Origin of the sequence: Fodinibacter luteus (genome assembly GCF_039541575.1) — a bacterium.
GTDB classification, from domain to species: Bacteria; Actinomycetota; Actinomycetes; order Actinomycetales; family Dermatophilaceae; genus Fodinibacter; species Fodinibacter luteus.
In genome coordinates this window covers 1-55,455 of record NZ_BAABGM010000011.1, presented here as the reverse complement: position 1 = coordinate 55,455, position 55,455 = coordinate 1, and the positions used below count along the sequence as shown (strand labels likewise).

56 protein-coding genes and 1 pseudogene (1 of these 57 only partly in view) are annotated in these 55,455 nt (G+C 74.1%); 25 read left to right on the top strand and 32 right to left on the bottom strand.

The window, feature by feature from the left end; translation table 11 throughout:
- Positions 1–90, top strand: the final stretch of a protein-coding gene (locus ABD899_RS08400) for an MptA/MptB family glycosyltransferase (protein ID WP_345204570.1). The gene continues 1,413 nt to the left of window position 1, outside the view; the window shows 90 of its 1,503 coding nt (coding positions 1,414–1,503); its start codon lies beyond the left edge, outside the window; its stop codon occupies positions 88–90.
- Here the strand turns inward: ABD899_RS08400 and ABD899_RS08395 are convergent.
- A complete protein-coding gene (locus ABD899_RS08395; protein WP_345204567.1) occupies positions 8–2,197 on the bottom strand; it encodes a hypothetical protein in 2,190 nt (729 codons plus the stop codon). The two genes, ABD899_RS08400 and ABD899_RS08395, sit on opposite strands and share 83 nt — an antisense overlap.
- 118 nt (positions 2,198–2,315) lie before the next feature.
- On the opposite strand from ABD899_RS08395, the gene ABD899_RS08390 reads away from it, so the two are divergent.
- A complete protein-coding gene (locus tag ABD899_RS08390) occupies positions 2,316–3,581 on the top strand; it encodes a glycosyltransferase 87 family protein (RefSeq protein ID WP_345204566.1) in 1,266 nt (421 codons plus the stop codon).
- On the opposite strand, the gene ABD899_RS08385 is transcribed toward ABD899_RS08390, so the two are convergent.
- Positions 3,548–4,162 carry a TMEM165/GDT1 family protein gene (locus ABD899_RS08385; RefSeq protein WP_345204563.1) on the bottom strand — a complete coding sequence of 205 codons (615 nt, stop codon included), beginning with the start codon at positions 4,160–4,162 and terminating at the stop codon, positions 3,548–3,550. The two genes, ABD899_RS08390 and ABD899_RS08385, sit on opposite strands and share 34 nt — an antisense overlap.
- A 168-nt stretch (positions 4,163–4,330) precedes the next feature.
- Here ABD899_RS08385 and ABD899_RS08380 point away from each other — a divergent pair, with 168 nt between their 5' ends.
- On the top strand, positions 4,331–4,759 hold the full coding sequence (locus ABD899_RS08380) for a DUF4446 family protein (RefSeq protein WP_345204562.1): 429 nt from the start codon (positions 4,331–4,333) through the stop codon (positions 4,757–4,759).
- The gene (gene pheA / locus ABD899_RS08375) at positions 4,756–5,682 is read left to right on the top strand and encodes a prephenate dehydratase (protein ID WP_345204559.1); all 927 of its coding nucleotides are present in this window, start codon (positions 4,756–4,758) and stop codon (positions 5,680–5,682) included. The genes ABD899_RS08380 and pheA overlap by 4 nt, the downstream gene beginning before the upstream one ends.
- Positions 5,683–5,708: 26 nt before the next feature.
- On the opposite strand, the gene ABD899_RS08370 is transcribed toward pheA, so the two are convergent.
- Entirely contained in the window at positions 5,709–6,764 is a 1,056-nt protein-coding gene (locus ABD899_RS08370; RefSeq protein WP_345204556.1) for a 1-acyl-sn-glycerol-3-phosphate acyltransferase, read from the bottom strand.
- 92 nt (positions 6,765–6,856) lie between these two features.
- On the opposite strand from ABD899_RS08370, the gene ABD899_RS08365 reads away from it, so the two are divergent.
- Complete coding sequence (locus ABD899_RS08365) at positions 6,857–8,536, top strand: long-chain-fatty-acid--CoA ligase (RefSeq protein ID WP_345204555.1); 1,680 nt, start codon at positions 6,857–6,859, stop codon at positions 8,534–8,536.
- On the opposite strand, the gene ABD899_RS08360 is transcribed toward ABD899_RS08365, so the two are convergent.
- Genes ABD899_RS08360 through ABD899_RS08345 form a run of 4 tightly spaced genes read right to left on the bottom strand, consistent with a single transcriptional unit; the run spans position 8,514 to position 12,902 of the window.
- Positions 8,514–9,347 carry a patatin-like phospholipase family protein gene (locus ABD899_RS08360; RefSeq protein WP_345204553.1) on the bottom strand — a complete coding sequence of 278 codons (834 nt, stop codon included), beginning with the start codon at positions 9,345–9,347 and terminating at the stop codon, positions 8,514–8,516. The two genes, ABD899_RS08365 and ABD899_RS08360, sit on opposite strands and share 23 nt — an antisense overlap.
- Before the next feature lie 36 nt (positions 9,348–9,383).
- The gene (locus tag ABD899_RS08355; protein ID WP_345204551.1) at positions 9,384–12,140 is read right to left on the bottom strand and encodes a multicopper oxidase domain-containing protein; all 2,757 of its coding nucleotides are present in this window, start codon (positions 12,138–12,140) and stop codon (positions 9,384–9,386) included.
- The gene (locus tag ABD899_RS08350) at positions 12,137–12,592 is read right to left on the bottom strand and encodes a hemerythrin domain-containing protein (RefSeq protein ID WP_345204548.1); all 456 of its coding nucleotides are present in this window, start codon (positions 12,590–12,592) and stop codon (positions 12,137–12,139) included. Before ABD899_RS08350 ends, ABD899_RS08355 begins: the two co-directional genes overlap by 4 nt.
- Before the next feature lie 16 nt (positions 12,593–12,608).
- On the bottom strand, positions 12,609–12,902 hold the full coding sequence (locus tag ABD899_RS08345; protein WP_345204546.1) for a DUF2249 domain-containing protein: 294 nt from the start codon (positions 12,900–12,902) through the stop codon (positions 12,609–12,611).
- A gap of 40 nt (positions 12,903–12,942) precedes the next feature.
- Between ABD899_RS08345 and ABD899_RS08340 the strand changes: the two genes are divergently transcribed.
- A complete protein-coding gene (locus tag ABD899_RS08340) occupies positions 12,943–13,737 on the top strand; it encodes a helix-turn-helix transcriptional regulator (protein WP_345204545.1) in 795 nt (264 codons plus the stop codon).
- Between the two features lie 9 nt (positions 13,738–13,746).
- Positions 13,747–15,126, top strand: coding sequence for an HAD-IB family hydrolase (locus ABD899_RS08335; protein WP_345204543.1), 1,380 nt, complete (start codon positions 13,747–13,749; stop codon positions 15,124–15,126).
- A gap of 7 nt (positions 15,127–15,133) precedes the next feature.
- On the opposite strand, the gene ABD899_RS08330 is transcribed toward ABD899_RS08335, so the two are convergent.
- Positions 15,134–15,616: a DUF1269 domain-containing protein gene (locus ABD899_RS08330; protein ID WP_345204541.1), complete on the bottom strand. Its 483-nt coding sequence runs from the start codon at positions 15,614–15,616 to the stop codon at positions 15,134–15,136.
- Between the two features lie 97 nt (positions 15,617–15,713).
- On the opposite strand from ABD899_RS08330, the gene zwf reads away from it, so the two are divergent.
- Complete coding sequence (gene zwf / locus ABD899_RS08325; protein ID WP_345204538.1) at positions 15,714–17,144, top strand: glucose-6-phosphate dehydrogenase; 1,431 nt, start codon at positions 15,714–15,716, stop codon at positions 17,142–17,144.
- On the opposite strand, the gene ABD899_RS08320 is transcribed toward zwf, so the two are convergent.
- A complete protein-coding gene (locus ABD899_RS08320) occupies positions 17,141–18,262 on the bottom strand; it encodes a diacylglycerol/lipid kinase family protein (protein WP_345204535.1) in 1,122 nt (373 codons plus the stop codon). The two genes, zwf and ABD899_RS08320, sit on opposite strands and share 4 nt — an antisense overlap.
- 55 nt (positions 18,263–18,317) lie before the next feature.
- On the opposite strand from ABD899_RS08320, the gene ABD899_RS08315 reads away from it, so the two are divergent.
- The 6 genes from ABD899_RS08315 to ABD899_RS08290 all read left to right on the top strand — a co-directional run bounded on the left by ABD899_RS08315 (position 18,318) and on the right by ABD899_RS08290 (position 23,944).
- Positions 18,318–18,866 carry a DinB family protein gene (locus tag ABD899_RS08315; RefSeq protein ID WP_345204532.1) on the top strand — a complete coding sequence of 183 codons (549 nt, stop codon included), beginning with the start codon at positions 18,318–18,320 and terminating at the stop codon, positions 18,864–18,866.
- Positions 18,863–20,176, top strand: a complete 1,314-nt coding sequence (locus ABD899_RS08310; protein WP_345204530.1) for a cation:proton antiporter domain-containing protein — start codon at positions 18,863–18,865, stop codon at positions 20,174–20,176. Before ABD899_RS08315 ends, ABD899_RS08310 begins: the two co-directional genes overlap by 4 nt.
- Positions 20,177–20,279: 103 nt before the next feature.
- Entirely contained in the window at positions 20,280–20,918 is a 639-nt protein-coding gene (locus ABD899_RS08305) for a LysE family translocator (RefSeq protein ID WP_345204527.1), read from the top strand.
- 71 nt (positions 20,919–20,989) lie between these two features.
- Positions 20,990–22,258 (top strand): serine--tRNA ligase, encoded by a 1,269-nt coding sequence (gene serS, locus ABD899_RS08300; protein ID WP_345204524.1) that lies wholly within the window; start codon positions 20,990–20,992, stop codon positions 22,256–22,258.
- Positions 22,259–22,303: 45 nt separating this feature from the next.
- A complete protein-coding gene (locus ABD899_RS08295; protein WP_345204521.1) occupies positions 22,304–23,098 on the top strand; it encodes an HAD family hydrolase in 795 nt (264 codons plus the stop codon).
- Positions 23,099–23,152: 54 nt separating this feature from the next.
- Complete coding sequence (locus ABD899_RS08290) at positions 23,153–23,944, top strand: DUF1206 domain-containing protein (protein WP_345204519.1); 792 nt, start codon at positions 23,153–23,155, stop codon at positions 23,942–23,944.
- Here the strand turns inward: ABD899_RS08290 and ABD899_RS08285 are convergent.
- Positions 23,929–24,684, bottom strand: coding sequence for a phosphatase PAP2 family protein (locus ABD899_RS08285; RefSeq protein WP_345204516.1), 756 nt, complete (start codon positions 24,682–24,684; stop codon positions 23,929–23,931). The two genes, ABD899_RS08290 and ABD899_RS08285, sit on opposite strands and share 16 nt — an antisense overlap.
- The gene (locus ABD899_RS08280) at positions 24,684–25,505 is read right to left on the bottom strand and encodes a phosphatase PAP2 family protein (protein ID WP_345204514.1); all 822 of its coding nucleotides are present in this window, start codon (positions 25,503–25,505) and stop codon (positions 24,684–24,686) included. Before ABD899_RS08280 ends, ABD899_RS08285 begins: the two co-directional genes overlap by 1 nt.
- A gap of 78 nt (positions 25,506–25,583) precedes the next feature.
- On the opposite strand from ABD899_RS08280, the gene ABD899_RS08275 reads away from it, so the two are divergent.
- Positions 25,584–26,390, top strand: a complete 807-nt coding sequence (locus ABD899_RS08275) for a TrmH family RNA methyltransferase (RefSeq protein ID WP_345204513.1) — start codon at positions 25,584–25,586, stop codon at positions 26,388–26,390.
- Between the two features lie 61 nt (positions 26,391–26,451).
- The gene (locus ABD899_RS08270) at positions 26,452–27,087 is read left to right on the top strand and encodes a VOC family protein (protein WP_345204511.1); all 636 of its coding nucleotides are present in this window, start codon (positions 26,452–26,454) and stop codon (positions 27,085–27,087) included.
- A gap of 49 nt (positions 27,088–27,136) precedes the next feature.
- Here the strand turns inward: ABD899_RS08270 and ABD899_RS08265 are convergent, their stop codons facing one another.
- Genes ABD899_RS08265 through ABD899_RS08255 form a run of 3 tightly spaced genes read right to left on the bottom strand, consistent with a single transcriptional unit; the run spans position 27,137 to position 30,306 of the window.
- The gene (locus ABD899_RS08265; protein ID WP_345204509.1) at positions 27,137–29,470 is read right to left on the bottom strand and encodes a heavy metal translocating P-type ATPase; all 2,334 of its coding nucleotides are present in this window, start codon (positions 29,468–29,470) and stop codon (positions 27,137–27,139) included.
- Position 29,471: 1 nt separating this feature from the next.
- Entirely contained in the window at positions 29,472–29,777 is a 306-nt protein-coding gene (locus ABD899_RS08260) for a metal-sensitive transcriptional regulator (protein ID WP_345204879.1), read from the bottom strand.
- A gap of 49 nt (positions 29,778–29,826) precedes the next feature.
- The gene (locus ABD899_RS08255) at positions 29,827–30,306 is read right to left on the bottom strand and encodes a hypothetical protein (protein WP_345204506.1); all 480 of its coding nucleotides are present in this window, start codon (positions 30,304–30,306) and stop codon (positions 29,827–29,829) included.
- Positions 30,307–30,409: 103 nt separating this feature from the next.
- Here ABD899_RS08255 and ABD899_RS08250 point away from each other — a divergent pair, with 103 nt between their 5' ends.
- Entirely contained in the window at positions 30,410–30,886 is a 477-nt protein-coding gene (locus tag ABD899_RS08250; protein ID WP_345204503.1) for a CoA-binding protein, read from the top strand.
- A gap of 25 nt (positions 30,887–30,911) precedes the next feature.
- Here ABD899_RS08250 and purB read toward each other — a convergent pair whose 3' ends face one another.
- The 4 genes from purB to ABD899_RS08230 all read right to left on the bottom strand — a co-directional run bounded on the left by purB (position 30,912) and on the right by ABD899_RS08230 (position 34,865).
- Positions 30,912–32,357, bottom strand: a complete 1,446-nt coding sequence (gene purB, locus ABD899_RS08245; RefSeq protein WP_345204501.1) for an adenylosuccinate lyase — start codon at positions 32,355–32,357, stop codon at positions 30,912–30,914.
- A gap of 56 nt (positions 32,358–32,413) precedes the next feature.
- The gene (locus ABD899_RS08240; protein ID WP_345204499.1) at positions 32,414–32,947 is read right to left on the bottom strand and encodes a low molecular weight protein-tyrosine-phosphatase; all 534 of its coding nucleotides are present in this window, start codon (positions 32,945–32,947) and stop codon (positions 32,414–32,416) included.
- Between the two features lie 93 nt (positions 32,948–33,040).
- A complete protein-coding gene (gene bioD, locus ABD899_RS08235; protein ID WP_345204497.1) occupies positions 33,041–33,748 on the bottom strand; it encodes a dethiobiotin synthase in 708 nt (235 codons plus the stop codon).
- The gene (locus ABD899_RS08230; protein ID WP_345204494.1) at positions 33,741–34,865 is read right to left on the bottom strand and encodes an 8-amino-7-oxononanoate synthase; all 1,125 of its coding nucleotides are present in this window, start codon (positions 34,863–34,865) and stop codon (positions 33,741–33,743) included. The genes bioD and ABD899_RS08230 overlap by 8 nt, the downstream gene beginning before the upstream one ends.
- A 164-nt stretch (positions 34,866–35,029) precedes the next feature.
- On the opposite strand from ABD899_RS08230, the gene ABD899_RS08225 reads away from it, so the two are divergent.
- Genes ABD899_RS08225 through ABD899_RS08215 form a run of 3 tightly spaced genes read left to right on the top strand, consistent with a single transcriptional unit; the run spans position 35,030 to position 37,580 of the window.
- On the top strand, positions 35,030–35,281 hold the full coding sequence (locus ABD899_RS08225; RefSeq protein ID WP_345204491.1) for a FeoA family protein: 252 nt from the start codon (positions 35,030–35,032) through the stop codon (positions 35,279–35,281).
- Positions 35,278–37,284 (top strand): ferrous iron transport protein B, encoded by a 2,007-nt coding sequence (feoB, locus tag ABD899_RS08220; protein ID WP_345204489.1) that lies wholly within the window; start codon positions 35,278–35,280, stop codon positions 37,282–37,284. Before ABD899_RS08225 ends, feoB begins: the two co-directional genes overlap by 4 nt.
- Entirely contained in the window at positions 37,281–37,580 is a 300-nt protein-coding gene (locus ABD899_RS08215) for a FeoC-like transcriptional regulator (protein ID WP_345204487.1), read from the top strand. The genes feoB and ABD899_RS08215 overlap by 4 nt, the downstream gene beginning before the upstream one ends.
- Before the next feature lie 54 nt (positions 37,581–37,634).
- On the opposite strand, the gene ABD899_RS08210 is transcribed toward ABD899_RS08215, so the two are convergent.
- From ABD899_RS08210 to ABD899_RS08185, 6 genes are all read right to left on the bottom strand, one after another.
- Positions 37,635–39,056 (bottom strand): adenosylmethionine--8-amino-7-oxononanoate transaminase, encoded by a 1,422-nt coding sequence (locus ABD899_RS08210; protein WP_345204486.1) that lies wholly within the window; start codon positions 39,054–39,056, stop codon positions 37,635–37,637.
- Between the two features lie 164 nt (positions 39,057–39,220).
- Positions 39,221–39,778 carry an NADPH-dependent FMN reductase gene (locus ABD899_RS08205; protein ID WP_345204483.1) on the bottom strand — a complete coding sequence of 186 codons (558 nt, stop codon included), beginning with the start codon at positions 39,776–39,778 and terminating at the stop codon, positions 39,221–39,223.
- A gap of 128 nt (positions 39,779–39,906) precedes the next feature.
- A complete protein-coding gene (locus ABD899_RS08200; RefSeq protein WP_345204481.1) occupies positions 39,907–40,614 on the bottom strand; it encodes a DUF2510 domain-containing protein in 708 nt (235 codons plus the stop codon).
- A gap of 120 nt (positions 40,615–40,734) precedes the next feature.
- The gene (gene bsaP / locus ABD899_RS08195) at positions 40,735–40,977 is read right to left on the bottom strand and encodes a biotin synthase auxiliary protein BsaP (RefSeq protein ID WP_345204479.1); all 243 of its coding nucleotides are present in this window, start codon (positions 40,975–40,977) and stop codon (positions 40,735–40,737) included.
- A gap of 25 nt (positions 40,978–41,002) precedes the next feature.
- Positions 41,003–42,016 (bottom strand): biotin synthase BioB, encoded by a 1,014-nt coding sequence (bioB, locus tag ABD899_RS08190; protein WP_345204477.1) that lies wholly within the window; start codon positions 42,014–42,016, stop codon positions 41,003–41,005.
- 62 nt (positions 42,017–42,078) lie between these two features.
- A complete protein-coding gene (locus tag ABD899_RS08185) occupies positions 42,079–42,798 on the bottom strand; it encodes an AIM24 family protein (RefSeq protein ID WP_345204475.1) in 720 nt (239 codons plus the stop codon).
- Between the two features lie 129 nt (positions 42,799–42,927).
- On the opposite strand from ABD899_RS08185, the gene ABD899_RS08180 reads away from it, so the two are divergent.
- Positions 42,928–43,395, top strand: a complete 468-nt coding sequence (locus ABD899_RS08180; protein WP_345204472.1) for a hypothetical protein — start codon at positions 42,928–42,930, stop codon at positions 43,393–43,395.
- Between the two features lie 96 nt (positions 43,396–43,491).
- On the opposite strand, the gene ABD899_RS08175 is transcribed toward ABD899_RS08180, so the two are convergent.
- From ABD899_RS08175 to ABD899_RS08150, 6 genes are all read right to left on the bottom strand, one after another.
- Complete coding sequence (locus ABD899_RS08175) at positions 43,492–44,337, bottom strand: M56 family metallopeptidase (RefSeq protein WP_345204470.1); 846 nt, start codon at positions 44,335–44,337, stop codon at positions 43,492–43,494.
- 161 nt (positions 44,338–44,498) lie between these two features.
- On the bottom strand, positions 44,499–44,960 hold the full coding sequence (locus ABD899_RS08170; RefSeq protein ID WP_345204469.1) for a BlaI/MecI/CopY family transcriptional regulator: 462 nt from the start codon (positions 44,958–44,960) through the stop codon (positions 44,499–44,501).
- 2 nt (positions 44,961–44,962) lie between these two features.
- Positions 44,963–46,648: a thiol reductant ABC exporter subunit CydC gene (gene cydC, locus ABD899_RS08165; RefSeq protein WP_345204467.1), complete on the bottom strand. Its 1,686-nt coding sequence runs from the start codon at positions 46,646–46,648 to the stop codon at positions 44,963–44,965.
- Entirely contained in the window at positions 46,645–48,276 is a 1,632-nt protein-coding gene (cydD, locus tag ABD899_RS08160; RefSeq protein WP_345204465.1) for a thiol reductant ABC exporter subunit CydD, read from the bottom strand. The genes cydC and cydD overlap by 4 nt, the downstream gene beginning before the upstream one ends.
- Before the next feature lie 16 nt (positions 48,277–48,292).
- On the bottom strand, positions 48,293–49,321 hold the full coding sequence (cydB, locus tag ABD899_RS08155) for a cytochrome d ubiquinol oxidase subunit II (protein ID WP_345204463.1): 1,029 nt from the start codon (positions 49,319–49,321) through the stop codon (positions 48,293–48,295).
- A gap of 18 nt (positions 49,322–49,339) precedes the next feature.
- Positions 49,340–50,794 carry a cytochrome ubiquinol oxidase subunit I gene (locus ABD899_RS08150; protein ID WP_345204460.1) on the bottom strand — a complete coding sequence of 485 codons (1,455 nt, stop codon included), beginning with the start codon at positions 50,792–50,794 and terminating at the stop codon, positions 49,340–49,342.
- A gap of 251 nt (positions 50,795–51,045) precedes the next feature.
- Between ABD899_RS08150 and ABD899_RS08145 the strand changes: the two genes are divergently transcribed.
- Both ABD899_RS08145 and ABD899_RS08140 read left to right on the top strand, forming a co-directional pair.
- Positions 51,046–51,432: a helix-turn-helix transcriptional regulator gene (locus ABD899_RS08145; protein ID WP_425474954.1), complete on the top strand. Its 387-nt coding sequence runs from the start codon at positions 51,046–51,048 to the stop codon at positions 51,430–51,432.
- Between the two features lie 9 nt (positions 51,433–51,441).
- Positions 51,442–51,942 (top strand): VOC family protein, encoded by a 501-nt coding sequence (locus ABD899_RS08140; protein ID WP_345204455.1) that lies wholly within the window; start codon positions 51,442–51,444, stop codon positions 51,940–51,942.
- Positions 51,943–51,994: 52 nt separating this feature from the next.
- Here the strand turns inward: ABD899_RS08140 and galE are convergent, their stop codons facing one another.
- Positions 51,995–53,014 (bottom strand): UDP-glucose 4-epimerase GalE, encoded by a 1,020-nt coding sequence (gene galE / locus ABD899_RS08135; protein ID WP_345204453.1) that lies wholly within the window; start codon positions 53,012–53,014, stop codon positions 51,995–51,997.
- 52 nt (positions 53,015–53,066) lie between these two features.
- The gene (locus ABD899_RS08130) at positions 53,067–53,453 is read right to left on the bottom strand and encodes a phage holin family protein (protein WP_345204452.1); all 387 of its coding nucleotides are present in this window, start codon (positions 53,451–53,453) and stop codon (positions 53,067–53,069) included.
- Positions 53,454–53,549: 96 nt separating this feature from the next.
- On the opposite strand from ABD899_RS08130, the gene ABD899_RS08125 reads away from it, so the two are divergent.
- Complete coding sequence (locus tag ABD899_RS08125) at positions 53,550–54,692, top strand: histidinol-phosphate transaminase (RefSeq protein ID WP_345204450.1); 1,143 nt, start codon at positions 53,550–53,552, stop codon at positions 54,690–54,692.
- A 248-nt stretch (positions 54,693–54,940) separates the two neighbouring features.
- Positions 54,941–55,455 (top strand): annotated as a pseudogene (locus ABD899_RS08120) (hypothetical protein); the annotation flags it as partial.

Here is a 55,455-nt window from a genome sequence, read left to right as displayed (position 1 = left end):
GTCGTCGTCATCGCCGCCGGCGCGCGGAGCGGGTCTGGGCGGTGGCGCGCGCCTCGTCGAGCAGGTAGCTCACCGACACCGACACGATGAGCGGCACGGCGAGCGTGGCCCCGACCGCCGGGATCGCGACGCCGGAGTCGTTGACGAGGAAGCCGATGCTCAGCGTGATGAGGAGGGCGATGAGGCCCGCCCGGAGGGTGGGCGCCTGGTCGTACGAGCGCTGCATCGCCCGAGAGCCCCAGGAGGTCGGCCGGGCGAGGACGTAGATGACGAAGAGGAGTGCCGCCGGCACGAGGAGGGTCAGGGGGGCGTTGCCGAGCAGGATCTCGACGTTCTGCTGGGCCTTGCGCACGACGATGTCGAGGGCGTTGCCGTCGATGATCGCCTGGACGAACCGGCCGAGGTGGCTGCGGGAGGCCGGCTCGCGCAGCCAGTCGGCCCCGGCGATGAGGAAGAAGAGCCCGACGACCCCGGCCGCGACGAGCAGGGCCCGCTGCCACGTGAGCCGCAGGCCGAGCACCGCGAGGACGAGGTAGGCCAGGCCCGGCACGAGCGCGGGCGGCCCGCCGCCGTCGGCGCCCCAGAAGGGCATCGCGTCGACGACGACCGCGAAGCCGCCGATGACACCCACGGCGACCGCCGCGGCCCGCCGCCGGCCGGCGAGCACGAGCCACGACGACACCGCGGTGCACAGCAGGATGGTGGACGTCGCGAAGAGCGCGAAGGTGGGGTTGCCCATGCCGTAGAACCGGCCGGCGACGACCGGCTGCAGCCCCATGAGGGAGGACAGCTGCAGCCTCGACCCCGTCATGACGTCGACGGCGAGCACGAGCATCGTCGTCGCCGAGACGACCGCCATCGGCCCGAGGGCCCAGTGCCGCCACGGGCCGCGCAGCGCCACCGTCGAGATGGCCGCGACGAACAGGCCGACGGCGAGCACGACCGAGAGCATCTCGACCGGGAAGCGCCACCACGGCAGCAGGTTGGCGAGGAAGGTCGACACCGGCACCGAGGCCGCGACGACGGAGAGCACCCGCACCCGCGAGAGCACCGTGACCCGGCTGCGGTCGGTGCCGAGCCGGCCCTTCCACACGAGCAGGACGAGGAGGTAGATGACGAGCTGGCCGTAGGCGAAGACGGTGAAGAACGGCTCGACGAGCCCGTGGACGTCGTGGCTCGCCTCGTCGTAGTCGCTGAGCATGGTGAGCCGGGCCTGCGCCCGCTGCACCGAGTTGTCGGGCGCCGGGTCGCTCGTGAGCGGCGAGCCGCCCACGGCATCCGGCACGGGCAGCCCGACCGAGGCGAGCACCGTCGCGGTGACGTCGGACAGCTGGGCGAGCCCGGTCTGCTTCGTCGAGCCGGACACGAGCACGCCCGGACCGAAGTGCGGGCCACGCGCGACGACGAGGCGCAGCCGCTCGCTCACCCCGGCATCCGACATCGACGTGACGACGTAGTCGGCGCCGTTCGGTCCGGCCTCGATGACCTGCCCGATGCGCGCGTCGATCTCGGCCAGCTGCTCGGCGCGCGACGTGGTGACCGACTCCCCGTCGGCGACGTCGTCCGGGTCGCGCAGCGAGCCGACGTCGACGAGGGTGACCGGGCAGGCATTGAGGTCCTCGAGCATGCGCTCCGAGGTCCACGCGGCGTAGTGCTCGACGCGGCCGTCGGGGCGGGCGCCCCCGACCGCCGCGTAGGGGTCGACCGCCTTGACGCACAGGCCCCCGGCCGCCGCGGTGGCCCCGAGCAGGCCGAGCCGCGCGTCGAAGCGGGTCTCGGCCGCGGCCGCCTCGTACGTCGGCCACGCGGCGACGACGCCGTCGGTGACGGTCGGTGGCGGCGTGCACGGCCGGTCGACGGGGTTCGGGGCCTCGCCCGGACGCGGGCCGGCGGCGCGGCTGCCCGACGAGAGCCCGAGCCAGCCGTCGACCGGGCAGGTGTTGGAGTGCACCGAGCGCACCGACAGGGCCGCGGCGGAGCCGTCGCGCAGGAGGAGCCACAGGTTCGGGGTCGTCTGCTCGTCGACGTCGGACCAGCTGATGCCGCCGGTCCCGACGACGACGACCGCCCCCGCCGGCTCGTCCGTCGCCGTCGTCACCGCCGCCGACGCCTGGCTCGGCCAGGCCGCCGAGCCGACGACGAGACCCACGACGAGGGTCGCCAGGGCGACCGTGACGGCGAGGGCTCTGCGCAACACGGCCCCACGGTACGGGTCGGCGGCGTGCGGGCCCGAATCCCCCGGCCAAGCATCCTCTCAGGTCGCTGGGGCACCGGCCGGATGCCGGGTGGCGCGCCGGCACCACCAGAATGGGGGAGTGGGCACCCGACCGAGCGGCACCGTCCCCCGGCACCGCTGGCTCCTCGCGGCGCTCCTCGTCGCCCTCGCCGCCACGCCCGTCGTCCTGCGCTACCTCGTCTTCTGGCCGCTCGACCAGTGGCAGGTCGACGTCGAGGTCTACCGGGAGGCGGGCGTCTCCATCCTCACCGGCCGGCCGGTCTACGCCACGCTCACGGAGAGCCCGCAGCTGCTCCCGTTCACCTACCCGCCGTTCGCGGCCCTGCTCGCCATCCCGCTCGCGCTCGTGCCGTTCGGCGCCGCCGGCTGGCTGTGGACCGGCCTGCAGGTGCTCGCGACGACGGCGATCGTCTGGTACGCGGGGTACCGCCTCATCCACCGCGCCGGCCCGTGGGTGCCCCTCGCGCTCGCCCTGCTCACCGCGCCGATGCTGTGGCTGCACCCCGTGAGCGACGGCATCCGGTTCGGGCAGGTCAACGCCTTCATCGTCCTCGCGTGCCTCATGGACCTGCGCGAGCCGCGGCCCAGGGTGCTGCGCCGGGTGCCGCGGGGGGTGCTCGTCGGCCTCGCCATGGCGGTGAAGCTGACGCCGGGCGTCTTCGTCGTGCACTTCCTCGTCACCCGGCGCTGGCGCGAGGCGGCGACCGCGGTGGGCACGGCAGTGGGGGTGACGCTCGGTGCCTGGGTGCTGCTCCCGCAGGCGTCGTTCGCGTTCTGGGGCGGGGCGCTGCAGGACCCCGCCCGGCTCGGGCCGAACATGGGCACGTCGAACCAGTCCCTGCGCGGCTTCCTGCTGCGCGTCGGCCCCGACGGGATGCCGGGCACGGTCCTCTGGCTCGGGTGCGTCGCCGTCGTCGGGGTGTTCGGCTTCTGGCTGGCCCGCCGCTTCCACGAGCGCGGCGACTCGATCGGTGAGGTCGCCGCGGTGGGGCTCATGGCCTGCCTGCTGTCGCCCGTCGCGTGGATCCACCACTTCCACTGGGTCGTCGTCGTCGTCTTCGCCCTGCTCGGTGCCGACCCGCTGCGCGAGCGCCGCCGGTTGTGGGCCGGTGCCGGGGTCACGGCGTTCTTCCTGTGCCGGCTGCCGTGGTGGGGCATCTCGTGGCTCAACCAGCGCGACTGGCCCGAGCTCCCCGGGCGCGTGCTGCAGAACGCCGACGTCTTCGGGGCCCTCGCCGCGCTCGTGCTGCTGTGGTGGGTCAGCCGTGACGACCTGGATGCCGTGGCTCCGGCACCGCCGGCCGGCTCCGGTCAGACGACCCCGGCGATCTCGAGGGCGGTGTAGGCGGCGAGCAGCAGGCAGACCGTGCCGCCGATCCGCCGGATCGTCGACAGGCGCAACCAGGTGAGCAGCGTGCGGCCGAGCCCCGCGGCGAGCCCGGACACCGTCGCGAGCGCGAGGAACGCCCCGACGAACACCGACATCGGGTCGTCGTAGCGCACGACGAGCGAGGCGGTGAGGATCTGCGACAGGTCGCCCCACTCGGCGAGGAAGAGCACCGTGAAGCACAGCGTGACGACCCGCCAGCCGACGACCTGGCGGGCGGCCTTGGCCCCGAACTCCGCCTCGGTCTCGGCCTCCTGCTCGTCGGCCGACCCGGCGCCGCGCAGCAGCAGGATGCCGCCGACGAGGAACATGACGCACGCGAAGACCTCGACGGGGGTGCGCGGCAGGCGCGCGAGCAGGCCCCCGGCGGTCACGGCGATCGCGGTCTGGACGAGGAACGCGAGGCAGACGCCGACCCAGACGAGGAGCGGGCGGAAGCGGGTCGACATGACGAGCGTCGCGATGAAGGTCTTGTCCGGCAGCTCGACGAGGAAGATGGTGCCGAACACGACGGCCACGGTCGCGAGGTCCACGTCCACGGCGCCACCCTAGGGGAGCGCCCACCTCGCGAACTCAGGGGCACTTCGCCCACTCAGGAGCGCACCCGGTCCTGACCCGGCGGGCTGCTCCTGACTCCGCGAGAAGGGGGGCGGGGCGGACGTGGGACGGTCGGCGCACCTCCACGTCGAGCGCCTAGCCTGTCGCGTGTGTTCGGACTCAACCCCCTCGAAGCGGTCGTGCTCGCGATCCCCGTCGCGCTCGCGGTCGTCCTCGTCGCGGGGCTCGTCGTGCTGGTGCGGCGCTCGGCGGACGTGCAGCGTCGACTGACGGCGCTCGAGCACCACCGCCCCGCCGGGGATGCCGACCTCGCCGCACTGCGCGCCGACCTCCGGCAGGCGCTGCGGCACGTCGCGGTCGTGCGGTACGACGCCTTCGGCGACATGGGCGGCCGGCTCAGCTTCAGCGCCGCCGTCGTCGACGACCACGGCGACGGGCTCGTCGTCAGCTCGATCCACGCGCGGGGCGAGTCGCGCACGTACGCCAAGGGCGTCGTCGGCGGAGCCTCCGACGCGACGCTCACCCCCGAGGAGCAGCAGGCGCTCGCCGCTGCCCGCACCGGCAAGGAGACCCCGTGAGCCGCTACGGCTTCCTCGGACCCGAGGGCACCTTCACCTCGATGGCGCTCGACGCGTGGCAGCCCGCCGCGGCGGGGGAGCGGGTGACGTTCGGCTCGGTCGACGCCGCCCTCACGGCGCTGCGGTCCGGGGCGATCGACGGCGCGATGGTGCCGATCGAGAACTCCGTCGAGGGCGGGGTCTCCGCCACCCTCGACGCGCTCGCGAGCGGGGAGCCGCTCGTCGTCGTCGGCGAGGTGCTCGTGCCGGTGACCTTCGTCCTCGCCGCCACGTCGGGCACGACCCTGCGCGACGTCCACGCCGTCGGCACCCACTCGCACGCCTGGGCCCAGGTACGGGGCTGGATGGCGGCCCACCTGCCCGGGGCGGAGTACGTCGCGACGCTGTCGACGGCATCCGCCGCCGAGGCCCTCGAGCACGGCCGGCAGCCCTACGAGGCGGCCGTGTGCGCCCCCGCGGCCGCGCAGCGGCACGGGCTGGAGGTGCTCGCGAGCGGGATCGGCGACATGCAGGCGGCCGTGACCCGCTTCGTGCTCGTCGCCCGGCCCGGGGAGCTGCCCGCGCGCACCGGGGCCGACAAGACGACCGTCGTGCTCTTCCAGCGCGAGGACCACGCTGGGGGCCTGCTCGAGCTGCTCGAGCAGTTCGCGGCGCGCGGCATCAACATGACCCGCCTCGAGTCCCGTCCGACGAAGGACTCGATGGGGTCGTACTGCTTCTCGATCGACCTCGAGGGCCACGTCCTCGACGAGCGCCTCGGCGAGGCGCTCATGGGGCTCAAGCGGATCTGCGCCGAGGTGCGCTTCCTCGGCTCCTACCCGCGGGCCGACCGGCAGCGGGCGACGGTCGCCCCCCTGACGAGCGACGCCGACTTCTCGGCCGCACGGGCCTGGCTCGACGGCATCCGCTCCGGGGGCTCCTGACCCAGGTCCCGGATGCCGGGTGGCCGTCAGCGCACGACCCGCCCGTCCTCCCCGGGCTCGTGCCCCGGCAGGTAGGGGTGCGCGTGCTCCTCGACCCACGCGTCGACCTCGGTCCACCGGTCGTTGAGCCACTCCTCGAAGGCGCCCGGCTCGGACGGCACGGTGTCGGCGGCGTAGGTCCACGTCTTGACGAGGAACGGGCGGCCGGTGAAGGGCAGGGCCTCCCAGATCATCCGCGCGCTCGACAGCCGCGCGAGGCCGACGTGCGCGAGCACCATGACGTCGGCCTCGGGACGGGCCGAGCGGGCGGCCCAGGCCCCCCGGGCGCGCGGCGGCAGGACGTGGCGCAGCTCCTCGGCGCGGCTCGCCCGTGCGTGCTCCCCCCGCTCGCGCATCCGCCGGATCATCCCCGCCCGCCGCAGCGGCGTCCAGTTCTGGCCCTCGGGGAAGATGACGAAGACGTCGTCGGGGTGCATCGTCGCGGCCATCTCGCCCAGCCCGGCGGCGCGGTCCTCGCCGGGCCGGGCCCGACCGGGCATGAAGAAGGACTGGAGCCGGCTGAGGATCGTGTCGATGCCCGGGTCCCAGCGGAGCGCCTCGGCGAGGACGATGCGCGGCAGCCGCCCCGCGGTGCGCGACAGCAGCCACGCGATGGCGAGCGAGTCGGCGGGGCCGGCGTGGCGGGCGAGCGCGAGCAGCGGCTGGCCGTCGACGCCGAAGTGCATCCGGTCGGCGAGCACCACCTCGAGCCCGACCCACCGCCGGGCGTAGTACATGAGCGAGTCGAGCGCCTGCGTGAACAGCCTTTCGTGGTCCTCGCGCCACGTCGGCGACGCGTGGTCGGGGCTGCGCGCCCACAGCGCCCAGCAGCCGAGCAGCATCCGGATGTCGACCCACATGAGGACGACGGCCAGGCACGACGCCCGCAGCAGCCGGGCCCGGCGGTCGACGGCGACCATGAAGGCGCCGGCGACGATGACGGGCACCATGAGCCCCGTGACGACCACCCCGACGAGGGGCCACGCCACGTGGAGTACCCGCCGCACGGCGAGCGGGGGTGGGGGGATGCTGCGGGCGCCCATGGCCGCCAGCGTAGGGCGCGGCCGGAGGGGGCGCCGGGAGTAGGTTGGGCGCGTCCGCGGGTCCGTCCCCGTGGCGGTGAGGACGACGTGCCATGACCGCTCTCGAGCCCCGGTGGGCCACCGCCTACGGACCCGGGGTCCCGCTCCACCTCGACCCGCCGTCCGCCACCCTCGTCGACCGCTTCGACCGGGCCGCGTCGAGCTTCCCCGGCCGCGTCGCGCTCGACTTCCTCGGCCGGCGCACCCGCTACGACGTCGTGGCCGACCGGGTCTCCCGCGTCGCCGAGGGGCTGCGCCGGCTCGGGGTCGGTGCCGGCGACAGCGTCGCCCTCGTCATGCCGAACTGCCCGCAGAACGTCATCGCCTTCTGCGCGGTGCTCCGCCTCGGGGCGACGGTCGTCGAGCACAACCCGCTGTACACGGCCGGTGAGCTGCGGCTGCCCTTCGTCGACCACGGCGCCCGGGTGGCGATCGTGTGGGACAAGGTCGTCCCCGTCGTCGAGGAGCTGCGGGGCGAGTGCGCCCTCGAGCACGTCGTCGCCGTCGACCTCACGACCGAGCTGCCGCTGGCCAAGCGGGTCGCCCTGCGGCTCCCGCTCCGAAAGGCCCGGGAGGCGCGAGCGGCGCTGACCTCGCCCGCGCCGGGCGCCCTGCCGTGGGGCGACCTCGTCGCGGCGCCACCCCTGGCGGCCACCCACCCCCGCCCGGGGCTCGACGACGTCGCCCTGCTCCTCTACACCTCCGGCACGACGGGCACCCCGAAGGGCGTCCCGCTGCGCCACCGCAACCTCGCAGCCAACGTCGCGCAGGGCCGGGCCTGGGTGCCGGGCCTCCTCGAGGGCGAGGAGACCTTCCTCCTCGCGCTGCCGCTCTTCCACGCCTACGGCGTGACCGTCGGGATGCTGCTCGGCCTCGACCTCGCCGCGACGCTGGTCCTGCTGCCCAAGCCGGAGGTCGCGCTGCTCATGGACGCCATCGAGCGGCAGGTCCCGACGTTCGTGCCCGCGGTGCCGCCGCTCTACGAGCGGATCGTCGACGAGGCCGAGCGGCGCGGCGCGAGCATCCACGGCATCCGGTACTCCCTGTCCGGGGCGATGCCCCTTCCGGCTCCGCTCGTCGAGCGCTGGGAGGCCGCGACCGGAGGCCTGCTCGTCGAGGGCTACGGGCTGACCGAGACCTCGCCGGTCGTCGTGGGCAACCCGATGACGGCCGACCGGCGACCGGGCTCGATCGGCGTGCCCTTCCCGGACGTCCACGTGCGGATCGCCGACCCCGACGACCCCGACGACGAGGTGCCGGTCGGCGAGCGGGGCGAGCTGCTCGTGCGCGGGCCGCAGGTGTTCGACGGCTACCGGGGGATGCCGGAGGAGACGGCGGCGGCCTTCCACGACGGCTGGTTCCGCACCGGCGACGTCGTGACGATGGACGAGGGCGGGTTCATCACGATCGTCGACCGGATCAAGGAGGTCATCATCACCGGCGGCTTCAACGTCTACCCCTCCGAGGTGGAGGCCGTGCTCCGCCGGCACCCCGACGTCGTCGACGCCGCCGTCGTCGGGGTGCTGCACGACAGCGGCAGCGAGGAGGTCGTCGCGGTCGTCGTCCTCGCCGAGGGCGCGCACCCGTCGCCGGACGTGCTCCACGCGTACGCGCGCGAGTCGCTGACCGGCTACAAGGTGCCCCGCCGGTTCGTCGTCGTCGACGCGCTCCCGGTCAACGCCATGGGCAAGGTGCTGCGGCGCGAGGTGGTCAGGGCGCTTCGAGCGCGCTGAGGTAGGCCTGTGACGCCGCCCGGGCGGTCTCCATCCGCTCACGCATCCGCGAGATCCGGGCGTGACCGATCGAGATGTTCGGGCTGGCCGTGGCCCCGCTCGGCAGCACGTGCAGCTCGACGTCGTCGGGCACCGACTCCATCTCGTGGACGAAGCGGTGCCGGCGCCCGATCTCGAACGCGACCGTGGCGACCTCCCAGGGCTTCGTCGGCACGCTGAGCTCCTGCTCGACGCGGCCCACCTGGAGCACGAAGATCCGGGTCGCGCCGAGGGCGAGCGCCCGGCCGACGGGGATGGAGTGCACGAGGCCGCCGTCGAGGTAGTGGCGCTCGCCGATGCGCACCGGGGGGAACAGGCCGGGCACCGAGCACGAGGCGACGACCGGGTCGGTGATCCCGCCCTCGGAGAACCAGCGCCCGCTCGCGTCCTCGATGCACGCGGCGACGCACTGGAACGCCACCTCGAGCTGCTCGAACCGGTCGACGGGCAGGTAGCGGTCGATGACGTGGCGCAGCGGCGCGTTCGAGAGCAGGTGGGTGCGGTACCTCGCGACCCGCGCCGCCTGGCGCATCGGGTTGTCGAGGAAGACCCCCTCGCGCACGACCGCCTCCCAGACCGCGGCGAGCCGTTCCGCCCCCTCGACCCCCGGGTCGGCCGCGACGAAGGCGCCGTTGAGCGCGCCGATGCTCGTGCCGAGCACGAGGTCGGGCCGCACCCCGTGCTCCGCGAGCGCCCGCACCATCCCGACCTCGGTCGACCCGAGGACGCCCCCGCCCCCGAGGACGTAGGCGGTCAGCTCGTCGCGCGGCATGCCGCCAATCTATGGCGTCGCGTCCGGGAGGTCGGCTCAGCCGGTGACGTCGAGGATGCCGTGCGCGCCCCGTTCGGCGTCGGCCATCGCGTGCGTGACGAAGGGGTAGTGCCCGGCCTCGGGCATCGACAGCTCGACGAACCCGCCCTGGGCGGGGGCGAGGTCGAGCACCTGGCTGCCACCGGAGGCGGCCCCGGTGTCGAGCGGACCGCGCCCCTCGCGCAGGAGGTAGGTGCCCTCGCGCCACACGGTGTCGAACTGCCCGCCGACGACGTGGAAGGCGGTGCCGCGGTTCGGCCCTGCGGCGAGCACCCAGAGCCGGACCCGCTCCCCGACCCCGGCCGCCAGCGGGCGGGCGTCGTACTGGTTCGCGACGCCGTTGAAGACGACCGCGTCGGGGGTGTCGGCCGCGGCGGAGTCGGCGTCGACCTCGGCGGTGCGGCCGGTGCCGTCGCCGTCGACGTGCACCTCCGACTGGACGAGGACGTAGCTGCGGTCGGCCTCGGGCAGCCCGTCCGGCTCGATGACGACGGCGCCGTGCATCCCGGCGGCGATGTGCGCGCTCATCGGCATCGTCGAGCAGTGGTACATCCAGACACCGGCTCGCTCGGCGGTGAACCGGTAGGTCAGCGAGCCACCGGGCGCGATGGTGCGCATGACCTCGTCGGGTGCGCGCTCCCCGGCGTGGAAGTCGACCGAGTGGCCCATCGACCCGCGGTTGACGAGGGTCACGACGAAGGTGTCGCCGACCCGGCCGTGCAGGGTCGGCCCGGGCACGCCCCCGTCGAACGTCCACCGCCTCTGGCGCACCCCCGGCGACACCTCGAGCTCGACCTCCTCGACCGTGAGCGTGACCTCGCGGACCCGGCGGTCGTCGAGCGGCGGCAGCGCGGCATCCACCGCGCGGAAGGCGGCATCCGGCTCCTGCCCGAGCCGGATGCCGGCCTCCTCCGACCGCTCGGCCGCGGCGGCACCGCCGGCCCGGGCGCCGGCGGCACTGCCGGCCCCGACCACGTCGGCCGGCGCGCTCGGGCCCCCCTCGACGACGACGTCGAGCACCATCCCCATCCGGCGGTGGCCGACGATGGTGCACCACCCCTGGGCGCTCGCACCGACGACGCCGGCGTCGAGGGTCGCGGTGCGGCCCGGCATGATGCGCGGCGTGCGCAGGTCGCCGCCGAAGCTGAGGTCGTGCGGGGACCCCTCGTCGACGTTGACGAGCTCGATGACGAGCCGGTTGCCCGCCGGGACGGTGACCGACGACGGCGAGAAGGACATGTCGCGGGCTTCGACCCGCACCCGCGTCGTCTCGCCGGTCGGGACGACGGTGCCGGCCCCGGTCAGGCCGGACGCGGCCACGGAGCCCGACCGGCCGGCATCCAGACCCGCGGCGGCCGGGTCGAACGCCACCCCGAGGGTGACCGCGAGCGCGACGCTGCCGACCCCGGCCACGAGCTGCGCGGGGGACCACACAGGCGGCTCGGGCCCCACCCGCTCGGGGCGCACCGGGTGCTCGGCGACGGTGGCGACGAGGGCCCGCCGGGCGGTGACGGCCGCGCGGACGGCTCGCAGCAGCAGCGGGATGAAGGCCGCGAGCGCCACGAGCACGAGGGTCGACGCGGCGACCCGGACCGCGCTCGGGACGGGCAGCAGGCACACCGCGAGGCCGAGGTTGACGACGGTGACCCGCCACACGGCGCCGCGGTTGAGCTCGGCGGACCCGGCCCGGACGACCGACGGGCCCCCGCCGAGCACGGTCGGCACGAGGTGGCTCAGCGCGCCGGCGAGCAGCTGGGCGGCGAAGCCCGCCGCGATGACGGCGGCGACGACCCCGTAGCCGTCGGCGACCTCGGGCCACGAGCCCGCCGTGGCGACCCGCCACCCGACGAGCCCGAGGGCGACGGCGCCCCAGGCGAGGGCGGCGGTCACCGACCACGTCGCGAAGAAGCGGGGGGGTGCCTGGCGCGCCGGTGCGAGGAGCGCCCGGCCCCACCAGGCGAGGCCCGCGGCGTAGCCGGCGAGCCCGGCGAGGGTGGCGGGGCGCGACCCGAGGGCCGCGCCGGTGCCGATGACGCAGACGGCACCGACGAGCACCGGGAGCGCCTGCCGGGCCAGGCGCTCGGCCCGCTCGTCGATCCGGGTGCGCAGCATCGTCGGCCACAGCGTGACGAGCGTGCCGGTCACCGTGAGGCCGACCCAGCCGAGCACCATGACCATCGAGTGCGCGACGAGCACGCGCCCGTGGGTCGTGTCGTCGAGGCCGCGGGCGAGCCAGGCCCCGAGGGCCGCACCGACGGGCACCCAGGCCGCGGCCGCGAGGTAGTAGCGCACGGTGACCCGGAACCGACCCGGCAGGGCGTGGCGGAGCCGGCGCCACAGCGCGGTGGCGTGCCAGGCGAGCGCGGCCGACACCGCGAGCGCGCCCATGGCGGTGAGCGGCCAGAGCGAGGTCGGCACCCCGACGAGCACGGCCGCCTGGCCGGCCACGAGCAGCCCGATGCGCGCGTTCTGCCGGCTCCGCTCGTCGAGCGAGGCCGGGGTCTTGAGGAGGGCCTGGCTGAAGTGGGTGCTCCACACCATCGCCGAGTGGGTGAGCGCCCCGAGGAGCACGAGGTGGACGAGCAGCCAGCTCGCGGCCGGCACGAACGGGTGCGCGAGGGCGACGAGCACGGCGAGGCCGAGCCACACGACCCCCGGCCGGTCGCGCAGCGCCCAGCGCCCGCGGGAGGGTCCGGACGGCGCGGAGGCGCGGGCCGGGCGGGCGGCGGTGGTGGGCGGCTCCAGGGTGGTCACGCGCCACCGTTCCGGGCCGCGGCGACCGGGGTCAGGGCGGTGACCCGCTCCCACTCCGGCCCGGCGAAGGCGATGGCCGCGGCGGGGAAGAGGCCGTTCTCCTCGCGGTCGATGTGCGCGCGCAGGGCCAGGTCGAAGGCCGGGAAGGAGGCGTGGTCGCCGTCGCGGACCGCGGCGAGCGCGGCGTCGAGGGAGGTGTGCTCGGCGCAGAGGGAGCGGACGTGGTCGGTGAACTCGTCGTCCTCGGAGAGCACCGCGAAGAGCCCGGCCTCCTCGGCCCCGGTGTGCGGGTGGAGCAGCCGGCCGAGGGCATCGGCCGCCGCGACGACGGCCTCCGCATCACCGCGCTCGCAGGCCCGCCGGAGCACCCCGGACGCGTTGACGATCTCGACGTGCTCGGCCATGAAGCGGCCGATGACGTCGATGCTCTCGCACCCGCAGTAGGAGCACACGGCGGCCCGGTCCGGCTCAGGCGCGGGTCAGCCGGAGGCGCCAGGCCTCGGGACCCTCGTCGAGGTAGCGCACCGTGACGGTGCCCGACTCGCGGTCGGCGATCTGCGCGAGCAGGGGCTTCGGGTCGTGGGGGGCGACGAGGTCGAGCGACCCGCCGGACGGGATGGCCGACAGCGCGCCGAACACCGTGGCGTGGCGGATGGCGTGCGGGATGGCGCGGACGTCGAGCTCGGGCACGCCGTGGTCGCTGTCGCCGCAGCCGCACGCGTGCTGCCCGCCGCCGGCGAGGGGAAGGGTGTGGTGCTCCATGGTGGTGGTCCTCCGGTGCTGGATTATCTACAATGACATTGTGAAAAATACTCCACCCCTCGGCCCGGCTCCAACTCGGCCCCGTCCGACGGGTCGCACCGGAGGTGGGCGGGCGCCCGGCGGCCCCGTCGAGCCCGACCTCGACCCGGCCCGTCGGCGGGTGCTGCGCGCCGTCGCCGACGGTCGTGCCGGTGCGACGGTCAGCGCCCTCGCGGCCGCCCTCGGCGGCCACCCGAACACGACCCGCCACCACCTGCGCGCCCTCCTCGCGGCCGGTCTCGTCGAGGCCCGCGCCGACGGGCGGGCCGCCCGCGGCCGCCCCGCGGTGCGCTACGTCGTGACCCCACGTGGCCGGGACGCGGCCTCCGGCGCCGCCACGGTCGACCCGGCGACGGAGGAGTACCTCGCGCTCGCCACGGCCTTCGCCGACCGCCTCGCGGCCACCGGCGCCGACCCGTCCGAGGAGTCGCGGGCCGTGGGGCGGGCCTGGGGGGCCGCGCTCGCGGGGCGCGAGCTCCTCGCGGAGGACCCGCTGCCGGGCCCCGGGGCCGCGGAACCGCGCCGGCGGGTGCTGGCGCTCCTCGACCGGCTCGGGTTCTCGCCGCGGCCGGTGCCCGCGCCGGATGCCGGTCGGCTCGCCGACGCGCGGGACGTGGAGCTGCGCACGTGCCCGTTGCTCGACGCGGCCACCCGGCATCCGGAGGTCGTGTGCCAGGTGCACGTCGGGCTCGTGGGCGGTGCCGACGCCGCCTACGGCGGGACGGGGGAGGGCGTGCGCCTCGCGCCGTTCGCCCGTCCCGGGGCGTGTCTCCTCACCCTGCCGTCCGCCCGGTAGCCTCACCCCATGGGCAGCGGCGCGGCGATCTTCGACCTCGACCGCACGCTGCTCCAGGGCGGCACCGGCCCGCTGCTGTCGCGGGCGATGTACGACCTCGGCGTCGTCACCCGCAAGCTGCCCGGTGAACGGCTCCTCTACGGCATGTTCGACCTCATCGGCGAGACCCTGCCGTCGATCTTCCTCGCCCGCCAGGCCACGCTCGTCGCCAAGGGCCGCGAGATGGCGAGCTTCGACGCCGCCGCCACGGCCGCGGCCGAGGCGATCGCGGCGGTCATCCACCCGTTCGCCATGACCCTCATCGCGCAGCACCGCGCCGCCGGCCGGCCGGTCGTCCTCGCGACGACGACACCGCACCACCTCATCAAGCCGCTCGCCGACCGGCTCGGCTTCGACCACGTCATCGCGACGCGCTACGCGATCACCGAGGACGGCCGCTTCGACGGGTCGATCTCCGGCAACTTCGTGTGGTCGCGGGGCAAGCTCGCTGCCGTGCGCCAGTGGGCCGAGGCGGAGGGCATCGACCTCGCCGAGAGCTTCGCCTACTCCGACTCGATCTACGACCTCCCGCTCCTGTCCGCGGTCGGCTCGCCGGCCGCGGTCAATCCCGACCCACGGCTCACCGTCTACGCCGTGGCCCGCGGGTGGCCGATCGTGCACTTCGACGTCGCGCCGGGGGTGCTCAAGGTGCCGGTGCTCGGCGTCGAGCTGCAGCGGCTGCTCCTCCTCGCGAGCCCGCCGGCGCTCACCCCCTACGCGCGCTTCGACATCGCCGGCACCGAGCACGTCCCCCGCACCGGCCCGGCGATCCTCGTCGGCAACCACCGCTCGTACTTCGACCTCCAGACGATCATCCAGCTGCTGCGCGCCACCGGGCGCACCGCCCGAGGCCTGGGGAAGAAGGAGATCTTCGACGTCCCGGGGATCGGCGCGGTCGCGACGGCACTCGGCGGTATCCCCGTCGACCGCGACAACGGGGGCCAGGAGTCGTTCGAGTCGGCCGCGGTCGCGCTCGAGGGTGGCGAGCTCGTCTGCCTGCTGCCCCAGGGCACGATCCCACGCGGGGCGAAGTTCTACGACCCGGTGCTCAAGGGGCGCACCGGCGCCGCCCGGCTCGCGGCGATGACCGGGGCGCCCGTCATCCCCTTCGGCATCTGGGGCAGCGAGAAGGTGTGGCCGCGCTCGTCCCTCGTGCCCAACGTCCTCAACGTCACCCACCCGCCCACGGTGCGGGTGCGCGTCGGTGAGCCGGCCGACCTCAAGCTGCGCTCCGCGGCCGCCGACACGAAGCGGATCATGGCCGCGATCGCCGACTGCCTGCCCCCGGAGGCTCGCGAGCACCGCGAGCCGACCGAGGAGGAGATCCGCCTCGCCACCCCGGGCGGCTGACCCGGGCTCAGCTGCCGAAGGTCTCCATGAGCACCCGGCGCTCGGCGTCGGTGAGGTTGCTCGCGATGAGGGTGCTGTGCATGTGCAGCCGGTCTCCGACCCGGTCGAGGTCACCGTCCTCGGTGACGACGAACAGCGCCGAGGTGCCCGGGGTGACCTGGGTGCGGATCGTCTCGAGCTGCTCCCTGGAGATGCCGGCACTGGCCGTGAGCTTGCTCAGCGCACCGATGCCGGCTCCGACGACGCCGCCGATGACGGGCACGAAGAACAGTGCCCCGATGAGCACGCCCCACAAGGCACCCCAGCCGCTCGCGTGCCAGCGTTCCTCGTGGCCCTCGTGCGTCAGGGGCTTGGGAGCGCCCTCGGGCCACGTGACGACGGCGTGGTCGATGATCTTCACCATCCCGTCGCGCTGGCACTGCTTGAGGGTCTCCGCGGCCCGTTGGGCACCGTTGGGACCGTCGAACTTCCACACCGTGAACGCGGCCATGGCGTCCTCCTTCGGGTCGCTCCCCCGACCATACTGCGCGCGCCGCACCCGGCGCAGGGGTGGCGGGGGTGCCCGTCGCCCCGTCAGGCTGGCCCCCATGACCGCGCCCACGACCGTCGTCCTGTTCGGCGCCACCGGTGACCTCGCCAAGCGCAAGCTCGTCCCGGGGCTGCTCCACCTCTTCCAGTCCGGGCTCGTCGACGACCTGCGCGTCGTCGGCACGAGCCTGGACGAGATGAACCCCGATGCCTTCCGCGACCTCGCCCTCGTCGCCATCCGTGAGCACAGCACGCGCGAGATGACGGATGCCGACTGGCACGGCTTCGCCCAGCGCCTCGACTACGTGCCCCTCTCGGCGGGGCCGCAGGCGCTCGGGGCGGCGGTCGCCCGGGCCGAGGACCTCCTGCCCGGGGACGTCAACCAGCGTCTGCACTACCTGTCGGTGCCGCCGAAGGCCGCGCTCGCGGCGGTGCGCACGATCGGTGAGGCCGGACTCGTCGCCCGCAGCCGGGTCGTCATGGAGAAGCCGTTCGGCACCGACCACGCGTCGGCGGTCGCGCTCAACGCGCAGCTGCACGAGGTGTTCGACGAGGAGCAGATCTTCCGCATCGACCACTTCCTGGGCAAGGAGGCGGCCCAGAACATCCTCGCGTTCCGCTTCGCCAACGGCCTGTTCGAGCCCATCTGGCACCGGAACAACATCTCCCACGTCGAGATCGACGTGCCCGAGACGTTGGGCCTCACCCAGCGCGCGGACTTCTACGAGGCGACCGGCGCCTACCGCGACATGGTCGTCACGCACCTGTTCCAGATCCTCGCGTTCACCGCGATGGAGCCGCCGACCTCGCTCGAGCCCGCCGCGATCAGCCGCGAGAAGAACAAGGTCTTCCGCTCGATGCAGCCGATCCAGCCGACCGAGGTCGTGCGCGGCCAGTACGCCGGCTACCACGAGGAGCCGGGCGTCGCCCCCGACTCGGAGACCGAGACCTTCGTCGCCCTCAAGGCCTACGTCGACAACTGGCGCTGGGCCGGCGTGCCGTTCTACCTGCGCACGGGCAAGCGGATGGCCGAGGGCGCCCGGATCATCTCGATCGCCTTCAAGGAGCCGCCGCAGTCGATGTTCCCGCCCGGCTCCGGGGTCGGCGACAACGGCCCGGACCACCTCACCTTCGACCTCGCCGACAAGTCGCGGATGTCGCTGTCGTTCTACGGGAAGCGGCCCGGCCCCGGCTTCCGGCTCGACAAGCTGTCGATGCAGTTCTCGATGCACGAGACCTCGTGGGCCGGCGCGGTCCTCGAGGCCTACGAGCGGCTCATCTACGACGCCGCCCGCGGCGACCGCACGCTGTTCACGTCGGCATCCGGCATCGAGCGCCTGTGGGAGATCTCCCAGCCCCTCATCGACCACCCGCCGCCCGTGCGCCCCTACGCCCAGGGCACGTGGGGACCCAACCAGATCCACCAGCTCATCGCGCCGTACACGTGGCGGCTGCCGTTCGAGCGACAGTGGCGCGAGCGCAAGTTCTAGGAGCGACCGGTCTCGGTGCGCACGATGAGGGAGCGCGGCTGCACCTCGACCTCGATGTGCCGCGCCTCGCCGATGATGTCGCCGTCGAGCTCGACCTTCTGGTCGTGGTCGACCCGCACCCCGACGGACTGGCAGCGGTAGCGGTCGAGGGTCTGGGTGGGCCGGCTGCTCTTCGTGAGCACCTTGGCGACGACCGCGAGCCAGGCCGTGATGCCCTTCGGGGCGATGACGGCGACGTCGAGGGTGCCGTCGTCGGGCCTGGCGTCGGGCATGAGGTTGATGCCTCCGGTGAGCCTGCCGCAGTTGCCGATGAGCACCGTGCGGGCCCGGTGCGTCCGCGTCGGGCCGCCGTCGAGGCTGAGGTGCGCGCGGAAGCGCTCGACGAGGATGTTCTTCAGGCCGGCCGGCACGTAGGCGGTCCAGCCGATCCGGGCCTTGAGCTTCTCGGAGGTGTCCTCCATGATCGCGGCGTCGAGCCCGAGGCCGGCCATGACGAGGAAGGCGTGGCGGCGGGTGCCGACCGAGGACCCCTCGCCGACGTGCTCCTCGAGGTGCGCCTCCCCGGGGTCGAGCGTCATCCAGCCGACGTCGATGTGCCGGTTGCGACCGCTCAGGGCGACGGTGACGGCCCGGTCGAGGTCGTCGGTGGGCAGCTCGAGGTTGCGGGCCAGCAGGTTGCCGGTGCCACCGGGCAGCAGCCCCATGGGCACGCCCGAGCCGACCATCTCCTGGGCGACGGCACGCACCGTGCCGTCGCCACCGAACGCGCAGACGACGTCGACGCCGGCCTCGAGGGCCTGCCGGGTCTGGCCGAAGCCGACATCGTGCTCCTCGGTCTCGATGAACAGCGGCTCGGCCCACCCCTGGCCGGCGCACACCGCGCGGATCCGGGCCCGGACGTCCGTCCCCCCGCCCTCGAGCTTCGTGGGGTTGACGACGACGGCGAGGCGCTTCCTCGGCGGCGGGGGGGCCTCGTCGTCACGACGGAAGGTGTCGCGCGCCGGTCGGGTCGCCGCGTCGCGGGACCCGGAGCGCGAGGACAGCAGCAGCCACACGCCCGCGACCACGAGGACCAGTGCGATGGCGGCGCCCGCCCACGTCCACCATCCGTCAGACACAGTGGGAAGGTACCTCACGCTCGGGCCGGGCCGACGACCTGCGTAGTCTTCGGCCATGACGAACCCGGCGGTCGACCCGGACATCACCCCGGACGACAAGGACTGGACCTGGACGCTGCGCGAGCGCTGTCCGGACTGCGGCTTCGTCGCCGCGAGCGTGCCGGCGCACGACGTCGCGACGCGCGTCACGGCATCCACCGACCCCTGGCCGGGGGTCCTCGCCCGTGCCGATGCGACGGCCCGCCCCCGCCCGTCGACGTGGTCCCCGCTCGAGTACGCCTGCCACGTGCGCGACGTGTGCCGCCTCTTCGAGCAGCGGCTGCGCCTCGTGCTCGCCGAGGACGAGCCGACCTTCGCGAACTGGGACCAGGACGAGACCGCCGTCGCCGCGCGCTATCGCGAGCAGGACCCGGCGGTCGTCGCGCGCGAGGTCGTCGAGGCTGCCGCCGGGCTGGCCGGGGCGTATGCCGCGGTGCCCGACGACGCCTGGGAGCGCACCGGGACCCGCTCCGACGGCTCGGTGTTCACCGTCCTCACCCTCGGGCAGTACGGCCTGCACGACCTCGTCCACCACCTCTGGGACGTCGGGGTCAGGGGCCGGTGAAGCCCGAGCTCGTCTACCTCCTGCTCGGAGGGTCGCTGCTGCTCGCCGCCGTCCTGCCGCAGATCCTCCACCGGTGGGCGCTGTCGGCCCCGATGGTGCTCGTCGCGACCGGCATGCTCGTCGGGCTCCTGCCGCCGGTGAGCGACGTCCCGCTCGACCCGGTCGCGGCGAGGTCGGTCATCGAGCACGTCACCGAGGTCACGGTGCTCGTCGCGCTCATGGGGGTGGGGCTCGCGCTCGACCGGCCGTTGCGCTGGCGCAGCCGGGAGTCGTGGCGTGCCTGGTCGCCGGCGTGGCGCCTGCTCGGCATCGCGATGCCGCTCACGATCGGCGGCGTGGCGCTCCTCGCGTGGGGGCCGCTGGGCATCGCGGCCCCGGCGGCGCTGCTCCTCGGGGCGGCCCTCGCGCCGACCGACCCGGTGCTCGCGTCCGACGTGCAGGTCGAGGGCCCGACCCTCGAGGGCGACGCCGAGGAGATCGACGAGGAGGACGAGGTGCGCTTCGCCCTGACGAGCGAGGCGGGGCTCAACGACGGGCTGGCCTTCCCGTTCGTCTACGCCGCGATCTTCCTCGCGTCCGCGGGGCCGGTGTCGCAGTGGGTCGTGCCGTGGTTCGCGTGGGAGCTCGTCGGCAAGGTCGTCGTGGGGGTGCTCGTCGGCACGGCCGTCGGGTGGGCGATGGCGAAGCTCGCCTTCCGGGCGCCGGCCCGGTCGCTGCGCCTGGCCGAGGTGGGTGAGCCGCTGCTCGCCCTCGCCGCGCTGCTCGTCGCGTACGGCGCGTCCGAGCTCGTCGGGGGCTACGGCTTCCTCGCGGTCTTCGCGTGCGCGCTCACGGTGCGCTCGGTGGAGCGGGCCCACGACTACCACCGGCACATGCACGACATCATCGACCGGCTCGAGACACTGCTCACCCTCGTCGTGCTCCTCGGGCTCGGCTTCGCGCTCACGAACGGGCTGCTCGCCCACCTCGACTGGCGTGGGGTGGCCGTCGGCCTCGCCCTCGTGCTCGTCATCCGACCCGTCGCGGGCTACGTGTCCTTCCTCGGACACCGCACCCAGGTCGGCGCGGCCGGGCTCGACCACCGCGAGCGCCTCGTCGTCGCTTTCTTCGGGGTGCGCGGCGTCGGCTCCGTCTACTACGTCGCCTACGCGGCGGGGGCGGCGAGCTTCCCGGAGGAGCGCTGGCTGTGGTCGACGATCGGGTTCACCATCGCGCTGTCGGTCGTCGTCCACGGCGTGCTCGCGACCCCGGTCATGCGTCGGCTGGACCGGGAGCACGGCCGCGAGGATGCCGGGACCGCCGTCGCGTGAGCGGTCGCGAGCGCGGAACACGGGTGCGAGCCCGGGTGCGAGCCCGGGTGCGAGCGCGGAACGCGGGTGCGGCGGCGGCGCCGGGGAGAGCACACTGGGCCGTATGCCGTCAGCGTCCACCCTCGCCGCGTTCGCGGTCGCGTCGGTCGTCATCATCGCGATCCCGGGGCCCAGCGTCCTGTTCACGATCGGGAGGGCGCTCTCGGCGGGGCGGCGCGAGGCCCTGCTCACGGTCGTCGGCAACGCGCTCGGCATCCTGACCCAGATCTGTGCGCTCGCCGTCGGCCTCGGGCCGCTCGTCGCGGCGAGCGCGACCGCCTACACGGCGCTCAAGGTCGTCGGCGCCGGCTACCTCGTGTGGCTCGGGGTGCAGGCGATCCGCAACCGGCGGGCCCTCGCCGCCGCGTTCGAGGCCGGGGTGCCGCTCACGGCACCGACCCTGCACGCCGTGCGGGCGGGGTACGTCGTCGGTGTCACGAACCCCAAGACGATCGTGTTCTTCGCGGCGCTCCTGCCGCAGTTCGTCGACCCGTCCGCGCCGGTGCTCGGGCAGCTCGTGGCCCTCGGGGCGGTCTTCGCGGTGCTGGCGCTCGTCATGGACGGCACCGTGGCGCTCGTGGCGAGCCGGGCGCGCGACTGGTTCGCGTCGTCGCCGCGGCGGATGGCCCGGGTCGGCGGTGCCGGGGGGCTCATGATGCTCGGCCTCGGGACGGGGCTGCTCGTGACCGGCCGCGCGGACTAGGACGCGGCCGCGCGGACGAGGACGCGGCCGCCGCGACCCGGCCCCGGGGACCGCGTCGATAAACTCCCCGGGTGATCGACATCAAGCTGCTCCGGGACGACCCCGACCTCGTCCGTGCCAGCCAGCGCGCCCGCGGCGAGGACGACGGCGTCGTCGACGCCATCCGGGCGGCCGACGAGCGCCGTCGCAGCTCGCTCACCGCGTTCGAGCGGCTGCGGGCCGAGCAGAAGTCGATGGGCAAGGTCGTGGCGCGCGCGCAGGGCGAGGAGAAGCAGGCGCTGCTCGTGCGCACCAAGCAGCTCGCCGCCGAGGTCAAGGGCCTCCAGGCGGCGGCCGACGAGGCCCAGGCCGAGCTCGACACCCTGCTGCGCACGGTCGGCAACGTCGTCGAGCCCGGCGTGCCGAGCGGAGGGGAGGACGACTACACCGTGCTCGAGACGGTCGGCGTCCCCCGCGACTTCGCGGCCGAGGGGTTCGAGCCGCGCGACCACCTCGCCCTCGCCGAGGGGCTCGACGCCATCGACATGGAACGGGGTGCCAAGGTCGCCGGAGCCCGCTTCTACTTCCTCAAGGGCGCCGGCGCCCGGCTCGAGATGGCGCTGCTCGGCCTCGCGATGCAGCGCGCCATCGCGGCGGGCTTCGTCCCGATGGTCACCCCCACCCTCGTCAAGACCGAGGTCATGGCGGGGGCGGGCTTCCTCGACCAGCATGCCGACGAGGTGTACCGCCTCGAGGCCGACGACCTGTACCTCACCGGAACCTCCGAGGTCGCCCTGGCCGGTTACCACGCCGACGAGGTCGTCGACCTCTCGCGCGGTCCGATCCGCTACGCCGGCCAGTCCACGTGCTACCGCCGCGAGGCCGGGTCGTACGGCAAGGACACCCGCGGCATCATCCGGGTCCACCAGTTCAACAAGATCGAGATGTTCGTCTACTGCCGCCCCGAGGACGCCACCACCGAGCACCAGCGGCTCCTCGACTTCGAGAAGGAGATGCTCGCCGCCGTCGATGTGCCCTACCGCATCATCGACACCGCCGCCGGCGACCTCGGCGGCCCCGCCGCCCGCAAGTTCGACTGCGAGGCGTGGGTCCCCACCCAGGGCCGCTACCGCGAGCTCACGTCGACGTCGAACTGCACGACGTTCCAGGCCCGCCGCCTCAACACCCGCTTCCGGGGCGAGGCCGGGAACGAGGTCGCCGCGACCCTCAACGGCACCCTCGCGACGACCCGGTGGATCGTCGCCATCCTCGAGAACCACCAGCAGGCCGACGGGTCCGTCGTCGTGCCCGAGGCGCTGCGTCCGCTCGTCGGCCTCGAGGTGCTCACGCCCGTGCGCTGAGCGGCGCCCCCGGCCGTTCACCTGCCCCCGGTAGCGTGACCGGCGATGACCACTCCACACCTCGTCGCGCTCGACATCGACGGCACGACGGTCAACCACGAGGGCGCGCTCTCCGTCCCGGTCCGCGAGGTCGTGCGGGCCGTCGCCGAGGCGGGCCACCACGTCACCATCGCCACCGGCCGCGCCATCGTGGGCACCCTCCCCGTGCTCGACCGGCTCGGCCTCACGACCGGCTTCGCCGTGTGCGCGAACGGCGCCGTCACCCTGCGCCTCGACCCGGGCCTGGCCGACGGGTACGAGGTCGTCGAGGCGGTGACCTTCGACCCGGGTCCGGCGCTGCGGGTGCTGCGCGAGCACTTCCCGTCCGCCCTCGTGGCGGTCGAGGAGCTGGGTGTCGGCTTCAAGGTCACCGCACCCTTCCCCGACGGCGAGCTCGACGGCACCCCGCGGGTCGTGCCGTTCGAGGAGCTCACGGCGACGCCCGTCACGCGCCTCACCCTGCGCGACCCGTCGAGCACGAGCGAGGAGTTCCTCGAGCGCACCGAGCGGATCGGCCTGCACGGCGTCGAGTACGCCGTCGGCTGGAGCGCGTGGCTCGACATCAACCCGGAGGGGGTGTCCAAGGGCGCGGCGCTCGAGGCGATCCGGCGCCGGCTCGGCGTCGAGCCGATGCACACCGTCGCCGTCGGTGACCAGCGCAACGACCTCGAGATGCTCCAGTGGGCGGCCCGGGGGGTCGCCATGGGCAACGCCCCGGACGAGGTCAAGGCCGCCGCCGACGAGGTGACCGGCGACGTCGACGACGACGGCCTCGTTCCGGTGCTGCAGGCCCTGCTGTAACCGGTCCGCTCCGATCCCGTCCGCGGGTCCCCGCAGGTGGCAGGGTGGCCTGCCATGAAGGACACCGACGTCACCTCGGCCGCACGCGAGGCCGGCAACAGCACCGTCGTCGAGTGGGGGGCTCGCCTCGGGTACGCCACGCTCGGCCTCATCCACCTCCTCATCGCCTGGATCGCCCTCAAGGTGGCGTGGGGGATCGGGGGCGGCTCGAAGAGCGCCGACACGTCCGGTGCCCTCGAGACGCTGTCCGGCTCGGGCACCGGCGTCCTCCTGCTGTGGGTCTGCGTCGTCGGCTTCGTCCTGCTCGCCGTCTGGCAGCTGCTCGAGGCGGCCATCGGGTTCGGGGAGGCCGCCGACCGCGCGAAGGCGGTCGCCAAGGGCGTCACCTACCTCTTCTTCGCGTGGACGACGTTCAAGGTGGCCCAGGGTGCCGGGTCCTCGGCCGAGCAGCAGACCGAGGACTTCACCGCGCAGCTCATGGGCAGCCCGGGCGGGCGGGTCCTCGTCGGCCTCGTCGGCCTCGTCGTCCTCGGGATCGCCGGGTACCACGTCTACAAGGGCTGGACGAAGAAGTTCCTCGAGGACCTGCGCGAGCACCCCGGTGACTGGGCCGTGCACGCAGGGCGGATCGGCTACATCGCCAAGGGGGTGGCCCTCGTCATCGTCGGCTTCTTCTTCCTCGTCGCCGCCTGGCAGGCCGACCCCGAGGAGGCGCAGGGGCTCGACGGCGCCCTGAAGACGGTCAAGGAGATGGCCTTCGGGCCCGTCCTGCTCACGCTCGTGGCCGTCGGCATCGCGGCGTACGGTGTCTACTCCTTCGCGCGCGCCCGCTACGCCCGGGTCTGACCCGTCGCGTCCGCCGCGTCGGCCGTGTCGGCGGAGGAGTCCGCCTGCACCTCCGCCGCCGACCGGCGACGAAGGTAGAGCCACGCCAGCACGGCGCAGACGACGCCGTTGAGGATCCCGAAGACCACGTCGGTCACGTGGTGGGCGCCGCGGTAGAGCCGGGCCCCGGTGACGAACGCCGGGGCGAGGACGCACCAGGTGATCGTGAGCCGGCGCACGAGCGGGTTGTCGATGCGGGTCGCCATGAGGGCGAAGGTTGCGTAGAGCGCGGTCGAGGCGCCCACGTGCCCGCTCGGGAAGCTCGAGGTCGGGGGTGTGGGGTCGAGCCGCTCGACGGTCGGGCGGGTCCGGCCGACGACGTGCGTGGCGGTGACGAACACGGTGGCCTGCAGCGAGATCGCGATGCCGGGGACGACGGCGTACCACCACTGCTTCGTGCGCCACCAGACGAGCCCGACGACGACGACGCAGACGCCGATGACGTACTCGGTGTTGCCGATCATCGACATGAGGTTCGTGATGGAGTTCCACAGGTCGTCGCGCGCGGCCTGCAGGTCGCGGTTGATCTCCTTCTCGTCCTCCGACAGCTCCAGGAGCGGGCCCTTGAGCACGTAGCCGAAGGCGACGATGACACCGAAGAGGGCGATCGCGGGCAGGACCGCGCGCACGGCCAGGTCGCGCAGGGCGGACCGGAACGCCGGCCGGCTCTGGTCCTCGTCCCAGCGGGTGAGGAACGCCATCAGGTCTCCTGGGGGTGGGTCGTGGAGTGTCGGTCGCCAGGGTGCTCCCGGGCGGCCGGGTGGTCGTCCCCGTCGAGGTCGGGGTCGTGCGCGTCCTCGGGGTGCGGCGGGTTCCACCCGACGTAGCCGGCGTACGACGCGAGCGCCAGGCCGACCCCGGTCGCGACGCCGACGCTGACGTCGCTCGGGTAGTGCACCCCGAGCAGCACGCGGTCGAGCGCGGTCACGACGATGACGACGACCGCGAGCCCGACGGCGACGACGCGCGCCCACAGCGGCCTGAGCAGCGGCCAGAGCAGGATGACGACGGTCGTCGCCCAGGCCGCCGTGTTGAGGGCGTGCCCGGACGGGAAGGAGTAGCCCGGGGCCTCGGACAGGGGGTCCTCGATGATCGGCCGGGCCCGCTGGAAGAGGTACTTGGCACCGAGCCCGATCATCCAGGCGAGCATCATCGTGCCGAACGCCCACCAGGCGCGGGTGCGCAGGCCCTTGGCCAGCCACACCCACAGGCACAGGAGCGTGCCGACGACGTACAGCTTGTACGGCTGGGTCAGCTCCTGCCAGAACACGAGGAAGTCCCGCAGCGCGGGGTACTCGCGGGTCAGTGCCGTCGCGCGGTCGATGAGCTCGTCGTCGACGCTCTGCAGCGGGTGCCACTGGCTGCGCACGAGGAAGCCGACCCCGAACAGGACGGTCGCGACGAGCAGGCTGTAGACCGCCGCCCGCGCGAGCCGCCGCGGACGTGAGGGGGGGTCGTGCGTGCCGACCGCGCGCGACGCCCCGGGCGCCTCGGGCCGACCGGACACGTCGTGGCTGCTCATCGGGACTTTCTACCGCACGCAGGGGCCGGCGGAGGACTTGCGTGCGGGCCGGGTCCTGCGTGGGATGCTGGGGCCGCCATGGCCGAGCTGCATGTCACCTCCGCGTCCAACCCCCGCATCAGGGCGGTCCTCGCACTGCGCCGCCGCCGGGTCCGCGAGGCCGAGGGCCGCACGATCGTCGACGGCTACGACGAGCTCGGCCTCGCCCTCGACGCGGGCGTCGTCCCCGACACGGTCCTGCACTGCCCCGAGCTCATGCTCGACCCGCAGCGCCAGGGCGCTCTCGTCGAGCAGGCCCGGGCCGTCGGCGCGACGACGGTCCGGCTGAGCCGCGCGGCGTTCGAGAAGGCCGCCTACCGCGAGGGTCCCGACGGCTTCCTCGCCGTCGTCCCCGTCGCCGGCGCGGCCCTCGACGACCTCGACCTCCCGCCGGACCCCCTCGTCCTCGTGTGCGAGGCGCTCGAGAAGCCGGGCAACCTCGGGGCCGTGCTGCGCACCGCGGATGCCGCGGGCGTGGCCGCCGTCGTCGCCGCCGACCCCCTCACCGACTGGGGCAACCCCAACGTCGTGCGGGCGAGCAAGGGCACCGTGTTCTCGGTGCCCGTCGCGGCGGCGACGACCCGCGAGGTGCTCGAGTGGCTGCGCCGCAACGGCATCCGGCTCGTCGCGACGACGCCGGACACCGAGACCGCGCACACGGCCGTCGACTACCGCGGCGCGGTCGCCATCGCGGTGGGCACCGAGAAGGAGGGGCTCACGGACGTCGCGCTGCGGGCGGCGGACGCACGGGTCCGCATCCCGATGGCCGGGCGGGTCAACTCGCTCAACGCCGCGACCGCCGCGGCCGTCGTCGTCTACGAGGCGGTCCGCCAGCGCACCGGGTGAGGTCCGGGGCTGTTCCGGGGCGGGTCAGGGGCACCCCTTCGCGTGTGCGACGATGAACGGCATGCGAGTTGACCACGTCGTCTATGCCGCCGAGCGCGACGGCCTCAAGGCCACGGCGCAGCGCCTCGCGGAGCAGATCGGCGTCACGCCGGTCGATGGGGGTGTCCACCCGCGCTTCGGGACGCGCAACATCATCATCCCGCTCGCCCACGAGCGGTACATCGAGGTCGTCGAGGTGCTCGACCACCCCGCCAGCGACAAGGCGCCGTTCGGACAGGTCGTCCGGGCCCGGTCCGAGGCCGGCGGGGGCTGGCTCGGGTGGGTCGTGCAGGTCGACGACATCTCCGAGCAGGAGACCCGGCTGGGCCGCGAGTCCGTCGTCGGCAACCGGCACCGTCCCGACGGGGTCGAGCTGCGCTGGAAGCAGCTCGGGGTCAAGGGCCTGCAGGCCGACCCGCAGCTGCCGTTCTTCATCGAGTGGGAGCCGGGCGTGCCGCACCCGTCCGAGGACGCCGACACGGAGGTGACGATCGACTCGCTGCAGATCGCGGGGGACCCCGACCGGGTGCGCGACTGGCTCGGCCTGCCCGCCGACTACACCTCGTCGGTCATCGACTTCGAGTTCGTGTCCCCGCACGGCACCCCGGGGCTCATGGCCGTCACCTTCGAGACCCCCCGGGGCGAGGTCACGATCTGACCCGTGCGTCCCGGCTCGGGGCCTGGTCGGTGCGTGCGTGCCGCCGGCCTCACCGGCCGGCCGGCGTCCACGAGCGCAGCCGGAGGCTGTTCGAGACGACGAGCACGCTCGACAGGGCCATCGCGCCGCCGGCGATCATCGGGTTGAGCAGGCCGGCCATCGCGAGGGGGATGGCGGCGACGTTGTAGCCGAAGGCCCAGCCGAGGTTCTGCTTGATGGTGCGCAGCGTCGCGCGGGACAGCAGGATCGCGTCGACGACGGCGGGCAGCTCGGCTCGCAGCAGCACGATGTCGGCGGAGTCGGCCGCGACGTCGGTGCCCGTTCCCATCGCGATGCCGAGGTCGGCCTGGGCGAGCGCGGCGGCGTCGTTGACCCCGTCGCCGACCATGGCGACGACCTTTCCCCGCGCCTGGAGGTCGGCGACCATGGCGTGCTTGTCCTCGGGGCGGACGTCGGCGAGCACCCGGCCGACGGGGATGCCGACGTCGCGCGCCACCGTGAGCGCCGCCTGGTCGTGGTCGCCGGTGAGGAGGTAGGCCGGGAGCCCGGCGTCGGCGAGGTCGCGGATCGCGCGCTGCGAGCTCCGCCGGACGGTGTCCGAGACGGTGAGCGAGGCATGGGCGCGACCGTCCCAGCCCACCCAGACGGTCGTGCCGTCGACGGTCGGCCGGGCGAGCTCGCGCGGCACGTCGTCGAAGAGGTCGGCCCGGCCGACGCTGACCTCGGTGCCCTTGATGACGGCCCGCGCGCCCGCGCCGGGCAGGGCGACGAAGTCGGTGGCGCGGGGCACGTCGATGGCCCGGTTCGCGGCGGCGTCGACGACGGCCCGGGCCACGGGGTGCTCGCTGCCCGCCTCGACGGCGGCCGCGGCCCGCAGGGCCTGGTCCTTGGGCAGGCGCCCGACGGTCGTGACGTCGACGAGCGTCATCTCGCCCGTCGTCACCGTTCCCGTCTTGTCGAGCACGACGGTGTCGATGCGCCGGGTGTCCTCGAGCACGTCCGCGCCCTTGATGAGGATGCCGAGCCGCGCCCCCCGGCCGGTTCCGACGAGCAGGGCGGTGGGGGTGGCGAGGCCCAGGGCGCACGGGCACGCGATGACGAGCACGGCGATGGCGACCTCGAGTGCCCGCGCGGGGTCGCCGGTCGCCGCCCACCAGCCCGCGAAGGTGAGCGCCGCGAGGACGAGCACGACGGGCACGAAGACCGCGGAGACCCGGTCGGCGAGGCGCTGGATCGGGGCCTTGGTCGTCTGGGCGCGCTCGACGAGGCGGGCGATGCCGGCGAGCGTCGTGTCGGCGCCGACCCGGGTCGCCTCGACGACGAGGCGCCCGGTCGTGTTGATGCTGCCGCCGGTCAGCTCGTCGCCCGGCGTCACGTCGACCGGCAGGGACTCCCCCGTCACGAGCGAGGCGTCGACGGCGCTCGTGCCCTCGACGACGCGCCCGTCCGTCGCGACCTTCTCGCCGGGGCGCACGACGAAGCGGTCGCCGACGGCGAGGTCCTCGACGGGGATGCGCACCTCCGTCGTCGCGCGGGTCGTCGGGTCGACCCGCTCGACGGCGACGTCCTTGGCGCCGAGGCTGAGCAGCCCCCGCAGCGCGTCGCGGGTGCGGTCGGTCGCCCGGGCCTCCATCCACCGCCCGATGAGCAGGAAGGTCGTGACGACCGTCGCGGTCTCGAACCAGATGTGGGCGGTGTCGCCGGCATCCGAGCCGTCCATCGCGCCCATCCCGCCGGCCCGGCCGGTGACGACGACGACGACCGACCACAGGTAGGCGGTGAGCACGCCGAGGGAGACGAGCGTGTCCATCGTCGAGGCGCCGTGACGGGCGTTGAGCGCAGCGGCCCGGTGGAACGGCCACCCGGCCCAGAGCACGACGGGGGTGGCGAGCACGAGCTGCACCCATGCGCTGGAGTCGAGGTGGATGCCGGGCACCATCGCGAGCACGACGACCGGCACGGTGAGCACCGCGGCGACGAGCGCCCGGCGCCGCAGCGCGTCCTCGGGCGCGACGCGGTGCTCGAGGTGGTCGGTCCCCTCCATCGTCGCCGAACCCCCGTCCGACGCCGGCTCCCCCGCCGTCGCCGTCGCCGTCCCCGAACCCGCCACCCGGCCACCCGCGGGGCGGCCGGTGGTGGCTGCGACGACCTCGGCGCCGTAGCCGGTGGCCCGCACCGTGCTCAGCAGGTCCTCGACGGTGACCGGCCCGGCGTACCGGACCGTCGCCTTCTCGGTCGCGAGGTTGACGACGGCGTCGACCCCCTCGAGCTTGCCGAGCTTCTTCTCGATCCGCGCCGAGCACGAGGCGCAGGTCATGCCGGTGATCGCGAGGTCGACCTCGTGGACCTCGTCGGTGCGGGTGCGGTCGGTCGTCTGGGTCATGTCAGCTCCTCACGAGCCGCGCGATGGCGGCGGTGGCCTCGGCGACCTTGGCCGATGCGGCCTCGTCGGACTCGCGGGCCGCGTCGACGACGCAGTGCTCGATGTGCTCCTCGAGCAGGCCGAGGCTGACCGCCTGCAGGGCCCGGGTCACCGCGCTCACCTGGGTGAGCACGTCGATGCAGTACGCGTCGGACTCGACCATCCGCGCGATGCCGCGCACCTGGCCCTCGATCCGCCGCAGCCGCTTGAGGTGGTCGTCCTTGGTGCCGGCGTAGCCGGGCCTGACCGTCGTCGTCCGCTCGTCCATGTCCACGGCAACAGGATACCCCTTGGGGGTATTCCTCGCACGCCGGGCCTCAGCCGAGGAACTCCCGGACGAGGGAGCGCGGCGCGCGGCTCGCCCACGCGTCGGCGACGATCTCCGCGAGCTCGGGCTCGTCGAGCATCCCGAGGTCGCGCTCGCGGACGAGGACGTAGTCGTAGCCGTCGAAGTGCGGGGTCGTGAACCAGGGCGGCCCGCTCTGGAGGAGGGCCTGCTTGTCGTCCGGCCCCGGGACGACGACGGCGATGACGTCGGGCAGCCGTTCACCGGTGGCGGGGTCGACGGCATCCTTGCGCGGGCCCCGCCACAGCAGGAACCTCCGGCCCCGCACGGCGTACGCAGGGTGCTCGGCGCCGCCCTCGCGGGTCACCTCGGGCAGGGCCATCGCGAGCCGGTCGATGTCGTCCCGCGTCAGGGGTGTCGCATCAGGGGCCATCGACCCACCGTGCCACAGGTCGGGGTGAGGGGTGTCGTTGCCGTGCGCCCACGACGACCGGATGCCGTGCTCGCTCACCCGGGACGGGCGATCCGGCCTGCCCCCGCGCGGGCGGACGATGGAGGTGCGCCCGAGCAGTGGTGCGAACGACGCCGCGCCCGGGCGCGGATCGGAGCACGGCATGACACGGATCGCCGACGCCGCAGCGGACTTCCTCGCCTGCCGCAGGATCGCGGTGACGGGGGTGTCCCGCGAGCCCAAGGAGCACGGGGGCAACATCGTCTACAAGCGGCTCAAGGAGCGGGGGTACGAGGTGTTCGCCGTCAACCCCAACGCCACCACCCTCGAGGGGGACACCGCCTACCCCGACCTCACCTCGATCCCCGGGGGCGTCGAGGCCGTCGTCATCGCGACCCGCCCCGACCGCGCCGAGGCGACGGTGCGCGAGGCGGCCGACCTCGGCCTCACCCGGGTGTGGATGCACCGCTCCTTCGGGGGCGGCAGCGTCTCCCCCGCGGCGACGGCCTGGGGCCGTGAGCACGGCATGACCGTCATCGACGGCGGCTGCCCGCTCATGTTCGGCCCGACGTCCGACGGCGGCCACAAGGTGATGTGCTCGCTGCTCAAGTTGACGGGCAAGGTGCCGCGGACGGTCTGACGACGCGTCCGGCATCCGGCGTGGGTCAGCGCAGGTGGTCGACGAGCGCGGGCGCGAGCCCGACGTAGGTGGCGGGTGTCATCGCGGCGAGGCGCTCCTCGACGTCGGTCGGCAGCCCGAGGCCCCGCACGAACTCGACGAGCTCGGGTCGGCCGATGCGCCGGCCGCGGGTCAGCTCCTTGAGCCGCTCGTAGGGCTCCTCCATGCCGGGCACACCGCGGGCACCGAGCGCCCGCATCGCCGACTGGATCGGCTCGCCGAGCACCTCCCAGTTGTCGTCGAGGTCGGCCGCCATCGCGGCCGGCACGGCGTCGAGCCCGTCGAGCCCCCGCGTCGCGTTGTCGATCGCGAGGATGCTGTGGCCGAAGGCCGAGCCGATGTTGCGCTGCATCGAGGAGTCGGTGAGGTCGCGCTGGAGCCGGCTCTGGACGAGGGTCGCGGCGAGCACGTCGAGCAGGGCGTTGCTCACCTCGAGGTTCGCCTCGGCGTTCTCGAACCGGATCGGGTTGACCTTGTGCGGCATCGTCGAGGACCCGACGGTGCCCTGGCCGCGCACCTGGGCGAAGTAGCCCATCGAGATGTAGGTCCACACGTCGGTGCACATGTTGTGCAGCACCCGGTTGAAGCGCGCGACGTCGGCGTACAGCTCGCTCTGCCAGTCGTGGCTCTCGATCTGGGTCGTCAGGGGGTTCCAGGCCAGGCCGAGGTGCTCGACGAACTCGCGGCTGATGCCCTGCCAGTCGGCCTCCGGCACGGCGGCGAGGTGCGCGCCGTACGTGCCGGTGGCGCCGTTGAGCTTGCCGAGGAACTCGGCGTCCTCGATCCGGGCGAGCTGGCGCTGCAACCGCCACGCGAGCACGGCGACCTCCTTGCCCATCGTCGTCGGCGTCGCGGGCTGGCCGTGGGTGTGGGCGAGGAGGGGCACGTCGCGCAGGTCGGAGGCCATCGTCGCGAGCCTCTCGACGAGCGCGGTCGCGCGGGGCAGCCACACCTCGTGGACCGCGCCCTTGACCATGACGGCGTACGAGAGGTTGTTGACGTCCTCGCTCGTGCACGCGAAGTGGATGAGCTCGGCGAGGCCGCGGTCCCCCGGGTCCGGGGCGATCCGGGTGAGCCGCTTCTTGAGGAAGTACTCGACGGCCTTGACGTCGTGCTGGGTGACCCGCTCGGTGGCGGCCATCTCCTCGATCTCGGCGGCACCGAAGCCACGCACGACGTCGCGCAGGGCCTCCTGCTCGGATGCCGTGAGCCGGCGCACCCCGGGCACGACCTCGCGCTCGGTGAGGTGGATGAGCCACTCGACCTCGACGTGCACGCGGGCCCGGTTGAGGGCGGGCTCGGAGAGGTGGTCGACGAGGGGGGCGACGACGCCGCGGTAGCGCCCGTCGAGCGCGCCGAGCGCGATCGGCGGCTGCGCGTCGGCGAGGGAGGTGGATGCCGCGAGGCTCGTCGCGTGGTCATGGCCGGGCATGGCCCCATCCTCCCAGAGCGGCGGTCCCGGGATGCCGGGTGCCCGCCGCCCGCGGGTCAGGGCCGGTCGCGCGCCTCGAGCTCGCGGCGCACGTGCTCGACGATGCCGGGCAGGGCGGCGGCGATCTCGGCGTAGGTCTGGTCGTAGGCGGGGTCGGTGCCGTACCAGGGGTCGTCCATCCCGAGCTCGCCGGACGCGACGGCATCCGGGTCGAAGGAGCGGAACAGGCGCACCTTGGCGCGGTCGGTGTCGTCGCGGGCGAGGCGCTCGAGGCGGTCGACGTGCACGTGGTCGACGGGGAGCACGAGGTCGGAGCGGTCGAACCAGGACCGCTCGAACCGGCGGGCGACGTGGCCGTCCCAACCGGTGTCGGCGTGCCCGTTGCGGCGCAGCACGGCGGCGGTGCGCGGGTGCATGCCGTTGCCGAGCTCGTCCGCCGAGGTGCCGGCCGAGTCGACGACGACCCGGTCGCCGAGGCCGGCCTCCTCGAATGCCTCGCGCAGGAGGAACTCACCCATCGGCGAGCGGCAGATGTTGCCCCAGCAGACGACGGTGACCCGGTACGGCCCGGCCTCGGTGCTCGTGCTCATGCCCCCATCCTCCCTCCCCGACTTCGTGCGACCTGTGCGCGGTTCTCGCACGGTCCGCGCGGGCGAACCGCACCCAACCCGCACGAAGTGCAATCAGTCGAGGGAGAACCAGGAGGGGACGGCGGCGAGGAAGTCGGCACGCGGCATCCGGCCGGCCCCGTCGGGCACCCGCCCCCACAGCGGGGCGCCGGTGACCCGCGGCAGGTCGACGAGGTTGCTCTCCTCGGCGAGCCCCGGCCGCGCGGGCCACGAGCCGACGACGACCCCGAGCAGTGGCAGCGAGCGGGCGGCGAGCGCCTCGGCCGTGAGGGCCGCCGCGTTGAGGGTGCCGAGCCCGGCGGTCGCGACGAGCACGACCCCGCAGCCGATGCCCTTGTAGCGCAGTGCGACCCCGAGGTCCGCGAGGGTCCCCCCGCGACCGTCGAGCCGCACGAGGAGACCGCCGGAGCCCTCGACGAGCACGACCTCCGACTGCGCGGCGACCTCGCCGATCCGCTTCGCGTGCGCGCCGACGGCCGGCAGGACGACCCCCTCGCGCCGGGCGGCGGCCTCGGGCGAGAGCGGGTCGCGCAGCCGCACGAGCTCGTGGGTCGTGAGGTCGTCGCCGACGAGCCGTCGCACGACGTCGACGTCGCCGGGCTCCCCGGGTGCCAGCCCCGTCTGGGCAGGCTTGACGACGGCGAGGGTGCTGCCGCGCTGCCGGACGACCGCGGCGAGGGCGGCGGTGACGACCGTCTTGCCGACCTCGGTGCCGGTGCCCGTGACGAGGACGACCGAGGTGAGCGACCGGGGGTCAGCCACGGGCGGTCAGGGCGGCGAGCACGTCGCACGCGCGGTCGAGCTCGTGCTCGCCGTGGTCGGCGTGCGCGGTGAGGCGCAGCCGAGAGGTTCCGTCGGGGGTCGAGGGCGGCCGGAAGCACCCGATCCGGATGCCGTGCGCCCGCGCCGTCTCGACGGCCTCCACCGCCTCGTGCGGCCCGCGCACCTCCACCGACATGACGGCTCCCGCGGGGGGCTCGACCCCGCAGGCGCCGGCGAGCCGGGCGGCGTTCGCGTGGACCCGGGCGGTCAGCTCCGGGTGCTCGCGCAGCACCCCGAGGGCGGCCAGGGCGGCCCCGGCCGAGGCCGGCGCGAGGCCCGTGTCGTAGATGAACGGACGTGCCGTGTTGACGAGGTGCTCGCGCACGTCGGGGGAGGCGAGCACCGCACCACCCTGGGCGGCGAGCGACTTCGACAGCGTCGCGGTGACGACGACGTGCTCGGCACCCGCCTGGCCGGCGGCCGCGACGAGGCCGCCGCCGCCGGGGCCGACGACGCCGAGGGCGTGGGCCTCGTCGACGACGAGGATCGCACCGGCCTCGGCGGTGAGCGCGATGAGGTCCTCGACGGGGGCGGCGTCGCCGAGCACCGAGTAGATCGACTCGGCGACGACGACCGCCCGCGGCGCCTCGCGGCGGCCGAGCAGCTCGGCGACGTGGTCGAGGTCGTTGTGGCGGCTCACCGACACGGCGGCGCGCGAGAGGCGGCAGCCGTCGATGAGGCTCGCGTGGGCGTGCTCGTCGCTGACGACGAGGGTGCCCGCGTCGGCGAGCGTCGTGAGGACGGCGAGGTTCGCGGCGTAGCCGGTCGACAGGACGAGCGCCGAAGGTGCGCCGGTGAGGGCGGCGAGCGCGGCCTCGAGCTCGTCGTGGACGTCGAGCGTGCCGGTCACGAGGCGCGACGCCCCGGCGCCGCCGCCGTAGGTCTCGGCCGCGGCGACCGCCCCGGCGACGACCGCCGGGTGGGTGCGCAGGCCGAGGTAGTCGTTGCCCGCGAGGTCGAGCCCGTCGCCGTGCTTCGTCGTCGCGAGGCGTCGGGTCAGGCCCGCGTCCTCCCGGGTCGCGGCGGCCTGGCGGATCCAGTCGAGGGGGCTCGTCACGGCGTCGATCCTGCCACGGCGACGCGGATCCGGCCGGTCCGGCCCCGTCCTCCCTCTGGCCCTCTGGCCCTCCGGTCCTCCGGGCCGGCACGCCGTGACCGGGGCGGTGTGAGGTGGCCTGCACTCCTGCTTAGGGCGGCCTAACCCGGTGCTAGCGTCGAGGCGTGGCGTCGTCCCTCGCGCGGGCTCCGATCGGCACCGAGCAGCGCGTCGTCGCAACCGCCGGGCCGACCGTCCTCGTCCGTCGCCTGTCCGAGCTGGGACTGCGCCCGGGCAGCCACGTCCGCTGCGTGCAGCGGACGTCCGGCGGCGGTCGCGTCGTCGACGTCGCCGGGTCCCGCATCGCGCTCGGGCGCGACGTCCTGGAGTCGGTGCAGACCACCGAGGTGCGTCCCGGGCCGCCCGCCCCGCCGTGAGCACGGTGCCCCCGCCCCCACGCCCGCGCGCCGCCACCGGGCCCTCCTGCCACGAGGACGGCTCCGCGCCCCGGGCCCCGCGCGGTGCGCCGGTCGTCGTGCTCGCCGGCGCCCCCAACGTCGGCAAGTCGACCCTCTTCAACGCTCTCACCGGGGCGCGTCGCACGGTCGGCAACTGGCCCGGCACGACCGTCGAGGTCGGACGCGGTGGGTGCGCCGTGGGCGGTCGGGTCGCTGACGTCGTCGACCTGCCGGGTGCCTACTCGCTCGACCCGCTGAGCCCCGACGAGGCCCTGACCCGCGACGTCGTGCTCGCCGAGGGCGGGGCCCGACCGGACGTCGTCGTCGTCGTCGCGAGCGCGGCCCACCTCGCGCGCAGCCTCTACCTCGTCGCCCAGGTGCGGGAGACGGCCCTGCCCGTCGTCGTCGCGCTGACGATGGGCGACGTCGCCGCCCGCCGTCGCGTCCGGGTGGATGCCGTGGCCCTGGCCGCCGCCATCGGCTGCCCCGTCGTCCCGCTCGACCCGCGCCGCCGGAACGGGGTCGACGACCTCCTGGCGGCCGTCCGAACGGCGCTGGGCGCCGGTGCCGTCCGTCCGCGACGCCGCGTCGAGCAGCCGGCCGACGACCAGCCCGCCGACGAGCAGTCGGCCGACGACCCGCTGGCCGACGAGCTGGCCCTGGCCGACGAACGGTTCGCCTGGATCGACACGGCGGTGACGGCATCCATGAGCACCCGGGCGATGACGCGCCGCACGTGGAGCGACCGCATCGACCGGCTGGCGACGGCCCCGGTCGTGGGGCCCCTGCTCTTCCTCGGCGTCATGTGGCTCGTGTTCCAGGCGACGACGACGCTCGCCGCGCCGCTCCAGGACGCTCTCGACGCCCTCGTGTCGGGGCCGGTCACGGCGGCCGGCGGCCGGCTCGTCGATGCGGTGGGGCTCGGCGGGACACCGGTGCGTGGTCTCCTGCTCGACGGCGTCATCGCCGGCGTGGGCATGCTGCTGACCTTCGTCCCGCTCATGGCACTCATGTTCCTGCTGCTCGCCCTCCTCGAGGACTCCGGGTACATGGCCCGTGCGGCGGTCGTCACCGACCGGTTGATGAGCCGGCTCGGGCTGCCCGGGCGGGCGTTCCTGCCGATCGTCGTCGGCTTCGGGTGCAACGTGCCGGCGGTCGCCGCCACGCGGATCCTGCCCGACGCGCGGCACCGGGTGCTCACGGCGCTGCTCGTGCCGTTCACGTCCTGCTCGGCGCGCCTGACCGTCTACGTGCTGCTCGCGACGACGTTCTTCCCGGACCATGCGGGGAGCGTCGTGTTCGCGATGTACGTCGTGTCGATCGTGCTCGTCGTGCTCGTCGGACTGGCGCTGCGGGCCACCCTGTGGCGCGCGCTCGGCGCGGACCCACTCGTCATCGACCTGCCGCCCTACCAGCGGCCGACGGCTCGGCTGAGCCTGTCGGTCACCTGGCTGCGGCTGCAGGGTTTCCTGCGCACGGCATCCGGCATCATCGTCGCCACCGTCGTCGTGGTGTGGCTGCTCCAGTCGATCCCGGTGGGGGCGGGGTCCTTCGGCGACGTGCCGGTGAGCGAGAGCCTGTACGCGGCGCTGTCCCGGTCGGTCGCACCGCTTCTGGCCCCGGCCGGCTTCGGGCAGTGGGAGGCCGTTTCGGCGCTGCTCGTCGGGTTCGTGGCGAAGGAGGCGGTCATCTCGTCGTGGGCGCAGACCTACGCGCTCGCGGCGCCGGCGTCGTCGCAGGACCCGGGCGCGCTCGGGGTGCAGCTGCACGAGACGTTCGCCGTCGCCAGTGGCGGCCACACCGGGGCGGCCGTCGCGGCATTCATGGTCTTCCTGCTCGCCTACACCCCGTGCGTCGCGACCCTCGCGGCGCAGCGGCGCGAGCTGGGCACCCGGTGGACCGCCTTCGGCGTCGGCCTTCAGCTCGTCGTTGCGTGGACCCTCGCCGTGCTCGTCTTCCAGGTCGGGCGGGTGGTCTCGTGAGCGCCACGGGTGGGCCCCTGACCGCGGTGCTCGCGGCGCTCGACGCCGGTGCGCACTCGCTCGGCGAGGTCGCCACCCGCTGTGACCTGCCGCTCGACACGGTGCGCGCGTCGGTAGACCACCTCGTGCGGATGGGGCGCCTCGAGGCCACGGAGCTGGCCATCGGCTGCCCCGCGAGCGGGTGCGGGTCGTGCGCGTCCGGTACCGACGACGGCGCGGCGGGGTGCGGGTCGAGCGCCCCGTCGAGCCGCCGGTCCGGGCCGGTGCTCGTCGCCCTCTCGGCGCGCCGCCGCTGACGCGCTGCGCTCCACGGCCGCCGGAGGCGCAGCATGCTGCGCGTTCAGCACCCCTCAGCCGTGCACGTCCGCCACGGCGCGCACCAGCGCCGAGGCGATCAGCCCCAGGTCCTCGTCGGACGTGACGAAGGGCGGCATCGTGTAGACGAGGTCGCGGAACGGCCGCACCCACACGCCTCGGTCGATCGCCGCAGCGGTCACCTCGGCCACCCGCACGGGCTCGCGCAGCTGCACGACGCCGACGGCCCCCAGCACCCGCACCTCACCCACCGAGCCGAGGGATGCCGCCCGCTCCAGGCCCGCGACCAGACCGCGTTCGATGCGGCCCACCTCGGCCTCGGTGTCGCGCGAGGTCAGCAGGTCGAGGTTGGCCGCCGCGATGGCGCAGGCCAGCGGGTTGGCCATGAAGGTCGGGCCGTGCATGAGGCCGCCCGCCGCGCCACCGCTCACGCCGACCGCGACCGCGCGCGTGCACAGGACCGCGGCGAGGGTGAGGTAGCCCCCCGTCAGGGCCTTGCCGACGCACAGGATGTCCGGGACGAGGCCGGCCAGGGCGCCGTCGTCGGCCCGGCCCGCACCGGCCCACAGCGGGCCGGTGCGGTGGAACCCGGTCGCGATCTCGTCGTGGATGACGAGCGCCCCGTGCTCGCGGGCCAGCTCGTGGAGCACCGCGAGCACGTGCGGCGGGTAGACGTGCATGCCGCCGGCCCCCTGCAGCACCGGCTCGACGATGACCGCCGCCACGGCATCCGCGTGCGCGGCGTAGAGCGCGCGCGTGCGCCGCTCCCACTCGACCAGCTCCGGGTCGTCGGGCTCGCGGTCGAGACCGCCGGGGGGCCTCGGGGCGAAGACGTGCTCGGGCAGCAGGCCGCGGAAGAGGGCGTGCATGCCGCCGACCGGGTCGGTCACCGACATCGGTGAGAACGTGTCGCCGTGGTACCCCCCGCGGATCGTGAAGAACCGGGTGCGACGGCGGCCCGCGGCGAGGTGCCACTGGAGCGCCATCTTCATCGCGACCTCGACCGACACCGAGCCCGAGTCGGCGAGGAAGACGTGCTCGAGCCCGTCCGGCGCGAGCTCGACGAGGCGGCGCGACAGCCCGATCGCCGGCTCGTGGGTCAGCCCGCCGAACATGACGTGCGACATCGCCCCGAGCTGGCGGTGCGCGGCGGCGTCGAGCTCGGGGACGGCGTACCCGTGGACGGCGCACCACCACGACGACATGGCGTCGACGACTTCACGAGGGCGGCCGGCCCGGTCGCGGATCCTCAGCCGGATGCCGTCCGCGGACTCGACGAGGTAGGGCTCCTGGGGCTCCACGGCCGAGGAGTACGGGTGCCACACGTGGTCCCGGTCGAACGCGAGGAGCTCGCCGACGTCCGCCCCCCCGAGTTGGGTGCCCAGGTGGCTGTCAGGGCAGCCGTCCGAGCACCCGACTCCGGCGGGGTGGGGCCAGGTGCTGGGTCCAGGGGTCATCGCCGCCCATTGTGCCGCTGCCCCTGCGCCGGCTCGCGCACGGGACGGTCAGCGCCAGATCCACTGCCGGACGGTCCACGCGCCGAAGCCGACGAGTGCGACAGCCCCCGCGACCACGAGCAGGCATCCCCCGCCGAAGACAATTCTCTCCCACGGGGTCGCCGTCAGGCGGCGGAGCGGGCGCCCTGCTCGACGGCATCCACGAGGTCGTCCACGAGCGAGCGGAGCTCGGCGTCGAGGGCTTCGTCACCGAGCCGGCCGTCGGTGAAGGCCTGGAACGACGAGCCGACGCCGACGGTGTCCTCGAGGACAGCGGCGCCCGCGACGCGCAGCACCTTGACGCCGTCCTCGCGGGCCCACGTGGCGGCGCGGGGCGAGCCTGCCGCGGCGATGACGGCGGCGGGCTTGCCGACGATCGCGGCCGCGCCACGGGGCCGCGAGACCCAGTCGACGGCGTTCTTGACGGCACTCGACAGCGAGCCGTTGTACTCGGGCGTGACGAGGAGCACGGCATCCGCGTCGGCGACGGCCTCGCGCAGGTCGCGACCGACCTCGGGCAGCGCGTCGTCGTGGTCGAGGTCCTCGGAGTAGTGCGGGAGGTCGGCGAGGCGGGCGAACACAGTGCCGTCGACGCCGGTCGGCAGGTGCGCGATGGCGGCGTCGGCGAGCTGGCGGTTGGTGGAGCCGGCGCGCAGGCTGCCGACGAGGACGAGGACGTTCACGGGGGGCTCCTGAGGAGAGGTCGGGGTCCGATGGGTGCCGATCAGGTGATTGAACCGTCAACAACCCTGTGGCATTCCCGGGAGCCGGCCTCCGGACGTGACCGGGCTGCCGGTCGTGGGCGACGGGCTCAGCCGGTGCGCGTGAGGACGGCGGGAGCCTGGAGCTGGTAGGTCACGTTGGCCATGACCCCGGAGAGCGTGTCCGGCCCCTGGAGCTGGAAGTCGGCGAACCCGGTGCTGCCGTCGTAGCCGGTGAGCTGGAACCGTGCGCCCGCGTCGCTCACCGTGCCGACGCCTGCGGCGGTGAGGCCGAGCCCCGGGGTGTACTCCTCGATGGTGGCCTGGCTGCCACCCTGGGTGATCGTGTACGTGCTGCCGCCCGCACCGAGCCACGATCCGTTCAGGTCGGGCAGGCTCGGCGGCACCGGCGCTGCACTCGCCGCAGCCTTGGACGGGGCGACGTCCTGGGTCAGGGCCTGCTGCTTCTCGTCGAGCTCCTGCTTGGGCACGCACTGCTCGCCGGCGGCAGCGAACGTGAACTCGCCCTTGGTGCTGACGCTGCAGACCTGCTGGTGGTTGACGAGCAGCGCGACACCCACGACGGCGGTGGCGAGCAGGAAGGCGGCGACGGCTCCCCACTTCACCGCCTGCCACCAGCGCGACCGTGGCGGGCGGGCGGATGCCGTGGTGGCCGCCGAGGGGGGCGAACCGCCCCCGTCCGCCGGTCGAAGGCTGGTCTGGGTCGTCCACCGCGTCCCGTCCCAGTACCGAAGGAGCGGAACGCTGGACTGGGTGTCCGGGTACCAGCCCGGCGGTGTCGCTGTGGATGGGGGCATGGCAGCCACCTCGATCACTGTGGTCCCTCCACCTCCAGTCTCGCCACCGCGCGGGTGTCCGGCAATCCGCACGACCCACCGCGTCGCGACTGATGCGTCACACCACCGGCCCGGCGTCGGTCACGACCAGGTGGGCTGCTCCACCGTCCCGTGCCGCACGCACGTCGCGGTCCAGGTGCCGGGGGTGACCTGCACCTTCATCCGGCGACGGCAGTGCACGCAGAACCGCGGGGGCTCCAGCACCGCCCGCCGGGCGCAGCGGACGTGGTCGCCCTGCGCGACGGCGTCCCCGCACTGGCCGCACCACAGCCCGGGCGAGCCGGGCCGCGCGACCGGCTCCCCGGCATCCGTCTGCTCGGTCATGAACACCACCGTCGACCGGGCGCCGTCAGAACGTCTCGTTGAGGGCCTTGATCGGCATCTCGAGCTCGTCGAGCAGGGCGAGGTCCTCGCGCGGGTCGCGCCCCAGGGTCGTGAGGTAGTTGCCGACGATGACGGCGTTGATGCCGCCGAGCAGCCCGTCGCGGGTGCCGAGGTCGCCGAGGGTGAGCTCGCGGCCACCGGCGTAGCGCAGGATCGTGCGCGGCAGGGCGAGCCGGAAGGCCGCGATGGTGCGCAGGGCGTCGCCGGTCTCCATCGGCTCGAGGTCGCCGAACGGGGTGCCGGGCCGGGGGTTGAGGAAGTTGAGCGGCACCTCGTGCGGCTCGAGCTCGCCGAGCTGGGCGGCGAGCTCGGCGCGCTGCTCGAGGGTCTCGCCCATGCCGACGAGGCCGCCGCAGCACAGCTCCATGCCCGACTCCTTGACCATGAGGCAGGTGTCCCAGCGCTCGTCGAAGGAGTGGGTCGTGACGACGTTCGGGAAGTAGGAGCGACCGGCCTCGAGGTTGTGGTTGTAGCGGTGCACGCCCATGTCGACGAGGTCGTCGACCTGCTCGCGGGTCAGCATGCCGAGCGAGGCGGCGACGTTGATGTCGACCGCCGCCCGGATGGCGGCGACGCCCTCGCGCATCTGCTCCATGAGCCTGTCGTCGGGCCCGCGCACGGCCGCGACGATGCAGAACTCGCTCGCGCCGGTGGCCGCGGTCTCCTTCGCGGCGCGCACGAGCTCGGGGATGTTGAGCCACACCGAGCGCACCGGGGAGGTGAACTGGCCGGACTGCGAGCAGAAGTGGCAGTCCTCCGGGCAGCCGCCCGTCTTGAGCGACACGATGCCCTCGACCTCGACGCTCGGCCCCTGGTACCTCATCCGCACCTCGTGGGCGAGGGCGAGCAGGTCCTGGAGGCGGTCGTCGCCGGTGCGCAGCACCTCGAGCACCTGCTCCCGGGTCAGGGGCACGCCCCGCTCGAGCACCTGCTCGCGCGCGACGTCGAGGATGTCGGTCCCGGTCACCTGTGCCGTCATGCCGACGATTGTTGCGCATGCCGCCGGGCGCCCGTGCGTGGCGCCTTCCCGTGGGCGTCCGCCTACTGGAGGAACTGCCCGAGCATCCCGCCGGGGCTCTGCGACTGCGGCGCCCCCTGGGGCACCGACTCGCTCGGCTGGACGAGGACGTAGCCCTGCCCGCCGAAGGACATCTGCAGCAGCTCACCCGTGCCGCCGCGGATCATCGAGCCCAGGCCACCGGTGTCGACGCGGATGTCCATCGAGACCCCGGCCGTCCAGAGCACGACGGCCTGGGCGTCGGCGAAGGTGGGGGCCGACGCGACGTCGAGCGCGATGGGGTCGCCCTTGGTCGTCACGGCGACGTAGCCGGTGCCGCGCAGGGCCACGTTGTACAGGCCGCCGGTCATGGTGGCGCCCCGGGCCTGGATGCGGTGGATGTCCCACTGGATCGAGTTGGAGAAGGCCAGGACGTTGGCGCCGTTGACCGAGATGGCGTCGTCCTCGAGGTACATGACCTGGATCTCGCTGGCCTCGTCGGCGACGAACAGCTCGCCGCTGCCCGAGCACTGCATCATCTTGACGCCCTCGCCGGTCGTGGCCGCCTTGAGCATCCTGCCGAGGCCACCCGAGCCCTTGTTCACGAAGCGCACGTCGCCCTGGTAGGCCACCATCGACCCGGTGCGCGCCCACACCTCCCCGTAGCGCATGTCGACCCGCAGCATCTTCTTGTTCTGCAGCGAGAAGGGGTCCTGGGTCTCCTTCTCCTTGAACTCCTGGAACAGCGACCCGTGGATCGTCATCGTGGCTGACCGCCCTCTCACTCGTGGCCCCCGGCCCTCGCCCGAGAACCTGCCCCAACGCTAGGCGGAACCCCCGACACCCGCCTAGGGTTTCCGGCAGGAGTCAGGTCACCCTCATGGAGGTCCCCGATGAGCTTCTTCGACAGGGCCAAGGCCGCCGCGAGCGACCTCGCCGCCAAGGCCGATGTCGCGATGACCCAGGCCGGCATCAACACCCCCGGCCCGGGGCCGGGTGGTGGCGACCGCGCGCTGCGCGACCTCGGCGTCCTCGCCTACCTCGAGGCCACCGGCCGGCCGGCATCCGCCGACGACCGTGCGAGGCTCCTGGCGACGCTGCGCGAGCTCGAGTCGAGCGGTCGGCTCGGCCCGCTCACCGTCGCGCCGCCGGCCTACGGCGCCCCGGGGTCCCCGCCTCCCCCTCCGGGCGCCGCTGCGGCCGCCGCGGCGCCACCACCGCCCCCGCCGCCGGCTGGGTCCGCACCGCCGCCGCCTGCTTCGGATGCCGGGGGCGCGCCCCCCGCTCCGACGGCGCCCGCCGGTCCCGAGCCGACCCCGCCCGGCTCGACGCCACCGCCCCCGCCGCCCAGCTGGGCCTAGCGCCGGCGCCCCTCCACCGCCTCCGGTGATGTCGGACGCGCGCCCCACTGCGCCCCTGACATCCCTGACATCCCTGGACCGGTGCCGGGTCGGCGCTCACGTCCACGCAGCGGCGAGCAGGACCAGGGGGAGCGTGCCGGCGAGCGCGGCATACGTGTACGCGACGGCCGGGAGCACCGGGTGCGGCGGGCCGTCGGCGAGCAGGCGCAGCCGCACCGGCGCGGTCGTCCCCACCCCGAGCGCGGCCTCCGGGGTGCGGCTCCCCGCGAGGGCGAGCAGCGCCCGGGCCGTCGCCACCTCCCCGCTCCTGCGCACCGCGGCCCGGTCCGCGAGCACCTCGACGAGGAGGCGCACCTCCGACAGCGCGGCGTCCGAGCGCAGCGGTGCGGGCACGGCCCGGTGGACGACGGCGAAGAACTCGAGGAGCAGGTCGTGGCGAGCACGCAGGTGTGCGTCCTCGTGGGCGACGACCGCCTCGAGCTGGTCGGCGGGCAGGGCGTCGAGCACACCCTGGGACAGCACGACCCGGGCCTGCCGCCCCGGGATGCAGTAGGCCGTCGGGGTCGGGTGCTGCAGGATGCGCACGCGGTCGCGCTCGTGCGTCGCGATGATGTCGACGAGCTGGCGGTGGTCGGCGCGCACCCGACGCAGCCGCACGCCGACGTCGTGCCCGGCGTACAGGACGCGGGCCAGCACGGCCGTGCTGAGCAGCACGGCCGGAGCGACGAGCTCGGTGCGCTCCAAGGCGTCCTCGCCCTCGAGGAGCAGCGGGAGGGTGGCCGGCGCCGCGGCAAGGGCCGCGAGGATGCCGCCGAGCGACACCGCCTGCCACGCGACGAGCGAGGCCCGGGGTGCCCGGCGGAAGCGTTTCTGGCGGGCCATGAGCCCGGGAGCCACCCACGCGAGGAGCACGGCGAGCCCCGCGAGGAGGAACGGGATCACACCCACCATGGTGACAGGCGCGCCGGGCTCGTCGGGGTTCACCCCCGGCCCGTCGGGGTTCACCCCGGCCCGTCGCGGCCGCCTCGCCCGGCCGCCCCGCCCGGGTGATCCCCGGGTGACTCCGCCCGGGGATCACCCGGGCGCGGAGGGACGACCCGGGCTCAGCGCCCCCGCAGCGGGCGACGCCGAGGTGCCGGCGCCGGCGCCACCTCCGCCTCCGCACGGGCCTCGATCTCGGCGAGGGCGGCCTTGAGGTCGGCGATCTCGTCCGTCGTCGCCCCGTCGAGGAAGTGCAGGAGGGCCGTGCGCCGGTCGGTGACGTCCATGTCGTCCATCGTGCGGCGCATCGTCTGCGCGGTGAGTGCCTCGCGGGTGTCGGCGGGGCGGTACCGCCAGGCGCGCCCGTCGCGCTCGCGGGTGACGAGTCCCTTCTTCGCGAGGCGGTCGAGCACCGTCATGACCGTCGTGTAGGCGATCTCCCGCTCGCCCTCGAAGCGGTCGTGCACCTCGCGGACGGTGGCGCCGCCGAACTGGGAGCCGCCCGCGGTGGCCGCCTCCCACAGGTGCTCCATGACGACCCGCTCGAGGTCGCCGAGACGGGGTGCGGAGGTCGAGTGCGGCATGGCTACTCCTTCGGGGTGCGCGCAGCCGTCGAGGCTGCGCCGAGGTCGAGCACGGAGTCGAAACGGTCGACGGCCTCGGGACGGTGGCTGACGAGGACGACGCTGCGTCCGTCGGTGGCCGTGAGCACGTCGTCGAGGACCGCCGTGGCGGTGGCGTGGTCGAGGTGGGCGGTGGGCTCGTCGAGCAGCACGAGGGGCCGGTCGGCGAGGAGGGCGCGGGCCACGCCGAGCCTGGCGCGCTCGCCGCCGGACACCCCGCGACCGCCGCTGCCGAGGCGGGTGTCGAGGCCATCCGGCAGGCCCGCGAGCCAGTCCCCCAGCCCGGCGCGACCCAGTGCGGCCGAGACGTCGGCGTCGCTCGCGTCCGGGTGGGCGAGCCGCAGGTTGGCGGCCACCGACGTCGAGAAGACGTGCGGCTCGTCGTCGACGACGGCGACGTGCCGGCGCACCTCCTCGAGCCCGAGGCCGTGGACGTCGGTGCCGTCGACCGCGTGACGTCCGCGGCTCGGGTCGAGGTGCCGGGCGAGCACGGCGAGCAGGGTGCTCTTCCCCGAGCCGTTGGGGCCGACGACGGCGACCCGCCGCCCGGGCTCGAGGGTGAGGTCGGTCGGGGCGAGCTGCTCGCCGTGACCCGTCCACGACGCGGCGACCTCCCGCAGCTCCACGTGGCGGCCGGACACCTCGTTGCGTCCGGCACCTTGGGGGTCAGGACCCCCGACCTGCCGGACGCCAGCAGGGGTGGCAGCGTCGGTCACGGCGGGCTGCTGCTCGAGCAGCGCGTCGAGCCGGGCCGCGCTGCCCTGCGCCCGCGCCAGCGAGCGCATCGTGTCGACGAGCGGGGCGAGGGCGTCGCCGAGGGCGACCGGGACGACGACGAGGAGCGCGGCGACGGGCGCCCCGGTGGCCGCGGGGTCGACGAGGGCGGCGGTGGCCACGGTCGCCACGGCGGTCGCGACGAGCAACGTCGCGGCGACGAGCGCGCGGCCGCGGCTCTGCCGGTTCACGGCGCGGCGCAGCGTCTCGTGGGCGTCGCGGAGCCAGCCGGATGCCGTGGCACCGGCCCCGACCGCCTGCAGCTCACCGGCCTGGCGCGCCACGAGGTCGCTGACCCGAAGCACCTCGGCCCGGGCCTCGAGCAGCTCGTCGCGTGAGCGCGACTCCACGAGCCACGCGAGCCAGCACGTCGCCGCGACGGCGAGGAGCAGCCCGACGAGCACGAGCCCGACCTGCGGTGCGAACCACGCGGCGAGCAGCGCCGCGACGAGCCCGGCGAGGGCGCTCGAGAGCACCGGCACGGTGACCCGGACCTGGGCCTCGACGACGTCGGTGAGGTCGTCGACGACGCCGGCGAGCACGCTCGAGCGCGACCGGCGCCCGAGCCGCGCCGGGGTGAGCGGCACGAGCGCGGCGTACACGCCGGTGCGGCGCTGCGCGAGGTCGTCGAGCGCGGCATCGTGCGACACGACCCGCTCGAGGTAGCGGAAGAAGGGCCGGGCGATGCCGAAGGCCCGGACCCCGACGATGGCCGTGAGCAGAGTGAGGATGACCGGCTGCTCGCTGGCCCGCACGATGAGCCATCCCGACGTCGCGGTCAGGGCGATGCCGGATGCCGTCGCGGCGCCGCCGAGGAGCCCGCCGTGGATCGTCGCGCGGGTCGGGCGGAGCAGGCTCATGGGGTGGGTGCTCACCGCAGCACCTCCGCGCCCTCGTGGGTCAGCACGACGTGCCGGTCGGCGCGCTCGACGAGCTCGGGCCGGTGCGTCACGGCGAGCACCGTGCGGCGCTCGCCGAGCTCGACGAGGACGTCGTGGACGAGAGCCGCGGCGTCCTCGTCGAGGTGTGCGGTGGGTTCGTCGACGAGCAGCACCGGTGCGGTCGACAGAGCCGCCCGGGCCAGGGCCACCCGGGCCCGCTGGCCGGCGGACAGCCCGAACCCGTCGTCGCCGAGCGGGGTGCCGAGCGCCCGGGACAGCCCGGCGACGAAGCCCTCGAGGCCGACGAGCCGCAGGGCGTCCCACAGGGCCTGGTCGTCGGCCCCGTTGCCGAGGGTGAGCGCGTCGCGCAGGGTACCCGCCGGCAGGAACGGGCGCTGGGTCACGAGGTGGGCGCGGCCGGCGCGCACGGTACCGGCAGTGGGCGTGCGCAGACCGGCCGCGAGCTCGAGGAGGGTCGACTTGCCGACCCCGGAGGGGCCGGTGACGGCGGTGAGCCCCGGCCCGGCATCCAGGCTGACGCTCGTCAGCGCGGGTGCGTCGGCGCCCGGGTAGGTGTACGCGGCCCGGACGAGGCGCACGCCGACCTCGTCCGGTGCGCCACCCCCCGGTGAGTGCGGACGTGGCTGCCCCAGCGGCCACGTCCGCACTCGCCGCGAGGAGTCGTCCGGCTCGGCGAGCTCGGCGAGGATGCCGTCGATCGCCTCGGCGCCGTCGGCCGCCGCGTGGAACTCGGCGCCGACCCGGCGGATCGGCCAGTAGGCCTCGGGCGCGAGCAGGATCGCGAGCAGCCCGGCCTGCAGCGTCATCGACCCGTGGGTGAGCCGCAGGCCGACGGTGACCGCGACGATCGCGACCGAGATCGACGCGAGCAGCTCCAGGGCCGCCGACGACGTGAACGCCAGCCTCAGCGTGCTCATCGTGGCCCGGCGGTGCTGCTGGCTCACCTCGCCGATGACGTCGACCTGGCGCTCGGCCCGGCCGTACCCGACGAGGGTCGGCAGGCCGCGCATGACGTCGAGGAAGTGGCCCGACAGCGACGACAGCGCGGCCCAGCGCCGCTCGGTCTCGGCGCGGGTCGCCGTGCCGATGAGGGCGGCGAAGAACGGCAGGAGCGGCAGCGTGAGCGCGACGATGAGCGCACTGACCCAGTCGACCCACAGCAGCGTCGCGAGCGCGAGCACCGGGACGACGACCCCCGCGACGAGCGCAGGGAGGAAGCGGGCGACGTACGGCTCGACGCTCGCGGCGCCCTGGGCGGCGAGGGTGACGGCCCGGTCCGGGTCGGGGCGGTCCTCGGCGGGCGAGGCGAGCCACCGGGCGAGCAGCCGCTCGCGCAGCTCCGCGGTCACCTCGAGCCCGGCCCAGGCCGCGACCCGCTCCGCGACCCACGCGAGGGCGGCCCGCGCCCCGAACAGGCCCGCCAGCCACAGCGCGGACGGGCCCACCGGCATCCCCTCGACGACGGCCACGACGAGCGCCGTGAGCGCCACCGCGAGGCCGATCGTCGCGAGGCCCTGGAGCACGCCGACGACCGCCAGGACGGTGACCGGCCGGCGTGCGGCCGGCGCCGTCCTGAGCAGCCGGGGGTCGAAGGGCCTCATCGGGGATGCCGCCGGCTCACTTCACCGAGACGGCCTGCGGGATGTGCTGGGTGCCGAGCCGCTTGCGGAACGTCCAGTAGGTCCACGCGGTGTAGAGCAGCACGATCGGCGTGAACACGAGGGCCGCGACGGTCATGATCTGCAGCGTCAGCTCGCTGCTCGAGGCGTTCTCGATGGTCAGCGACGTGCCGCCCGGGAGGGTGGTCGGCATGACGTTCGGGTAGAGCGCGAGGAAGTACGTCGCGACCGCCGACGCCATCGTGACGGCCGTGCCGGTGAACGCCCAGCCCTCGCGGCCCCGCATGTTCGCGAGGATCGCGCCGACGAGGGACAGCGCGGCGACCGCCGTCGTGAGCCACGTCCAGACCGTGCCCTGGCTGAGGTTGAGCCACAGCAGGAGGGTCACGGCGAGCACCGCCGTGCCGAGGCCGAGGGTCGTGCCGAGGGCCTGGGCGTCGCGCCGGATGTCACCCGTCGTCTTCAGGGCGAGGAAGAACGCGCCGTGCGTGAGGCTGAGGCCGAGCACGACGAGCCCGCCGAGGAGCGACATCGGGTTGAGCAGGGTCCACAGGTTGCCGACGAACTCCATGTCGGCGTCGATCGGCAGCCCCCGCACGACGTTGGTCAGGGCGACGCCGACGAGCAGCGGGGCGACGATGGAGCCGCCGATGATCGCCCAGTCCCAGCGCTGGCGCCAGGTGTCGTCGTCGCGCTTGCCGCGGTACTCGAAGCCCATGTTCCGCACGATGAGCGCGATGAGCAGGATGAGCAGCGGCAGGTACATCGCCGAGAACATCGTGGCGTACCAGTGCGGGAAGGCCGCGAACGTGGCGCCACCGGCGGTGAGCAGCCAGACCTCGTTGCCGTCCCAGTGGGGGCCGATCGTCGTCAGCATGACCCGACGGCGCTTCTCGGTGTCCTGGGCGTTGCGTCCCTTGCCGAGCACCGGGAGGAGTGCGCCGACGCCGAAGTCGAAGCCCTCGAGGACGAGGTAGCCGGCCCACAGCAGGCCGATGAGGCCGAACCAGATGAGTGCGTAGTCCATGAGTGGTCCTCGATCCGATCAGTAGGCGAACTGGAGCGGGGCGTCGTCGTCCGCGTCCGCGTGGTCGGCCGGGTCCTCGAAGGGGTCGGCGCCGCGCCGGACGTAGGTGAGGAAGAGCTTGACCTCGATGACGGCGAGCACCGCGTAGACGGCGGTGTAGGTGATCATCGAGATCCACACCTCCATGGCGCTCACCGAGGGCGAGACCCCGGATGCCGTCGTCATGAGCCCGTAGACGATCCACGGCTGCCGGCCGGCCTCGGTGAAGATCCAGCCCCAGCTGTTGGCGAAGACGGGCGCGAGCGGGGTGAGCACCGCGACCCACGTCCACAGCGGCGACAGCGGGACGCCGCCCCGACGGGTGGCCCACAGGACGGCGGCGGCCGCGGCCATCGTCGCGAAGCCCAGGCCCATCATGAAGCGGAACGACCAGTAGGTCAGCGGGATCATCGGCGTGTAGTCGTCGACGATGACGAGCGCGGCGACGTCGGGGCCGTAGCGCTCGGCGACCTTCTCGGCCATCGCCCGCTCGCTCTCGCGCAGCTCGTTGATGCCCTCGACCTCGCCGTCCCACGTGCCGGTGGCGAGGAAGGACAGCAGCCCGGGGATCTCGATGATCCGGGTGGCCTCGCTCCCGTCGAGCGAGCCGACCGAGAGCACCGAGAAGGGCGCGTTCGCCGTCGTCTCGTACAGACCCTCCGCGGCCGCCATCTTCATCGGCTGGACCTCGGTCATGATCTTGCCCTGGATGTCGCCGGTGACGACGACGCCGAGCGACGCGACGAGGGCGAAGACGGCCCCGAACCGGGTGGCGCGGCGGTACATCGACTCGTCCGCGGTGCCGGCGTGCTTGCGCAGCAGCCACAGGGCCACGCCCATGACGACGGCGCCGCCGACCATGTAGGCCGAGAACACGACGTGGGGGAAGGTGACGAGCTGGACCTTGTTCGTCAGCACCGCGAGGAAGTCGGCCATCTCGGCGCGTCCGTTCTCGGGGTTGAACCGGAAGCCGACCGGGTTCTGCATGAAGGAGTTCGCCGCCAGGATGAAGTAGGCCGACAGCACGGTGCCGATGTGCACGAGCCACATCGTCGACGCGTGGAGCTTCTCGGGGATCCGGCCCCAGCCGAAGATCCAGATGCCGAGGAACGTCGACTCGAGGAAGAAGGCGAGCAGCGCCTCGAAGGCGAGCGGAGCGCCGAAGATGTCTCCGACGAAGCGGGAGTAGTCGGACCAGTTCATCCCGAACTGGAACTCCTGGACGATGCCGGTGACGAGCCCGAGGGCGAAGTTGATGATGAAGAGCTTCCCGAAGAACTTCGTGAGCCGGAAGTACTCGGGGTCGCGCGTGCGCAGCCACTGGGTGTGGAAGATCGCGACGATCAGCGACAGGCCGATCGTGATGGGCACGAACAAGAAGTGGTAGACGGTCGTGATGGCGAACTGCCACCTGGCGACATCGACGGCATCCATGCTGGACTCCTGCAAGTCATACGACGTGACGTAGTACAAACTACAGTCCGTCGTAGTAGCCCCGGAACCGCGTCCGGCCGTTGTCGAATGTGAACCGGGCCACGGCAGGGGACCCTCACCTGCCGGTGGCCGGATGCCGGTGGCCGGTGGACGGGATGCCGGTCGCTCGCCTTCCGTGGGCCGCCCCGCCGTGCGACCGTGGTCGGGTGCACCGGGACGACCTCGTCCGGCTGCGGCAGGCCCGCGACCGGATGGACCGCGACTACGCCGAGCCCCTCGACGTGCCCGCGCTCGCCAGCGACGCGCTCATGTCGGTCGGCCACTTCCACCGCAGCTTCCGCGAGGCCTTCGGCGAGACCCCCTACGCCCACCTCATGACCCGCCGCGTCGAGCGGGCCGCGGCGCTCCTGCGCCGCGGTGACCTGTCCGTCACCGACGTCTGCATGGCGGTGGGCTGCACCTCGCTCGGCTCGTTCAGCGCGCGCTTCACCGAGCTCATGGGGGTGACCCCGAGCGAGTACCGCGCCCGCTCGCACGAGGAGGCGCGCGGCATCCCGCCGTGCATCGCCAAGCAGGCGGGCCGGCCCACCCGCGGTCGGTCAGGATCGGAGAAGCGTGCCGGGGCGTCGAGCGCCTAGCGTCGACGCATGGACACCACGACCACCAGGACCACCACGACCGCCACGACCCCGACCGGCGCGGAGCCGACCGGCGCGGCCGCTCCGACGGCCTCGCTCGCCGTCGCCAACTGCTTCCTCGTCGTCGACGACCACGACAAGGCGCTCACCTTCTACCGCGACGTGCTCGGCTTCACGGTGACCCGGGACGTCACGAACGGTGACTTCCGCTGGCTCAGCGTGTCGACGCCGCAGCAGCCCGACCTCGAGATCACGATCCAGTCGGTCGGCATCTACCCCGGCTGCAGCGACGAGGACCGCGCGGCGATGGACACCCTGCTCGCCAAGGGCCTGCTCAGCCCGCTCATCTTCCGGTGCGACGACGTCGACGCCGTCTTCGAGCACGTGCGGGCCGCCGGCGGCGAGGTGCTCCAGGAGCCCATGGACCAGTTCTACGGCGTGCGCGACTGCGCGTTCCGCGACCCGGCGGGCAACATGCTGCGGTTCAACACGGTGCTGCCCGGGGCCTGACCTGCGGGAGCGGCCCTGACACCGCCCCGCCGCCCCGCCCTCGTCCGCGGGGTCAGGCGTCGGGGTAGCCGTGCGGGTTGGCGCTCTGCCAGCGCCAGGTGTCGGCGCACATGTCGTCGACGGTGCGGGTGGCTCGCCAGCCGAGCTCGGCGTGGGCCCGGGTCGGGTCGGCGTAGGAGGCGGCGACGTCGCCGGGGCGCCGGTCGACGATCCGGTAGGGCAGGGCGTGGCCGCAGGCTCGCTCGAACGCCGCGACGAGCTCGAGCACCGACGTGCCGTGCCCGGTGCCGAGGTTCCACGTCGAGACCGGGTCGGACACGGCCTCGAGGCGGTTCAGCGCGGCGATGTGCCCGGCCGCGAGGTCCTCGACGTGGATGTAGTCCCGGATGCCGGTGCCGTCGGGAGTGGGGTAGTCCCCGCCGAAGACCGACAGGGACTCCCGGCGCCCGACGGCGACCTGGGCGAGGTAGGGCATGAGGTTGTTCGGGATGTCGGAGGGGTCCTCGCCGATCGTGCCCGAGGGGTGGGCCCCGACGGGGTTGAAGTAGCGCAGCAGCGCGATCCGCCACGTCGGGTCGGCGGCGGCGACATCGCGCAGCACCTGTTCCTGCATGACCTTGGTCCACCCGTAGGGGTTGGTCGCGCTCGTCGGCAGGTCCTCGTGCATCGGCACCGGGGCGTTCGCACCGTAGACCGTGGCGGAGGAGGAGAACACCAGCCTGGACACGCCGTGTCGGCGCATCGCGCGCACGAGGGAGAAGGTGGAGCCCAGGTTGTTCTCGTAGTACTCGAGCGGCTTGGCGACCGACTCCCCGACGGCCTTGAACCCGGCGAAGTGGATGACCGCGTCGATGCTGTCGTGGGCGAACAGGTGCTCGGTCTTGTCGTGGTCGGTCAGGTCGAACGAGCGCACGTCGAGCCGCTGCCCGGTCAGCGCCTCGACCCGGCCCACCACCGACGGCTTGGCGTTGGCGAAGGAGTCCACGACGACGACCTCGTGGCCGGCCGCGACGAGCTGGACCACCGTGTGGGACCCGATGTAGCCGGCACCGCCGGAGACGAGGACGCGCATGGCGCCAACCTACCGGGATGCCGTCCCCGGCCGTCCGCGGGAGCGGCCGCGGTCAGTCGTCCTCGGGGAGGACGATGTTGAGCACCCACGAGACGAACGTGATGACGACCGCGGCGAGGACGGCATCCCAGAAGAACTCGTCGATGGTGAAGGACAGCCCCAGCCAGTCGCTGATCCACTCGGTGATCTGCAGCATGAACGCGTTGACGACGAAGATGAACAGCCCGAGCGTCAGCACGATGAACGGCAGCGACAGCAGGGTCGCGATCGGCTTGATGAGGGCGTTGAGCACTCCGAAGACGAGCGCCACGAGGCCGATCGTGAGGACCTTCGTCGAGAAGGTGGACTCGTTCTCGGCGAGGTCGACCCCGTCGACGACGAGGGCCGCGACCCACAGGGCGATGCCGTTGACGACCACGCGGACGAGGAAGTTCTTCACGCCCGCAGTGTGGCAGGTGCCGATGCCGCCGCAGGAGGGCCCGGCGGCGACTCGCCGGGTCGGGTGCTGCGTGCGCCCCGCCCTACAGTGGTCCGCATGACCGACGAGACCCGTGCGACCGAGGGCGTTGCGGCCCCGGACGCTCCGCGCGCGCCGGACGCCCCGGTGCGTCTGCGGGACGCCCTCGATGCCCTGCCGGCCTACACCCCCGGCCGCCCGGCATCCGCCCCGCCCGGGGTCACGGCGTACAAGATCAGCAGCAACGAGAACCCCTACCCGCCGCTGCCCGCCGTGCTCGACACGGTGCGCGACGCCGCCTCGCAGATGAACCGGTACCCCGACATGTCGGTCGGGGCCCTCACGCAGGTGCTGGCGGCGCGGCTCGGCGTGCCGGCTGCTCGCCTCGCGTTCGGGCCCGGGTCGGTGGGGGTGCTCGGGCAGCTCATCGCGGCGACGTGCGACATGGGCGACGAGGTCGTCTTCGCGTGGCGGTCCTTCGAGGCGTACCCGATTCTCGTGACGCTCGCGGGCGCCGTACCGGTGCAGGTGCCCCTGACGGCCGATGCGCGCCACGACCTCGTCGCCATGGCCGACGCGATCACCCCGCGCACGCGCGTCGTGCTCGTCTGCACACCGAACAACCCGACGGGGACGACCGTCGGCGACGCGGAGCTCGAGGTGTTCCTCGAGCGGGTGCCCTCCGACGTCCTCGTCGTCATCGACGAGGCGTACCTCGAGTTCGTCACCGCCCCGGACTCGCCGGATGCCCTCGCCGTGCACCGGTCGCGACCCAACGTCGCCGTCCTGCGCACCTTCTCCAAGGCGTACGGGCTGGCCGGGCTGCGGGTCGGGTACGCCGTGGCGCACGAGCCCGTCGCGGAGGCGCTGCGCAAGGCGGCGATCCCCTTCGGGGTGAACTCGCTGGCCCAGGCGGCGGCGGTCGCGTCGCTCGAGGCCGTCGACGAGCTCGAGGTGCGCGTCAAGGAGCTCGTGGCCGAGCGCGAGCGGGTGGTGGCGGCGCTGCGAGACCAGGGCTGGTCGCCGCCGGACGCCCAGGCGAACTTCGTCTGGTTCTCGCTGGGTTCTCGGACGGTCGAGTTCGCGGCCGCCTGCCAGGATGCCGGGCTCACCGTTCGTCCGTACGGCTCGGACGGGGCGCGCGCGACCATCGCCGAGCGGGAGGCCAACGACCGCCTCATCGAGGTGGCCGGCCGCTTCCTCGCCGCCGGCTCCGCCTGACGGGCCGCTGCGGCGCAGGCGCCCGACACGGCCGGGACCGGCGGTGTCGGGACGGTCGGACGGTCGGGGCTCGACGTGGCTCGACGTGGGCTTGCGGTGGGCTTGCGGGCCTTGGGTGCGCGGGAGGCTCGGCGCTGGAGGGCGTCGTGCCGGGTGCTTCGTCCACAGGGCGTGCGGTTGGTTGTCGTCGTCCACAGGTGGGGTGGCGGGTTCGGGGGGGTGTCGGTGGACACCTGTACGGTTTTCTCATGGCGGGGGAACTGGGGTGTGAGGGTCCGGGCGGCAGCCCGGGGAGTGGTGTGCCGCAGCCGGTGACGGATGCCGTGCCGCCCGGTGAGCAGGTCGCTGCGGCTGGGGTCGGCGGCCAGACCGCCGCCGCCGGTAGCGGGGATGCCGTCACCGAGGGCGCCGTGGCCCGACCGGTGTCGGAGGCAGTGCCGCCCGGCGGGGACGCCGCCGCGCCTGGTGGTGGTGTGGTGGGGCCGGTGGTGGCGTTCCAGGGGTGGCTGGCGGGGGTGGATGTCGGGGGGCTGAGCGACGCGGAGCGGGTGGACCTGGTCGGGGTGTTGGAGCGGGTCAAGGGGTCGGTGTGTGCGGTACAGGCGCGGGCCACGGATGCGGTGCGGTGCTCGCGGGAGGTGGTGGCGCCGGTGGACGCGGCCCGGTCGGTGGGGTCGGTGGTGGCGTTGGCGCGCCGGGAACCCCCGTCGGCGGGGGACCGGTTGGTGGGGGTGGCCCGGGCGTTGGTGCACGAGATGCCGGT

What these genes read in the sequence shown, in the direction of transcription:
- ABD899_RS08370 (WP_345204556.1), bottom strand. Translation starts at nt 6,764, where the DNA reads ATGGGCGCCCGCAGCATCCCCCCACCCCCGCTCGCCGTGCGGCGGGTA.
- ABD899_RS08365 (WP_345204555.1), top strand. Translation starts at nt 6,857, where the DNA reads ATGACCGCTCTCGAGCCCCGGTGGGCCACCGCCTACGGACCCGGGGTC.
- ABD899_RS08360 (WP_345204553.1), bottom strand. Translation starts at nt 9,347, where the DNA reads ATGCCGCGCGACGAGCTGACCGCCTACGTCCTCGGGGGCGGGGGCGTC.
- ABD899_RS08345 (WP_345204546.1), bottom strand. Translation starts at nt 12,902, where the DNA reads ATGGAGCACCACACCCTTCCCCTCGCCGGCGGCGGGCAGCACGCGTGC.
- ABD899_RS08335 (WP_345204543.1), top strand. Translation starts at nt 13,747, where the DNA reads ATGGGCAGCGGCGCGGCGATCTTCGACCTCGACCGCACGCTGCTCCAG.
- ABD899_RS08330 (WP_345204541.1), bottom strand. Translation starts at nt 15,616, where the DNA reads ATGGCCGCGTTCACGGTGTGGAAGTTCGACGGTCCCAACGGTGCCCAA.
- zwf (WP_345204538.1), top strand. Translation starts at nt 15,714, where the DNA reads ATGACCGCGCCCACGACCGTCGTCCTGTTCGGCGCCACCGGTGACCTC.
- ABD899_RS08315 (WP_345204532.1), top strand. Translation starts at nt 18,318, where the DNA reads ATGACGAACCCGGCGGTCGACCCGGACATCACCCCGGACGACAAGGAC.
- ABD899_RS08305 (WP_345204527.1), top strand. Translation starts at nt 20,280, where the DNA reads ATGCCGTCAGCGTCCACCCTCGCCGCGTTCGCGGTCGCGTCGGTCGTC.
- ABD899_RS08295 (WP_345204521.1), top strand. Translation starts at nt 22,304, where the DNA reads ATGACCACTCCACACCTCGTCGCGCTCGACATCGACGGCACGACGGTC.
- ABD899_RS08290 (WP_345204519.1), top strand. Translation starts at nt 23,153, where the DNA reads ATGAAGGACACCGACGTCACCTCGGCCGCACGCGAGGCCGGCAACAGC.
- ABD899_RS08285 (WP_345204516.1), bottom strand. Translation starts at nt 24,684, where the DNA reads ATGGCGTTCCTCACCCGCTGGGACGAGGACCAGAGCCGGCCGGCGTTC.
- ABD899_RS08280 (WP_345204514.1), bottom strand. Translation starts at nt 25,505, where the DNA reads ATGAGCAGCCACGACGTGTCCGGTCGGCCCGAGGCGCCCGGGGCGTCG.
- ABD899_RS08275 (WP_345204513.1), top strand. Translation starts at nt 25,584, where the DNA reads ATGGCCGAGCTGCATGTCACCTCCGCGTCCAACCCCCGCATCAGGGCG.
- ABD899_RS08270 (WP_345204511.1), top strand. Translation starts at nt 26,452, where the DNA reads ATGCGAGTTGACCACGTCGTCTATGCCGCCGAGCGCGACGGCCTCAAG.
- ABD899_RS08265 (WP_345204509.1), bottom strand. Translation starts at nt 29,470, where the DNA reads ATGACCCAGACGACCGACCGCACCCGCACCGACGAGGTCCACGAGGTC.
- ABD899_RS08260 (WP_345204879.1), bottom strand. Translation starts at nt 29,777, where the DNA reads ATGGACGAGCGGACGACGACGGTCAGGCCCGGCTACGCCGGCACCAAG.
- ABD899_RS08250 (WP_345204503.1), top strand. Translation starts at nt 30,410, where the DNA reads ATGACACGGATCGCCGACGCCGCAGCGGACTTCCTCGCCTGCCGCAGG.
- purB (WP_345204501.1), bottom strand. Translation starts at nt 32,357, where the DNA reads ATGCCCGGCCATGACCACGCGACGAGCCTCGCGGCATCCACCTCCCTC.
- ABD899_RS08240 (WP_345204499.1), bottom strand. Translation starts at nt 32,947, where the DNA reads ATGAGCACGAGCACCGAGGCCGGGCCGTACCGGGTCACCGTCGTCTGC.
- ABD899_RS08210 (WP_345204486.1), bottom strand. Translation starts at nt 39,056, where the DNA reads ATGACCCCTGGACCCAGCACCTGGCCCCACCCCGCCGGAGTCGGGTGC.
- ABD899_RS08200 (WP_345204481.1), bottom strand. Translation starts at nt 40,614, where the DNA reads ATGCCCCCATCCACAGCGACACCGCCGGGCTGGTACCCGGACACCCAG.
- bsaP (WP_345204479.1), bottom strand. Translation starts at nt 40,977, where the DNA reads ATGACCGAGCAGACGGATGCCGGGGAGCCGGTCGCGCGGCCCGGCTCG.
- bioB (WP_345204477.1), bottom strand. Translation starts at nt 42,016, where the DNA reads ATGACGGCACAGGTGACCGGGACCGACATCCTCGACGTCGCGCGCGAG.
- ABD899_RS08185 (WP_345204475.1), bottom strand. Translation starts at nt 42,798, where the DNA reads ATGACGATCCACGGGTCGCTGTTCCAGGAGTTCAAGGAGAAGGAGACC.
- ABD899_RS08180 (WP_345204472.1), top strand. Translation starts at nt 42,928, where the DNA reads ATGAGCTTCTTCGACAGGGCCAAGGCCGCCGCGAGCGACCTCGCCGCC.
- ABD899_RS08170 (WP_345204469.1), bottom strand. Translation starts at nt 44,960, where the DNA reads ATGCCGCACTCGACCTCCGCACCCCGTCTCGGCGACCTCGAGCGGGTC.
- cydD (WP_345204465.1), bottom strand. Translation starts at nt 48,276, where the DNA reads ATGAGGCCCTTCGACCCCCGGCTGCTCAGGACGGCGCCGGCCGCACGC.
- cydB (WP_345204463.1), bottom strand. Translation starts at nt 49,321, where the DNA reads ATGGACTACGCACTCATCTGGTTCGGCCTCATCGGCCTGCTGTGGGCC.
- ABD899_RS08150 (WP_345204460.1), bottom strand. Translation starts at nt 50,794, where the DNA reads ATGGATGCCGTCGATGTCGCCAGGTGGCAGTTCGCCATCACGACCGTC.
- ABD899_RS08145 (WP_425474954.1), top strand. Translation starts at nt 51,046, where the DNA reads ATGGACCGCGACTACGCCGAGCCCCTCGACGTGCCCGCGCTCGCCAGC.
- ABD899_RS08140 (WP_345204455.1), top strand. Translation starts at nt 51,442, where the DNA reads ATGGACACCACGACCACCAGGACCACCACGACCGCCACGACCCCGACC.
- galE (WP_345204453.1), bottom strand. Translation starts at nt 53,014, where the DNA reads ATGCGCGTCCTCGTCTCCGGCGGTGCCGGCTACATCGGGTCCCACACG.
- ABD899_RS08125 (WP_345204450.1), top strand. Translation starts at nt 53,550, where the DNA reads ATGACCGACGAGACCCGTGCGACCGAGGGCGTTGCGGCCCCGGACGCT.